We start from the raw sequence: 56661 nt of genomic DNA, 5'->3' as shown, positions 1-56661 counted from the left end.
ATACTCGTCTTGGGAGCAATGCTGGGCATACCCAGCGCTTACGCGCAATACCGTGCATTGAATGTACCGCTGGTCACGCAAGAACACAGCCAGTGGTGCTGGGCAGGCAGCAGCAAGGCCTTGCTGAGTTTTTATAATCAAAATCCCAGCCAGTGCCAGATTGTGAACTGGGCTTATGGTCTGAACTATGCCTGCGGCAATACCAACTTTAACTGGAATAGCAACGCCAATCAGCCCAACTCCATGTACGGTAGCGGCGGCAGCGTACAAAACATTCTGGCACATTGGGGTGTGCCAAATACAGCCTATAACTATGCATCGTCATGGAACACGGTGGTCAACGACATCAATGCCAACCGCCCTTTCGTGATCCGCTATGGCTGGACCAATGGCGGCGGCCATATCATGGTCGGTACTGGCTATGAGGTGTATAACGGCACCAACTATATCTACATCATGAACCCATGGCCAGGTGAAGGCAAAACCTACCGGACGTATGGTTCTGCCGTGTCCGACTATGACCATCAGTGGACGCATACGCAGCGCATGAATATCAGTGGTTGATTGCCCATAATCTTGTTGTAATATAGCTTATGTAACAGGCAGGCGGGAGCTCGTGCATTCAACACCTCCGGCCTGCTGATCCCCCTAGAGAACAACTTTCTGCTGGTGTGTCATGAGACGCATACTTTACAATGCGCGCATGAGCACTTCTTTTTCCTGCCGCCCCCATTGCGCCGCCTGCTGCATCGCACCATCCATCAGCAGCCCCATACCTGGCATGCCGAACGGCAAACCAGCGGGCGTGCCCTGCATACAACTGGATGAAAATCTGGCCTGCAAGATTTTTGGCCTGTCCAGTCGCCCTGCAGTTTGCTCAGGCTTGCGTGCTTCGGTGGAAATGTGTGGGGATAAGCGAGAAACCGCAATACTGTGGCTGACCCAGCTTGAAGAGGCGACGCAGCCATCCTGAGAAAGTTGCTTGATAAATCAACATGCCAGGCAGAGTAAGCAAGAGTAAGTAAAATGCCGGTAGCGCTTGCGCACTACCGGCATCCTGGCTTAGCTATGTACAACTATACAGCTACCATGCAGCTACCATACAGCGTTTATTTTGCCCAGTGAATCATGCCACGCATTGCAGGCACATTACCTTCGCAATGCTGTTCAAAGCGCAGATCTATGGATGTCAATTCACCCAGGGCATAACTGACATTATCGACGACAAACCAGCCTGTCAGTTTGTTGCAACCACGGCCATTGCCTGACCAGTCCATACCACCGCGCACTGGATTATGAAACGGGTAACGTTGCAGGTCTGCGTAGTAGCCAGGTTTCAATTGCGACAATGAGTTCATGCCGACAAAATTACCCCACCAGCCGCCTGCACCGATGCGCCATGCTGCGGTCAGGTTGGATATTGAAGTGAAACTGGTATTGGCTGGTGTCAGCAATTGCGTGCGGCCTCCACCGATGTAGTCACCACTGTCGCTGACGAGATAAATAAAATTACCTGCTGGCGGTACAAAAGAATCGGCGGGTTTCCACAAATTGGCAGGCACAGGAATTTGCGGTCCTGGCGGTGTCGTTGTGTCATTCGCTACCCAGTGCAACTGGCCACGCAAAGGAACAGTGCTGCCATCACAATACTGTTCAAAACGCAGATCTACTGCTGTCAGAGTGGCGCCGCTGTAACTGATCTTATCTACCGCAAACCAGCCATTCAGATTGTTGCAGCCACGCCCGTCTCCAGACCAGTCCAGACCGCCCAGAACAGGGTTATTGAAAGGATAACGCGACAAGCCGGGATAGTAACCAACAGCCAGCTGCGACATATCTTTCATGCCCTTGAAACTGCCAGTCCAGTTCTGGTCACCAGTGACGTTCACACCCAGAAAGCCAGTTTGAGTATTGAGCTTCAAGCTGGCATTGGATTGGGTATAGGTGTAGGTTTTACCAGCACCGACGTAATCACCGGGACGGCTTTCCAGGTACATGTAGTTGCCGGAAGCAGGCACTGCACTGACAGCGGCTTGCCACAAATTGGCTGGGATGGTTTGTGGTCCACCCGTCTGGCCACCGGTATCTGCCTTGTTCCAGTGTATCTGGCCATGCAAGGCAGGCGCACCACCCTCGCAATGCTGCTCAAAACGCAAATCCAGTGCACTGATGGCCGTGCCAGTCAGCTCGACCTTATCGATGATGACCCAACCCTTGATCTGGTTGCAGCCGCGCCCCTCGCCACTCCACTCGACACCACCAATGGCAGGATCAGCAAAAGGAGTGCGGGTCAGATTCTGGAAATAACCAGCTTGCAGACTGCCCGCAGCAGATGGCAGCAAAAAGCCGCCATTCCAGCTTTGGTTACCCTGCACAGCAGCATTAATTTTCAAACCATTATTGGATGTTGTGATAACTGAATCTGCATTGGTATACAGCAGGGTACGGCCAGAGCCGATATAGTCGCCGTTATCACTTTGCAAATAAATGTAGTTGCCTGTGGCTGGCGTAGCACCAGAAGGAGCAGACCAAAGACCGTCAGGGATAGGGTATTGCAGCGCTGGTGCTACCTGCACCAATGCCTGACCGGCACTGCCGCCGCTGGAAATGGCAGTATTCGCGCCCGTATTAGTTGTCCCCGCGCTATTGCTGCTGCCACCACCGCAGGCAGCCAGCAAGGCCGATAACAGGGCCGTGGCAAGCCCGCGTTTTAACTGTAGAGATGTCATATTAAAAAGGAAATAAATTTCCAGAGTGGGAAAGCTATATTATACTTCTAGCATGATATTTATGCAATATTAACAATGTGATATACAATTTTTGCATCTCAATAAGCTCTAAATAAGCTCTCAACCACCTCGCAACAAGCTTGCATTTCATCATTGGTATCAAGACAAATTGATATCAGGACAAGACCGGGCAGATGTTTATATTTGCAATCAAATTCATCAGCAAGCATGACAAGACCTGTATGCTGACAATGTCATCCCGCTCATAGCCAAGCCTGGCTATCTTTTTTATGAATCTCATCCAGATCACCGACCTGTCCGCCAACGATATTGCCAGCATCTGGGAACTGGCAGAACGTCAGGACATGCGTATCGAGGGGCGTGTCGCCTGGTCGTTTGAGGGCAATGGCATACGCACGCGTACCAGCTTCATACAGGCTTTCCAGGAACTGGGCCTGCATTTTGTTGAATTGCCCAATTTGCTGAAGACAGCGGAGAGAACGACAGACCTGGCCGCCTATCTTGATGACTTTTACGACATCTATGTCATACGCGAACGCAACCATGAGCGCCTGGCGGAACTTGCCGGCAACAGCTGCCGCGCTGTTGTCAATGCACTGTCCAGCCAGGGTCACCCATGCGAGGTATTGACGGATGCGTATTATGTAAATCAGGCAATCGCGCCGATACAGCAGGCGAGAATATGTCTTTGGGGCCCGCCCACCAATATTATGCAGTCCTGGCATGAATTGGCGGTGGTCATGGGCTTTCAGGTCACGCAGCTATGTGAGGCTGCTTTTCATGAAGCGAAATCAAACGTCCGCTATGCCTCATCAATCGAATCCAGCTTTGATATCGTCATCACCGATAGCTGGCCTGAGAGCTATGCAAATGCAGACTGGTCATTGACTACCGGGCATCTTGACCAAATGGGAATGCCGCATTTGTTGCCAACGCCACCATTTTCCATAGGCAGGGAAATCGCCTTTGACCCGGTCAGCTATGCTGGCTTTACTGGCTACCGACAAAAGAACCTGCTCCTGCCAGTACAAAAAGCCATACTGTTCTATTTACTAAATCATAAAAAGTTATCACCTAAACTGTCTTGACATCACTTTTAGATATTTCTCAACTGATGTGGCAAAAACCCTCATATCAATATGGATTTTTGTAAATTTTCACCTAAAATATATGTCACAAATCTTGGTGATACGATGGACTAGCATGTCATCAGACTTGTAAGCGTATAAGATTTGGCTATAGCATAAGCAACAATTTTTATAGAAATTTGCATTAAAGTCATACAAACTTCATACAATCGGCTTATTACTTCAAAGTATAATTACCATATGGAAATTATATTTCCAATCTTCATGATGCAGGCCATTAAGCATACTGTACCTCAGTACACAGGTCTGCATTTTCAATTTGTCTTACGACAACAAATAGAAAATCTATGACCTCTCTGTTCAAACACCTCTCGGTGGGTAAGCGCTTAGGCTTTGGCTTCGTCCTTATCCTCTCCCTGTTCTTCGTGACTACACTGGTTGCCATCATCAAACTTAATACCGTTGCGGCGGCGGCAGACAATTTATTGAAAGACCCGCTGGCAACTGAGCGCATGATCAGTGACTGGTACCGCAATATTCACACAGGCGTTCGCCGCACAACAGCGATTGCCAAAAGCAGTGATCCCTCACTGGCAACCTTCTTTGCCGCTGACCAGGAGGAATCAACCAGAACTTCTGGCATTTTGCAAAAAGAAATCGCTGAGCACATGAAGAGCCCTGATGAAGTCGCCCTCTTCAAGGAAATCGGCGTACAACGCCAGGCCTATATCAGTGCCCGCAATAAAGTGGTAGAACTTAAAAAAGACGGTAAGATCGATGAAGCCAATACGGCACTGGATAAAGAATTCATTCCGGCATCGGTCATTTATGTCAAAAAAATAGAAGAAATGCTGGCCATGCAGCGCAAGCAGATTGATGATACCTCTGCTGAAATCCAGCAGACGTATCAAACCAGCCGCATTCTCTTGATCGTGCTGTCGGTGATTGCCGCAGCGTTGTCAGTGCTGTGCGCCTGGCTGATGACAATCTCGATTACCCGCCCCCTGGCCAGAGCCACGGCAGTTGCCGAGAAAATGGCTCAGGGTGATTTGAGTGAAGCCCTGGAGATCAAACTGAATGATGAAATCGGCAAGATGATGCATGCCATCAATGGCATCAACACCGGACTCAGCAGTGTTATTGGTAATGTGCGCCATGGCACCGAGACCATCAATGTGGCAGCGGCAGAAATTGCCTCTGGCAATGCTGACCTGTCATCCCGCACGGAATCACAAGCCAGCTCACTGGAAGAAACCGCCTCATCCATGGAAGAGCTGACCTCTACCGTCAGGCAAAATGCCGACAATGCGCGCCAGGCCAATCAACTGGTGATCTCGGCATCCGGCGTGGCCGTCAAGGGTGGCGAAGTGGTTGGACAAGTGGTGGAGACCATGGGCTCGATCAAAGAAAGCTCACGCAAGATTGTTGATATTATCTCCGTCATTGACGGCATCGCCTTCCAGACCAATATCCTGGCCTTGAACGCTGCAGTTGAAGCAGCCCGCGCTGGTGAACAAGGCCGTGGTTTTGCAGTGGTAGCGACCGAAGTGCGTAACCTGGCGCAACGCAGCGCATCTGCGGCTAAAGAAATCAAACACCTCATTGATGACTCGGTGGGCAAGGTCGAGCATGGCAGCAAGCTGGTTGATACTGCTGGCCAGACCATGACAGACATCGTCTCCAGCGTCCAGCATGTGGCCGACATCATGAGTGAAATCACCGCAGCCAGCCAGGAACAAAGTGCCGGTATCGAACAAGTGAACCTGGCCGTCACGCAGATGGATGAGATGACTCAGCAAAATGCTGCCCTGGTAGAAGAAGCTGCTGCAGCAGCAGAGAGCATGCGCGAGCAGTCAGGCAAATTGTCTGAGCTGGTGTCCCAGTTCCACATAATGGAGCAGGTGCAAAACCCTGCCGTGCAAACTGGCCGCCCCGTGAATGCAGGACGCCCACCAGTCATTGCCAGGGCTGCAGCCAAACCAGGCAATGCGGCAAATGCAGCCAAAGCGCCAATCCGCCAGATACCGCAAAGAAAAACAAAAGCCGCTGAGCAGGATTGGGAAGAGTTTTAATTACTGAATAGCCAGACCAGCAACTTTGCGATTCAGCAAATTTGCTGGACTGGCTTGGGAAATTGAATTTCCTGCTACCCGTTTTTTGCAAATCCCTCAATCCTGCGATCAAATCTTGATGCGCATGGAATCACCACTCAAAAAGAACAACGAGATGCCGTCATCATTTTGAATGACACGCACGACTGACTGCTCCAGGCTGGCCGCATACAACTTGCTGCCATCCGGGCGGTAGATGCCAAACCACATGCGCTGGGTACTTGTGCGGGAATTGGCCGCCAGCAAAAGGTAGTTGCGCCCGCCTATCTGCACTTCGCTGGCTTGCAGATCGCCCATGTAAAAAGCAGAGGGTATGCGTTCCAGCATGATACGCAGGCCATCATGATAAACCTGGATCAGTACGCCATTGTCGGTGCCAGAGCGGACAAAATTGAATTCAAACGAACCCATCCTGGTAGGTGTATTGCGGCGTACGTGCACGTGGTCGGCAAAGTCGGCAAAATAATTATTGCGGTCAGCGCGCGTCTTGTTGTTTACTTGCTGGGTGATTTCGGTTTGCACATCTTTCTCCTTAAATTCAGGGTAATTCCAGGCTTCAGCCCTGACTGCATCGCTGTCGCGCCCAGCACCGGCAATTCCTCCGCCAACGACAGGCAATGCGATGAAGCACCCACTCAAATTTATACAATTCATACACAAGCAAGCTAACAGGGCAAAGCGCTTGCGTGGTGCCCCTGGCCTGCTCTTCATTAATGCTCAGGCCTGATCAGCAAACGCCTGCCGGAACCTGAGGTATCGACGATGGAAATACCGTCGGCATGCTCCGTTAATTGCCAGTGCCCGTGAGGCAGACCTATGCGATAGACGGGGTTGCCATCTGCCGCAAATATCGCCAGCCACATGGGCCTGTGTAAAAAGCCGTTGGCCACGGTCAGCACATAGGTGTCATTGCCGACCTTGAGACTGGCCGCTTCCAGGCGGCGGTAACTTTGCTCGCCGGTAAACACCGGCGATATGCTTTCACTCACCATGAACCTGCCATTCCTGCTGATCTGCACCTGGTCAAGCAGGCTCGCACTCATCAGGGCACTGTCCGCAGGTGTGTTGCGCGGCAGATGCTCGGCTTTGCTGTAGGTGACGACAAATTCCTGCAAACGGGCAGGCACACTGCCATCCACCTGGATGTGGTGAGCAAACTGCGCCAGATGCTGGTTGGCGTCTGGCAAGCGCCAGACATACTGTTGCCGCACCAGCGTGACTTCAACCTGGTTACTGCGGAATTCCGTCAATACAGTATCTGCGCCGCCGTCCAGACCTGCCCCCGCCTGGGCTGGTGGTGCTGGCATGGTCGTCGTGCTGCAGGCACTCAGGCCAAGAATCAAACTCAACACCACAAGCGCGTGCAGGCTGGCAGCGCGGCCATGCTGACAAAATGCGGTATATCGTTTGGGTTGCAGGGACATGCGGTATCAAGACATCATCATTAAACAAGCTGAAGTATCGCGACGCTTAATTTTTGTGACAATGAAATTAGATAAAGTACTAAAATACGGTACTTATGGTGCAGGCTGCTGCCATCTGGCAAATGTTCAAATATGGCTATCCTGCAAATAAATGCAATTGCACACTGGCTGTCGCCAGCAAATTTTCAAGCAGGTGTGACGGGCGACATGCTAAGCTTCGTCCCGACTAAAACTTCCTTATTTTTGCGTTTTTATGGATCTACTACTCGCCGTCAAAGTCATCATCATGGGCATCGTCGAAGGCTTGACGGAATTCTTGCCCATCTCCTCCACTGGCCACCTGATACTGACAGGCAGTTTGCTGAATTTCACCGGCGAGAAACAAAAAGTATTTGAGATCGTCATACAGGCCGGTGCGATTTTTGCGGTGTGCTGGGAGTACCGTGCCAAGATAGCCAGCGTCGTGGGTGGCCTGGGCAACGATCCCAAAGCCCGCAAGTTTGCGCTTAACCTCATCGTCGCCTTCCTGCCAGCAGCCGTACTGGGCTTGCTGTTTTCCAAAAAAATCAAGGCTGTCCTGTTTGCACCGGTACCGGTTGCCCTGGCGTTTATCATAGGCGGCATCATCATCCTGCTGGTGGAGCGCAAGCAGGCAGGTGCAGACGCTCACGACAGCAGCCATGCGCGCATACAGACTGTCGATGACATGAGCCTGCTCGATGCCCTCAAAATAGGCCTGGCGCAATCGCTGGCCCTGATCCCCGGTACCAGCCGTTCTGGCGCGACTATCATAGGCGGCATGCTGTTTGGCCTGTCGCGCAAGGCGGCAACTGAATTCTCATTCTTCCTGGCGATACCTACGCTGCTGGGCGCCACCGTGTATTCGCTGTACAAGGCGCGTGAAGAGTTGTCGATGGCAGACTTGCCCATGTTCAGCCTGGGTACGGTTGCCGCCTTTATCTCGGCATTCTTTTGCGTGCGCTGGTTGCTGCGTTATATCAGCTCGCATAATTTCAATGTGTTTGCCTGGTACCGTATCGCCTTTGGTATCATGATCCTGATTACCGCCTACACTGGCGCGATTACCTGGGCAGACTGATTGGTGATAACTGAAGTGACAACAGAGGTAACTACCGCAGTGACGACAGCAGTGACGGCGGGCTATACGCATACAAATACCGGCAGCAATACGGTAGATCAGGCCCTGCACGTATTGCAGACCGTATTTGGCTACCCGGCTTTCCGCTCCCAGCAAGGGCAAATCGTTGAGCATGTCGTCAATGGCGGCGATGCCCTGGTGCTGATGCCTACGGGCGGCGGTAAATCTCTGTGCTACCAGATACCAGCCCTGCTGCGCAGTGGGGTGGGCATCGTCGTATCACCCCTGATCGCACTCATGCAAGACCAGGTTGATGCCCTGGCCGAGGTTGGCGTGCGTGCCGCCTTCCTGAATTCGACCCAGAGCTTTGATGAAATCCTGGCAGTAGAAAAGAAAATGCGCGAAGGCGATATTGATCTGGTGTATATCGCCCCGGAACGCCTGCTGACCCAGCGCTGCCTTGAGTTGCTGCAAGTCGTCAACATTGCCCTGTTTGCGATTGATGAGGCGCACTGCGTCTCGCAATGGGGCCACGATTTCCGCCCGGAATACATCAAGCTGTCGGCTTTGCATGAACGCTTCCCGAATGTGCCGCGCATCGCCCTGACAGCCACGGCTGACCAGCAAACCCGCGATGAAATCATCCACAGGCTGCAACTGGAAAACGCGATGCAGTTCGTGTCGTCTTTTGACCGCCCGAATATCCGTTACCAGATCGTAGAAAAAGCCAATGGCCGCAAGCAACTGCTGGACTTCATCATGGCCCAGCACAGCGGTGATGCTGGCATCGTGTATTGCCTGTCCCGCAAAAAGGTTGAAGAAACGGCTGAATTTTTGAATGAAAACGGCATCACTTCGCTGCCCTATCATGCCGGTATGGAGCTGACTGACCGTAGCCGCAACCAGGCGCGCTTCCTGCGTGAAGATGGTATCGTTATGTGCGCCACCATTGCCTTTGGCATGGGCATAGACAAACCCGATGTCCGTTTTGTCGCCCATCTGGATTTACCAAAAAGCATAGAAGGCTATTACCAGGAAACTGGCCGTGCTGGCCGCGATGGTGCCAGCGCCAATGCCTGGATGGCCTATGGCTTGCAGGACGTGGTACAGCAGCGCCGCATGATCGATGAGTCAGAAGCGAATGAAACTTTCAAGCGGGTGCAAAGCGTCAAGCTCGAAGCCATGCTGGCCCTGTGCGAAACCTTGAATTGCCGCCGTACCCACATACTGGAATATTTCGGCCAAGCCGCCCAGCCCTGCGGCAATTGCGATACCTGCATCAGCCCGCCCAGTTCATTTGATGGCAGTGTGGCTGCGCAAAAAATACTGTCCACCATTTACCGTGTAGACCAGCGTTTTGCCGCTGGCCATGTCATCGATATCTTGCGCGGCATAGATACCGAACGCGTGCAGCAATGGCGGCATGAAAAATTATCGACTTACGGCATAGGCTCGGACAAGAGCGAAGCTGAATGGCGCGCCTTGTTACGCCAGTTGATCGCCCTTGGCCTGGTTGCAGTCGATTATGAAAACTATAGCTCGCTAAAACTGACAGAAGCATCCCGCGCCGTACTACGCGGTGAGATCAAGGTGCAGCTGCGCCAGTACAAAAAAGCTGAAAAAGCCGTCAAACACAAACGCCAGTCCGCCAAGGACTTTTCCGAATCTGATCTCGATAGCGCGGCACAGACTGTCTTTGACAAACTGCGCTGGTGGCGCGTAGAAACTGCACGCACCCACAATGTGCCCGCCTACGTCATCTTCCCCGACGCCACCCTGCGCGAAATCGCCCGCCAGCAGCCTGCTACCCTGCCCGCGTTGCGTGCGATATCCGGTGTCGGTGACAAGAAGCTGGAGAGTTATGGCAAAGAGATTATTGAGTTGATAGAAGAGTTGCGCGCTTGATATCAAACGCGCTATTGCAGGTCGCTATTCGCTCTTGAGAGGCTGTCGCCTAAGCCTCAACCCTCCCAACACAAATACCATGCAACAACGCTGTATCGTGAACTTGCTTTGCCAGCTCTGCATCGTCAATCACTAGCGTGGATTTGTTTTGATTGTTTGCAAACAAGTGCCTGGAAGTGTCTGTTACTTCCTCCAGCACGATCAAACCTTCTTTCCGACAATTTGCGGTAATAATTCTTGCCTGTCTTGACTCGAATCTCCCAAGGGAGTAAGTCTGGCTTCCGCACAGACGGGCAATGACCTGGGCAAGTGGAAGAGAACTAAATTCATGCACGGTACGCCTTACCGCCATCATTTCCAAGTTTGATGGTCCAGTAAGATCAAATTTTAGCGATAAATCGACATATGCTTGATAGACATAGATTAATTCCCAGCCAGGTTGAGAGCCGTCCCAGAGATATTGATATTGACGAACATCTTGCGTACTCATGTTTTTTATGTTGATGTTGATTTTGGTTTGATCGCCTTGAGGCGGACTTGTAGAGCGCAGGCCAGCTTTCGACTACTACATAGCTTCGCTCTTTCGCGAAATTTCCAATTCAGAAAGAAAGATAGCAATTTTTGTCTGCCCTCTCTCCTCTGCAAAGGTCAATGCGTTTACAGTCTTCATGGAAGCCCCACTGTACTGGATAGATGCATCAAAACCGTTTTCAACAAGAATCTTTACAGTGTCAAAACTACCAGCGTAAATCGCACTAAATAACGGATTTCTTTCAGGCTCAGTAACGTCAAGTTCAGAACCACACGAGATGAGATATTTAACAACGTCATGATGCCCATTTGAAGCAGCGGAATTGAGAGCATTTCCTTTTAAGGTTCCTCCTCGAGTGTTAATATCCAGTCCCAAATTTACCAACTCTTTTGCTATTGAAAGTGCCCCTATCGCAGCGGCAATATGCAACCATGTCCCAAATGGGGTCATCATAGTTAGGAAATCTACATTCGATCTAAGTAAATCAAATGTTCGATCTGCATCACCGTTAAGTATGCAGGCCCGAATCTCTCTTGCCTTTTCCAATCTATCATCCATTATTTATCTCTTCTGCACGGCCAGTTGTGACTCGTTAAGAGAAGGGGCTTCCACATTTTTTATAATCTCATTTTTTAAAACTTTAGCCATTTTTTTCCAAAGATGGTGATGTGGTGACGGGATTTGCATTAGCAAACAAGGCGAGTAGCTACTTAACTTCATCATTTAAAAAATTGGAATCATGTTATTCAATTCAACTTTGTTTAAATTCGCTGGGATCAGGCCTGACATTCATGCATTTCCAACCCGGTAGGTATTGACTGCACTCCTCAACCAAAAACATTCCCCCACGTCTGGTAATTCACGAACAACAAAGCCGCGTCTTTCCAGTACGCGGCGTAATTTCAGGTTGGGTCTGGCACAGTGTACGGCGTGCACCCGCCACTCCAGAAACTGCAAACCTTCGCGTTGTGCATAGCGCTTGGCCAGTGATGCCAGGGCGGGTAAGGCACCTTCGCCGCCACCATCGACATGCGCCAGCTCCAGAATGAGGGTGTCGCCAGAAACGCAAAAGCGGCCCAGCATATTTGCTGACCCGGCCTTGAAGACCAGAGCTTCATCGCTGAGTATGATGGATTGCATCAGTTCAGCAGGAAGGTTCAGGATTTCGTCGGTGGTGTAGCCTTCCAGCAGTATGTTTGACATGGATTTGATGGATGATCAATATTGGTTAAAGATCATAACAAAATTCAGCCAGCCGGGGTCGCGGTGATGTGCTGGTCATCTTCGCACAGCGTGCAAGTACCACGCAGGCAAGCAGTCATGCTGGCGATGCCGCCATGGCTGCGGGCAATCTCCTGCTTTGTGCTGACGGCGCGGATAATGAAAAAATGAACTCGGACTTAATCCAGCTCAGCCAGTATCGCATCTATTTTCATTTTCGCATCGCGGATAACGGCAAGTCTCGCTTCGGTTTCACTGTTTGCCTTGAAGGGTCCGCTGAACTGCTGGGCAATTTCCAGCCCTTGCGCACCATACTTTTGTACTTCGCCGCTGGCAGACCAGTGGCCGTCTGGCCGGGGGAAGGCGATCACAAAAATATCATAATTCTTGTAATGCATGCTTGGCGTTCGCTCTAGGGTGGGTTGAAGTCTGCTGTTCATGATTGCTCCTGATAGTGGGTCCCTGTGCCGGCAAAAAGGGAAACCGCATTTGATTGAACCAGGCAACTGGGCCGGACACTGCATGCGGGCGAGGATGTTTATTCGCTTGCAGTGGTGCATTAATGATGAATTAGTGGTGGATTTGTGATGCAAGAATAATGCAGAAATTGCCTGACAAATCAATGAGTGCAGTTAGTGATATGCCCACTGATCCTACCAATATTCAAAAACTGCCAGCACCCTGACGCCTCTGTGCGCTGCACCGCGCAGGCGCAATGCGCCTTTATCACTGAACCGGTATTCCAGCCAAAGATGGTCACTGCCAGCCTGTGAATAGCGCAAACCAAACTTGGACAAAGTGCCTGGTTTTTCTTGCCTGGCAGCAGTCGCAGACTGGCTGTAATACTCTCTTGTCACGCGGGTATATAAGTCAGATCCATTCGCCGATTGCGCATTGCCACTTCTGCCAGCAAGCTGTGCGTCAGCGACGGGAGGAACAGGTGGGCCATTCAAGTCGGACTGTCCGGATTGTCCAGATTCGGGCACTGCTACACCTTCTGATGCACCTGCAGCTGCAAGCTCTTGCGCCGCACCCGCATCGCGCTCAGCAATTGCCTGCTCTTTGGTAACAGCCTGTTCTTTAGCTGCTCCTGTGACGCGGCTCATTTGTTGCCCTGCGCTTTCTCTGCTGACCGACAACCTTGCATCTTGAGCACAGGCATATTGTGCATACATCAAGAGACTGCATAAGGTCAGGCTTACATAATGAGCGCTCATGATTATCTCTTCACAAACAATGAAGTCAGCAAGACCATGGCCAGGACTCCATACAAAACGAGTTGCGGCGTATTCATGATCTTCCCCTATGCCTGCGTGACTGCTGTGGTTAATTTTCCACCAGGTTCAAATGACCTGGCAACTTGGAGTAAGAACGACCTTGCGGTAATTCTATTCTGATATGGGCATATTCCCATTCAACTTCATTCGCTTCTGCCGCAGCCTTCGCGGTCCGTAATGCAACGAGCAGCCATTGTTGTGCCGGTGCCTTATTGATGCCGATGACAATCATGATTTCACCCATGCAAAGAATGATTTATCTAGTTTTAATCATTTTTTTAACTCTTAGTTATCCTGCACTTGTATTCGCCTGCCTGTGTCCTTTGGGGCTATCGACTGCCCTTTCCAGTTCAGCCTTGTTCATGCCCGAGCGGCCCCGGATATTTTTCCTGCGCGCTTCCTGATATAACTGCGCGAAGGTACGACCAGCCAGGCCACTATGTGAATGAAGCCCGCCGCGCCTCCCTGCGGGCATATCCTGCAGAGAGGTCTTGCTCGCTAGCTTACTCTCGCCATGCTGTGCTCTCTCTTTGTTAACGGTGCGTGCAGCAATTTCTGTAGCCAGGCCGGGCTTGCGGCCACTGTTAATTAAGTTGTCTTTGATATGCTTGAACTGACGCTCTCTTTTTGCACTCCATGTAGTTCTTGGCATGATCGCCCCCTTATTTTCTTAACTTTATTTTTTTAACTTTATTTTTTTTAATTAAGCCGTGATATTCGCCTTGCATCCATGAGTTGAATAATAGTCCGCCCCTGTCAAGAACAAAATCGGACTAAGACGATACTTGCGTAAGACTATGCTGACGAAGTTGCTGTAATGCAGTGCAAATAATTCCCCGTGCTGCCTGCTGCAGTTGATCAGGTTAAAATTGCATGATTTATAGACATTGACCATTATGTCTGACTACATAACCGGATATACACATGTCGCGCACTGAACGCCTGCTACAACTGATGCAAATCCTGCGCAGGCATCGTTACCCTGTCAGCGGTGCAGCGCTGTCTCAAGAGTTGGGGATTAGTTTGCGCAGCCTGTACCGCGATATCGCTACCCTGCAAAACCAGGGTGCAAAAATTACCGGTGAAGCGGGTGTAGGCTATGTCTTGCAGCCGGGGTTTACCCTGCCACCCTTGATGTTCACTGAAGAAGAGATTGCCGCCATTGCCCTGGGTTCGCGTTGGGTGGCGCAGCAGGCAGACCATAAACTGGCACTGGCAGCACGCGATGCGCTGGCAAAAATTGCCTCGGTCTTGCCAGCAGAAGCCAGGCTGGAACTGGAGACCAGCGGTTTGCTGATAGGCCCCAGCAGCAAGAACGCTGGCAATGATGAGCAGTTGCGCGAGATACGCCTGGCCATACGCAAGCAACACAAGCTGGTACTTGAATATCAGGATGAAACCGGCAAGGCCAGCGAACGCATCATCTGGCCTTGCGCCCTGTCCTTCTTTGATAATTTGCGCATCATCGTCGCCTGGTGTGAATTACGCAATGATTTCCGACACTTCCGTACTGACCGCATACAAGCCTTGCAGGTAGCAGATCAAACCTACCCACGTTCACGCCAGGCCTTGTTGAAGGAATGGCGCGAGCAACAGGGGATCAGGGCTGAGCGCTAAAACAGCCGGGCTATGGAAAGCAGGTTCCACGCAAGACTGCATATTTGCCGCTAATGCTGATTTCGGTTTTATAATGGGCTTGAGAAAACCTCAGCCCACACACCCAAATTAAGAACAAGAAAATGAAAGCCAAGACGGACACCACAACAGACGCACACAAGTCCGCCAGCAAAGAACAGCGCCGTTTGCAGATGGCTGATATTGCCAGGCTGGCGGGCGTTTCCACCTCGACGGTGTCACGCGCCCTGAGTGGCAGCACGCTGGTCAATGATGAAACCCGCCAGCGCATTGCCGAACTGGCACGCTCGCTCAAGTATTCCATCAATATCGATGCCCGTAATTTGCGCCTCAAGCAGACACGTACGATTGCCGTGGTCGTGCCCTTTGATTCTGAAACCCGCCAGCATTTGTCTGACCCTTTCTTCCTCGGTATCTTGGGCAGTCTCGCCGATGCATTGACAGACCGTGGTTTTGACATGTTGTTGTCACGCGTAGATGCAGAACATCTCGATAATGCCGCGCAGATTTTTGATACTGGCCGGGTGCTGGGCGTGATCCTGATAGGCCAGTGGCGTCACCATGACCAGTTGAACCAGTTGGCGGCGCGCCATGTGCCCATCGTGGTATGGGGGGCACAATTGCCGCAGCAATTGTACGTGACCGTCGGTAGCGACAATGTCACTGGCGGGCAAAAAGCCACCGAGCACCTGCTGCAAAGCGGGCGCAAGCGCATTGCCTTTTTTGGGGACACGCAATTGCCTGAAGTGGCGCAACGCTACGAGGGGTATTGCAAGGCGCTGGCGCAGCATGGCATTGCCCTTGATGAAAAACTGGTCGTGCCCGCTTCATTCATAGAAGAAGGCGGCAAGCTGGCAGTGGCAGAACTGTGCAGCCGCAAAATCAGTTTCGATGCCCTGTTTGCCTGCAGTGATTTGCTGGCCATGACCAGCATCAACAGCCTCCGCGAGAAAAATTACCGTGTGCCGGATGACGTGGCCGTGGTTGGCTATGACGACATAGAACTGGCGCGCTACTTTCACCCACCCTTGACAACCGTGCGTCAGCCCATGGCACAGGCAGGCCTGGCGCTGGTCGATGCCCTGTTATCCCTGATAGAAGATGACAATAGCGAGGCAAGATTATTACCTACAGAACTGATGGTCAGGGCGAGCAGTATTTGACTGCAACGCCAGACACGTCCTGCGGGACAGGACAAGCATGGATTATTTGCATTACGGACAATCTATGCAAACGATTGCAATATATTTAAAAAATTTAAAGTATTGCTACAGAAAACTCAAAGACTCCCTCCTGATTTTCATTGTGCATCGCAGCATATATAAGCCCACCCAGTCTTTCTGTTGCTTGCGAAATACATGCGATGACGGCCATTTTCTTTACGTCTAAGAAGATAAAAATACGATAGATTGCTGATCAGATTTCATAGTACGCAATCCTTTGCGTCAACATCTACCCTTCTCATCTTCGTGCATGCCTGAAATTTACCCAAGAGAAATATTGCACCACTTTATTGCACCGCATCTCTGCAATCGATTGCAATTAAATCCGGTTTACCAGATAATTCTCTACACCTGCACTACAAAAGATCTTCAACAGCGTTTGCCTTGGCAAACCAGGGATCGCAAAAAAAAGCGCCATAGAGTACGACGGCTGATTGCAATGTCAACAGCCTGAACGTCCAAAGAGCGCGGCGAAAATTGTTGGAGGTCTTTTGTGACTGACACGGCATCACCGCTACCGGCGTGATGCCTGTGCTCAGGCAACAAGGTAAGAGACATGCATGCACAGACCTGTTCTGTGCGGCTTTATAAAAATGATGACAGCGGAGACAGCAATGAAATCATCACACATCAAAATGACGCGCATGGCCAGCGTCATTTCCCTGGCCTTACTGCACATGAACGGTGCATGGGCGCAAGACAATACAGCAGCAGACAAAGATAAAAACTCACTGAACCTGAATTCAGTCATCGTGACGGGTACGCCCACAGGCACTTCCAAGATGAAAGCCAGCGTATCCATCAGTACTATCGATGCTGACCAGATCGCCCAGTCCGCGCCGACCAATGCGGCAGAAATCTTGCGCTCCATCCCTGGTGTGCGGGCAGAATCCTCAGGTGGTGAAGGCAATGCCAACCTGACAGTGCGCGGCGTACCTATTTCTGCCGGTGGTGCGCGTTATGTACAGTTCCAGGAAGATGGTTTGCCACTGCTGCAATTTGGCGATATCGCCTTCGTCACACCAGACATGTATCTGCGCGCCGATGGCAGCCTTTCGCATCTGGAAGTAGTACGCGGTGGCACGGCATCAACCATGGCCACCAATTCACCAGGCGGCATCATCAACTTCATCAGCAAGACTGGGAAGGAAAAAGGCGGCAGCATAGGCATCACCAAAGGTGTGGATTTTAGCCAGACCCGCTTTGATTTTGGCTATGGCGCAGCCCTGTCTGACAAGACCCGCGCCTTCATCGCTGGTTATTACCGTAGTGGCGACAGTTCACGCCCTGCTGGCATGACAGCAGAAGAAGGCGGCCAACTGCGTGCCAATATCACGCATGAACTGGACAATGGTTACCTGCGCCTGAGTTTCAAGCATCTGGATGACAAGACACCGATGAATATGCCAGTGCCAGTCAGGACGGTGAATGGAAATATCTCTGAACTGCCCGGCATAGACCCGCGCACCGCCAGTTTTTATTCGCCCTACTGGACCCGCGATATAGTCCTCGATAAAAACAATAACAAGATCGCGACGAATGTGAACGATGGCCTGCATGTCGTCAACAATGCCTTTGGTGCAGAAGCATCCTTGAAGCTGGGCGGTGGCTGGACCCTGGATGAAAAATTCCGCAAGTCGAATAACACTGGCCGCTTTATTTCCATCTTCCCGGCTGATGCAGGCGTGACCGGTGCCGCAGCGACGAACATGACTTATGCTACCGGCCCCAATGCAGGCAAAGCATATACAGGCGCAGCATTTACGGCGACCGTGTTCAATACTTCGATTGATGACCTGGGCAGTACCGTCAATGACATGAAATTGTCCAAAGTATTTGAGACATCCGGTGGCAAGTTCGCCACCACGGTGGGCTGGTATTCATCCCTGCAAAACCTGGGCGTGACCTGGAACTTCAATCAATACCTGATGCAGGCCAGCGGTGACAAACCTGCCCTTTTGAATTCGAACGGCACGATTGCAGGCACACCCGGTTTGCTGGCACAAGGCACGGATGTATTTGGCGGCTGCTGCAACCGCAATATCGATGCGCAATACAAGACCAATGCGATGTATGCCAATCTTGGCTGGGAAAGCGGCAACTGGAACCTCGATGGCAGTCTGCGCTATGACAAGCAGGATGCCAGCGGCACCTTCAACCAGGCAGTCAATCAAAGTTATCGAGCGGCCAATACCAAATTCATCAACTATGGCGTGAACCATACGTCTTACTCTTTCGGCGCCAATTACCGTGTCACCAAAGACATCGCCGTATTTGCCCGCGTCAGCGAAGGCATCGCCTTCAATGCCGACCGCATCATGTTTGGCAATCCACTCGATGGCAGCACACCGATCAGTACCAATATCGTCAAGCAGACCGAGGCGGGTGTGAAATGGAAAGCTGGCAGCTTCAGCAGCTTTGTGACCCTGTTCCAGGCCAAGACAGAAGAATCGAATTTTGAAGCAACGACACAAAAATTCACTGCCAATAACTACGATGCCAAGGGCGTGGAAATCGAAGCCAGCTATCGCTACGACGCCTTCCAAGTCACTGGCGGCCTGACCTATACCAATGCCAGCATCACGGCAGCGAATGACAAGTCAGTGGTCGGTAAAACCCCACGCCGCCAGGCCAGCTACACCTACCAGATCGCCCCCACCTATACCATGGGTGAAGCCGTCTTCGGTGCCAGCCTGATAGGCACGGGCAAATCTTACGGTGACGACGCCAACACCCTGATCCTGCCCGCCTTCCACGTCCTGAACGCCTTTGTCAACTACAACATCAACGACAAAGTCCAGGTATCCCTGAGCGTCAACAACCTCACGAACAACATAGGCTACACCGAAGTAGAAGGCGATGGACACGCAGCAAGATCCATCAATGGCCGCAGTATTAAAGCGTCACTTAAGTATAGTTTTTAAGAAGCAAGGATGGAGTGCAGCGAACATCTCCCTCCCGTGCGTAGGAAGCGTGGAGGGGGCGTAGCGAGCGGCGTCAGTTTGAGTTGAGACGCGCAGTCGTACTTTAAGTACGTCGAGCATCACAAACTCAAAATCACGTCGCGCAGTAGCCCCATCCACGCTTCCGGAACCAGTCCCTGGTAGCACTTTAGGCTCCCCTACACCCCCAACATGTGGGGGAGCCATTTTTAATGACCCGTTTTTCTAAGGCACTACCTGCACCATGTCTGCCGCAACGAACACAGCACCTTTCCTCACAGCCCTGCTCAGCAAGCTGGCACCGGGCATGCACGCGCGCATAGGGGCCAGGCTGGCAAAGCATCTTCCCGATTTATACCAAACGCTACAGACACTGTATGGCAATCAATTCAGCAATGAACAAGCGTATGCCACATGGCTGACAGAACTCTTGCAAGTCGCAGGCGAGGCCATCGCAGCACGCCCCCTGCCCCTGCAAATTCTGGATGATGCCAGAAGCACCGACAAAAACTGGTTCGCCAAAGAAAACATGCTTGGCTATTGCTGCTATGCTGACCGCTTTGCCGGTGGCTTGCGCGGCGTGCAACAACGCATACCGCATTTGCAGGAACTGGGCGTAACTTACCTGCACCTGTTGCCCTTTTTAAAAGCCCGCGCTGGTGAAAATGATGGCGGTTTTGCCGTAGCCGATTTTGATGCGATAGAACCGCATCTTGGCAATATGGTAGACCTGGAAGAACTCAGCACTGCCCTGCGTGCAGCAGGTATCAGCCTGTGTTCTGACTTTATCCTCAACCACGTGGCAGACGATCACCCCTGGGCTATCGCGGCAAAGCAAGGTGACCTGCACTACCGCGATTATTTTTATCACTATCCTGATCGCACAGAACCAGACAATTACGAAAGAAACCTGGGTCAGGTTTTCCCGCAAGTTGCTCCCGGCAATTTCAGCTTTGCACCTGAATTGCAGGAATGGGTATGGACCACCTTCTACCCTTATCAATGGGATCTGAATTATAGCAATCCAAACGTCTTTGCCGACATGGCTGCAGCCTTGTTGCGCCTCGCTAACCGTGGGGTAGAAGCTTTTCGTCTCGATTCCACCGCCTTCTTGTGGAAGCGCGCTGGCACAAAATGCATGAACCAGCCAGAAGCCCACCAGATTTTGCAAGCCTTGCGCAGTCTGGTAGAAATTGCTGCCCCAGGTGTTTTACTGAAAGCGGAAGCCATCGTTGAGACGGCCGAATTGCCCGCCTACCTTGGCAATAGCGGTGAGACGAATTCAAAGCAGGAATGCCACCTCGCCTATCACAGCAGCCTGATGGCAGCCTCCTGGGTCGCGCTGGCAGAACAAGACACCAGCCTGATGCGCCATGTATTTGCAGGCACGCCAGCGCAGCCAGAGCAAAGCAGTTGGCTGACTTATGTGCGCTGCCATGACGACATAGGCTGGAATGTGCTGCGGCCAGAAGCGAGTCTGGAAGCAGAAGATGTACAGCAAAGGCTGGCCAGGGTATCCCGCTTCTATAGTGGCGAGGGCAGCTATGCGCGCGGCGCCAGTTTCCAGGCCAATGACCCGGCAGCAGTCCACGGCACGGTAGGCATGGCGGCAGCGCTGACCGGTTTTTCCAGCGCACAAACAGCAACAGAAAAACATCTGTCAAGGCAACGTCTGCTACTCTTGTATGGGCTGAGTTTTTGCTTTGGCGGTATGCCGCTGATTTATATGGGCGATGAGCTGGCACAGACAAATGATGAAGCATACAGGCAGGTACCCGCACAGGCTGCAGACAGCCGCTGGTTGCACAGGCCGGTCTGGGATGAAGAATTATATGCCCAGCGCCATTCCGGTTCGCATGAAGCGGGTACGGTATTCAATGCGCTTTGTCACTTATTGCAGCAGCGTAGGCAATTGCCGCGACTTGCTGCGCAGGAAGCACGACAACTGTTGAAAGCAAACAATCCTGCCGTGCTGGCTTTTTTGCGCGGCAGCGTGGATGATCCTTTGCTATTTTTAGGGAATTTTTCAGAGCATAGTATCAGCCTGGATATGGCGGAACTGCTGACGGGCCATGATATTCCTGGGCAAGGCTGGGTTGATCAGTTGAGCAAGCTTGATGTTGATCTTACAGTGACATTACAAGCATATTCTCAATTGTGGTTGGTAAGGAAACAGGGGCTTACAATTTAAGTGCTAGTTTGATTAGCCGAAACCCATCCCCACCCTCCCCCTCCCCTTGAAAGGGAGGGATTTATGAATGGTATCAAGGATTTGAAACTTGCAATTAAACCGCAACTAAAGCCCGCTAACAGAAAAGAAACCCATGTCACTGCAAAGCAAACCCATCATCATCTTTGGCGAAATCCTGATTGATGATTTCCCTGATCAGCCTGTCGTTGGCGGTGCACCTTTCAATGTGGCGCGCAGCCTGGGTTATTTTGATTGTGCTCCCCTGATGATTTCTCGCGTGGGTAATGATGCCACTGCGAAATTGATACTTGCTGACATGCAGCGGTTCAAGTTGCCAGTGACTGGTTTGCAAACTGACCAGCATTACCCCACAGGCCGCGTCAAGGTGACACAAGACAATAGCGCAGACAAGGCCAGTCACAAGTTCGACATCTTGCCTGACCAGGCCTATGACTATATTGAAAGCCATGCAGCCTTAACAGCCATGCTACAGGGCAGCCCTGAACATGATCAGGGCATCTTTTACTTTGGCACACTGGCACAAAGAAACCCTGTATCACGCGCAGCCTTGTATGCCTTGCTAAAAGAGACACTGGCGCTCAAATACCTGGATTTAAATTTGCGCGCCATGCAATACAGTCTGGCTACCATACAGCAATCATTACAGTTTGCCGACATACTCAAGGTCAATGAAGAAGAATTGCAGATACTGGCAGAAATTTACCTGGATAAACCCAAGGCAGACAGCGTGGTCACACTGGATGATGCAGATATTCTGACCCATGCAACAGCATTGATAAGCCTGTTCAAGCTGCAAGCCATTATCACCACCCTGGGTGAACGCGGTTATGCCTATCTGGATGAGGCTGGACAATACCTGCGCAGTGCAACTGAATCTGTCAAAATTGAAGTGGTTGATACCGTAGGCGGTGGAGATGCATTCTCTGGCATCTTTTTACTTGGCCTGCAGCGTGGCTGGCCACTGCTCACCAGCCTGCAGCGCGCCCATCAATTTGCAGCAGGTATTTGCGGCGTAAGAGGTGCAGTTGCCAGCGATGCTGACTTTTATGAACAATGGCAACAACGCTGGAATACGGAAACCCTGCCAGCCATTGCAAGCAGCGGAGCAAACCCATGAATGCAGCCACAACCAGCTCACCGCAGATGACCGGCAAACCCCGCCTGTCATTCTGGCAAATCATCAACATGAACTTTGGCTTTTTTGGCATACAGTTCAGTTTTGGCTTGCAGCAAAGCAGCATGAGTCCCATCTATGCCTACCTGGGTGCTGACGAAGCCAGCCTGCCCTATTTGTGGCTGGCCGGGCCAGTGACAGGTTTGCTGGTACAACCGCTGATTGGTGCCATGAGTGACCGCACTATCAGCCGCTGGGGCAGACGTACGCCTTACTTCCTGATTGGCGCCGTGCTGTGCAGCCTGGGTTTATTGATCATGCCGTTCAGCTCTACACTGTGGATGGCTGCTGGTTTGCTGTGGATACTTGATGCTGCCAATAATGTGACGATGGAGCCCTACCGCGCCTTTGTCAGCGACAAGCTCGATGCCAGCCAGCATTCTGTCGGCTTCCTGACGCAAAGCGCTTTCACTGGTCTGGGGCAAACCCTGGCCTACCTGACGCCATCGATCCTGGTGGTGGCAGGCATGAACAGCAATAGCGTTAACAGCCATCACATTCCCTATATTGTCATTGCGGCTTTCATCATAGGTGCGATATTTTCGATTGCCTCCATCTTGTGGACCTTGAAGACGACGCCAGAAATCCCATTGACAACAGAGCAGTTGGCACAGATCAGGCAACAAGCCTCAGGCTGGCGTGCCACCCTGGCCGAGATAGGTCTGGCAATAAAAGAAATGCCACCGACCATGCGCCAGTTGGCGCTGGTCAAACTATTCCAGTGGTATGCCATGTTTTGCTACTGGCAGTACATCATGCTTTCACTGGGCCGCAGCATATTTGGCACCAGTGACCCCAGTTCTGCCGGTTTTCGTGAAGCGGGATTATTGAATGGGCAGATAGGCGCTTTCTATAATTTCATCGCCTTCATTGCCGCCTTTGCCCTGGTGCCTTTCACCCGTCGCTTTGGCCCAAAAATCAGCCATGCCACTTGCCTGACACTGGCAGGCCTGTGCATGATGAGCATACCGGCCATACATACGCCAGCGCTATTATTCATCCCCATGCTGGGTGTGGGCCTGGCCTGGGCCAGTATCATGGGCAATCCTTATATCATGCTGGCTGGCAGCATACCGGCAGAGCGCACGGGGGTGTATATGGGAATTTTCAACATGTTCATCGTCATCCCCATGATCATACAAATCTTCACCCTGCCGCTGTATTACCAGGCCTGGCTGGGTGGCAATCCTGAAAACGTGATCAGGCTGGCGGGTGGCTTGCTGATTTGTGCAGCGCTGGCGGTGGGTATCGTCAAATTACCAAAAAGAACGCTACCCACCATCGAGACTTAAACCAGGCCAGGGTTACCAGTTACGCCAATCAAACGCGGTGTATTCAGTTTGCGTGGTGTGATTTTTATAGTCGGCCTTAAACTAAAACTGGACAACTATCAGTTCGGGGCTCTTTTATGCTTTCAGTTGAAATGCGGCAATTGCTGCCATTACCATGCTTGCTAGCCATACGTAATAACCAGTTGCAGCAAGGTATGGAAATTCGCCTGCACTACCGACCGCGATCAACTTTCCAAAAAGAAAAGAGCAGGCAAGGACCAAGGAAAGAACCGCAAACACCACAGATTGACCACTTGTCTCGTCCGTATGCTTAAACCAGGAGAGCCACAAGAGTAGATTAGCCAGCCAGGAAAAATGGCCAGCAAACAAACCTACAGGACCAAGCAAGAATGCTTCCAGCCCGTAGTGCACCGACGTCTTTCCATAGTAATCAGTCGTGTATGCGGGTAGGGCCAGGCATGCGACAAACGCCGTCAAACTGGCCCTTAGCGACCAATATGATAAAGATTTTCGTGTGATCATAGGTTGAGGCACCAGACTTGCGATACCTCACTAATTTTAAAGCGTTACATTATAACTTAGCAAACCCTCATCAACCCAACATGCCAGGATTACCAGCGACGCCAATCAAACGTGGTGTATTCAGTTTGCGCGGCGTGATTTTTTTGTGGGTACGCAGCCATTGCGCAACCACGTCCCAGACTGGCTCACCTTTGGCACCTTCAGCCACTGGTGCCCAGCCAGCCACCTTATAGACTTTGCCATCTGCCAGAGGCTGGCCGTTCAGGCGCATGTCCTGTATGCGCTTGCCCATGGCTGCTGCCGGTTCTATCGCATAACTCAAACCACCAACGCGCACCATGTCGCCACCTTGCTGGTAGTAAGGGTCGGGGTTGAACAGATTGTCGGCCACGTCTTCGAGCACAGTCTTGATGGCTGCGCCTGTCATTTCTGTGACGGTGGTATACGAATAGGTCGTGGCGGTCTGGTCCATCACATGCTCCATCGTAATGGCACTATTCGGCAACAGGGAGGTACCCCAGCGGAAGCCGGGTGAGAAAGCAATTTCTGCACCCTTGACTTCCATGAGGGCATCGACGATCAGTTGATCAAAGCTGCCATTGAAATTGCCACGGCGGTATAGCGTGCCCTCGGTCACCGCCAGTTTTTCACTCAGTTTTGCCGTGTAAGGTGCACGGATTTTTTGTATCAGTGACTGCATGTCGGCATCCGCAGGCAAGAAGTTGGCAAACACTGGCAGCAGCTTGTACTGGAAGCCCTGTATGCGCCCTTCTTTCACATCAAAATCCAGCACACCAAGGAACTTGCTGTTGCTGCCAGCATTGGTCACCAGGGTCTTGCCGCCACCATTTTCAACAATGACAGGTGCTGGCATGCCGTCGTGGGTATGTCCTCCCAGGATGGCATCTATGCCACGCACGCGCGAGGCCATTTTGAGATCGACATCCATGCCATTATGCGACAGGACGACGACCACCTTCGCCCCCTTGGCACGAGCCGCATCGACGGTCTTTTGCATATTCTCTTCCTGTATGCCAAAGCTCCATTCGGGCACCAAGTAGCGCGGATTGGCAATGGGGGTATACGGGAAGGCCTGACCGATGATGGCGACTGGCACACCATTCATTTCTTTCATGACAAAGGCTTCAAATACCGGATCACCAAAATCGGTAGTCTGGATATTTTGCGCGACAAAATCGATCTTGCCCTTGAAATCATTCTCGACTATATGCTTGACGCGTTTATCACCGAGCGTCATTTCCCAGTGCGCCGTCATGACATTCACACCCATCTGCAGACAGGCATCGACCATGTCCTGCCCTTTTGTCCACAAGGACGTAGCTGAGCCTTGCCAGGTATCACCACCGTCGAGCAAGAGCGCACCGGGCCGGTTGCCCTTGATGCGCTTGACCAGCGTCGTCAGATGCGCAAAGCCACCGACCTTGCCATAGGTCGCTGCCGCCTGTTCAAAGTTCAGGCAGCTAAAAGCATGGGCTTCTGGTGTATTGGGCTTGATACCGAATTGCTTGAGCAAATGTTCGCCGACCAGATGCGGGCTCTTGCCAAATGCCGCGCCTATGCCCAGATTGACGCTGGGTTCACGAAAATACAGCGGCAACAACTGCGCATGGCAATCGGTGAAATGCATGAGATGCACATTGCCAAAGCGTGGCAGGTCGTAGAGTTTATCTGCCGCCGGATTGGCGATGGCAGCCTGCGCATCTATCTGCATGCCGCCAGCGGCGGCAATAGCCATTACTTGTAAAAAATCGCGACGATTCAGGCCCATGGTGATTTGCTTTCTGTTTTGATGTTGCTTTGTCGTTGATTTTGACGCTGCTGTTGATTCTGATGTTGTCGTTGTTTTTGACTTTGACAGTTCCGATGTGTCGATGCCTTTGCTGCTAGACAGAAAATGGAAAAAGAAAGGCCGCTGTTTGAGCCGCAGGCGAGTTTCGGACTTTCCCATTTTTTGACTTGCAGCAAAGGGAACCCCGAAGGGGCAGCGACGCCTCGGTCGCCTTTCTTTGATTCCTTTCTTTGGCGAAGCAAAGAAAGGGATTCGGCCGCCGGGCCGGGACCCGGCCTGTGTCCGCGAAGGGCAATCGCGTTAATCAAGGCACACGGTTGTGCAAAGAACGCCACTGGGCTCCAGCCTGCGCTGGAGCGACGTTACTATAAATGCCGCTTATCAGCCAAACCCCATCCCCATCCCAACCTTCCCCTTGAAGGGGAAGGAGAGTCCGCTCACTTATTCACCGGCGACTCCACATCCAACAACAGCGCCATCACATCCTTCAACTGCGCCTCAGTCAATACCCCATTATGCCCAAACCTCGGCATACGGGAACAGGCGTTATAGGCCTGCGCGTTATACAGCTTGCCCCAGGTGTATTTCACAATCTCCGGGCTGGTACCCCGCAGCTTGCCGTATTGATAGAGCGAAGGCCCGATATTGCCGAACGAGATTTCTGTCTTGCTCATCTGGTGGCAAGCATAGCAATTGCCGCCGTTGACTGAACCCATCGCGTCTGAAGACTGCATGCCACGGCCATTCTGAGCGATTTTTTCGCCATTCTTCCAGTCGCCCATATACTGACCATCCGCCGGATATTTAACCGTCGCGAGTTGTGCCTGTTCGAGCTTCTTGGCTGGCTTGGCTTTCAGTCCTTGCGGGTTGGCGCTGCACAGGGCCTGGGCTTCGTCCTGTTGCACCATGCGTTCCATGGTGGCCGGGCCCTTGGCTTTGAAATCAGATTTCATCATTTCCAGTGCGGCTTTGGCATAGTCTGGTTCAGCGGCAGAAACCAGTGCCGTGCTACCGATGGCTAACAGCAATATACTGATATGGCTTATGCGTGAATTTATACGTAAATTTTTCATGCCTACCCCCTTAGCGTTTCAATGCAGGTGCATTCATGACCGCGCCATCGGCAGATTTTGCCAGGAACATGGTCAGTGCAGTGATGGTGTCTGACGCATAGTCAGGCACGGGGAAGCGTTGCTGGCGGAAACAGTCATTGAGCCTGTGCTGCATGGTTCTGACCTCACCTTGCGAGACGCGATAAGCTGGCCAGGTCGAATAGGCGGCCTGGGCGTTTTCCTTGTTATTCAGGTTGGGCAAGTCTTGCAGGCGTATGCGCTGGCCGTCTGCCGAGTGGCAGGATGCACAGGCAAAATCGTGGGAACCGGCGCGGTAATAAAATATTTTCTTGCCGATTTCATAGGCCTGTTTTTCTGCCGGATGTTTGGTGCTGATCGCCAGTTTCATGCCGCGTGATTCTGCCGTCAGAAAAGACACCAGGGCTTCGATATCAGACGGGTTACCGGCAGAACCAAAAGGTGTTTTCACCGCTTGCTCACGTGTCAGACCTTGCAGATTCATGCGACAGTGCATGAGGCGCTGTTCCAGGTCCATGACCTTGTTGGTGTCTTTAAAATAGCGCGGCAATTCTGCATACGCACCCTTGGTCACGCCTGGGCCTTTACCCAGATCACATTGCTCCAGCGACGCCTGATTGGGGCCAAGCTTTTTTTGCCAGAGTTCCTGGCCGCGCATTTCCCATAACTCTGCCGGATTGCCATCGGCCAGCATCTGGCGGTATTTGGCGATTTCTTCAGTTGCAGAAGTTTGAGAAGCGGCTTGTGCCTTCGCAGAACCAGACATTGCACACAACGCGACACAGACCGCTAGCGGCACGGCTTGCGCAAGTTTAAAGACAGCATGTGACATAGTTCTTTCCTTTTCAGGCGATGACGGCTTCATCACTACGTTGATCACCCTTGTTGTCTGTCCAGGTAACCGATACTTTTTCTCCTTTAACACCGCCTTTGAACTTGAAGGACAAAAACGGGTCTTTGGATACAGAGGGGCCAAATTGCGCGTCCAGCACCAGCTTGTCTTTCCATTTGGCTTGCAGAGTCTTGATGAAATGGGCAGGAACAACTTTGCCTTCAAGGTCCTTGCGCTGACCTGTTTCCATATCGTGACGTATCAATACTTTTACCTCGACAGCTTCGCCCACAACTGCCGCCCGAATACGCATAGGATCGCCCATGATGTCTCCTTTTTTGCTAATTTTAAATAGATACTTGATTAAGACTGGTCAAGACCTGAAAGCTCACCACAGAGGCACGGAGACACAGAGGTGCACAGAGAAACCCGCTTGTATCTGCTTCTCCAGGCTTACGATGCATCACAGTAGCACCTGACCTGAAATTCTAAAAATTAACCGCCGCAACCACCCAGAGTAACCTTGATTTCTTTCGATGCCACCAGCCATTTACCATCGGCCTTCACCAGGGCATGCACATTCGACGTTTCGCCGACCTTGACACGTGTTCCTACCTGGGGTTCAGTACCTTCGGGTATGGTAAATGCTGCCGACATGGCATTTGGATTTTTTTCAATCAAGATCGCAATGTATTCTGTATTGGCGGCCTTGCTGCTGACGTTAACCTGAACCACGGCACCATTTTCTGCAATGTCCGGTGCGCCAATGATGACATCAGCACTGACAGCAGGGCTGCCCGCGCCCAACGCAGCAAACGCATCTTGCAGGCTCTTGGCTTCAAAAGCCTTGGCTTGCCATTCTGCAGCAAATACATCGGATGGCTTGAGCAGACCAGCGGCAAAGGCCAGGCCAAATACTGTGGATATGCGCAAAAAATCACGGCGTTGCTGGCCGTCATCGTTGATCTTGAATGCCTGCTTCATTACTGTCTCCTGAGTAAGCGTACTGCTGCTATATTGCGAACTAAAAAAGTTTGATAAGCTTAACGCGAAATCGTTCCATCGATATGACAAAACTGAAAAAACCTTGCCGCTCCACGATGTTCACTGACGCATGACCCAGTCCAGCATGGTCTTGATGTCTGCATCCTTGATATGGCCTTGCGGTGGCATGGGGATATCGCCCCAGGCACCGCTGCCGCCCGTCTTGATTTTTTTGATCAGATTGGCTTCCGCATTGGCGTCACCCTTGTATTTTGCAGCGATCTGGGCAAAGCCGGGGCCCACTACTTTGTCCTTGACGCCATGGCAGGCCGTGCAGGCATATTGTTTGGCCAGCTTCAAACCTTCATCCGCAGCTGGCGCACTGACTTTGATGACGGCAGCCTTGTTCAGATCGATACCGCGCACGGCACCAATAGTACGGTTTTGCTCTACCGGGTTACCGTTCGCACTGCGGGCAAAGGCTGGCAGTTCAGAGGTGATCTTGACTTCCTTCAGGCAGTCTTTCATGCAGGCAGTGTTTTTCACATCTGGCTTGCCGCTGGTTTGCCACAGACCATGTTTCTCTGTCATGCCATTACGGTTAGGCATGCGCTTTTGCACTTCGGCGATGTTCTCGTCCGACATGGCAAAGTCGTCGGCAACCACCCCGCCCAGATTCAGGATATAGGCGGTGACGGCATACACTTCATCGGTGGTCAGGGTCTTGGGCGCATTCCAGGGCATGGCGCGGTTGATGTAATCCCACAAGGTAGAAACCGTCGCCACCTTCATCAGGGTAGTACGTTGCGGCTGGCTATTGCCTGTCAGTGCCGCCACGCGGCCATTCTTGACATCGTCTTTTGTCGTGCCACCGACTATGGGAGTGAAGACCTGGTTCGATTCACCAAAAGTGCCATGACAGGAGGCACATTTGCCATCCCATACCTGCTGCCCCTGATCGACACTGCCGCGCCCTTTGGGCAAACCCCTGAAGTCGGGGCGCACATCAATGTCCCAGGCAGCGACTTCCTTGGGTGTGGCAGCACGGCCTATATTAGTATAGTCCGCTGCACTGGCGGCAAGACTGAAGCCAGCCAGCAAAAGGGCAGATAAAGACTTGCGCAACTCAGGCCACTTGTACATTGCTGACCTCGCCGTCTTCATTGATTTTCCACGATTGAATAGCATTATTGTGATAAATCGATTTGGTGCCGCGCACTTCGCGCAACTGGTTGATCTTGGGTTGTACATAGCCGGTTTCATCTATCGCCCGTGATTGCAAGATCGCTGGCCCGCCATCCCAGTTCCAGTCCATGTTGAAGCGGGTCAGGCATTTGCCCAGTATTGGCCCCTCCAGCCTGGCGGTGCGCCAGCTACGGCCACCGTCAGCAGAGACATCGACACGCTTGACCTTGCCACGGCCTGACCAAGCCAGGCCGGTGATATTGTGAAAACCTTTTTCCAGCAGCATCTGCCCGCCAGAAGGCGTGGTGATGACGGACTTGCATTCTTGCACCGAGGTGTATTGCCTGTGCAAGCCGCTGGGTTGCAGGTCTATGTAGTGTATCGCTTCATCCTTGGCGGCCCAGGGCTGGTCACCAACTTCGATACGGCGCAACCACTTGACCCAGGACACCCCCTGGACGCCGGGTACGACCAGGCGCAGCGGATAACCATTTTCTGGCCGCAGCATTTCACCATTCATGGCATAGGCAACGATAACATCATCCATGGCACGGGCGATATCGATGGTGCGCGTCATGGCGGAACCATCGCCACCTTCGGCCAGGACAAATTTGGCTTTCTTGCGGTCTATGCCGCAATCATCGAGCAGGACAGATAAGGGCACACCTGTGTATTCGCAGCAGCTCAGCATGCCATGGGTGTATTGCACGGTAGGCACGGCGACATTGCCCCATTCCGTTGCGCTGTTCGCGCCGCATTCGATGAAGTGCATACGTGATACTGAAGGCAGGCGCATGATGTCATCCATGGTATACACCTTGGCTTCGCGTACCAGGCCATTGATCATGAAGCGGTGTTGTGCCGGGTCGATATCTATCCAGCCCTGATGGTGGCGTTCAAAATGCAGGCCATTCGGTGTGATGATGCCAAAGAAGCCCTGTAGGGGTGCGAACGACACGGAAGCCTGTGGCACCCGCGTCAAGCCCGGTGACTGGCGACGCTGTAAATTGGCCTCAAATTTAGATGGCTGGCCATAGCCTTGCATGACGACCGGGTTGCCGAGTGTCTTGGCCTGATCCTGCAAATTCAGTATCAGTGGGTCGCCATCACCTTCAGGCATGCTGCCAGGTCTGGCCATGGCAGCACCGCTTGCCAGTGCAGCCGTCGCTGCAGCAAAGCTTTTGCGCAAGAAGCCACGCCGCTCATCATTCAAGCCTTGCTCAGTAATGGCCTCGCGCAAGGGTGCATCCAAAAAATTCTCGGGTGCACGGCGCAAAAGACCGGACTTTTTTATCTGGATAGACATGAGACTGAAACTTTCCAATGAGATACTGGGTTCATGCTGCGCCTGTATGCTGCCACCATCCGTACTATCAGTGACAGCATAGTTTATTCTCCAAGCACAGTTTTCACGATCTGTTTTTGATCAAGCTCAAATAATACTATTTGCGCATATAATCAAATAAGGAAGGATAAAAGGCAAATACTTTCTTTTGTGCAATGCACAAATAAACAATCCCTGGGCTGGCACAGCTGCTTTCATGATAAATTCTTGCTCTCGCATAAGCATGCAAAATCAGCAAGATGAGCCTGAAAAAACTTTTACCCATATCGCCTGTAGCAATTCTTCTCTTTGTGCTGATATTGGCGGGCTGGACTTGCCCTGTCCTGTATTTCGGAAAATCTTTTTTTGCCTCGCAAAAATCCGTACTCCTGCCGCAGTTGGGTGCGGCAACCGGGGAGCTGTTCACCAGCCATGAATGGTGGCGTTTGCTGGTCTCGCAATTCCTGCATGTACATTTCCTGCACATGCTGTTCAATGCCTTGTCCATACTCATCCTTGCCAGCAGCCTGGAAAGAGCAAGAGGCTGGCTGGCCCTGCTGGCGATTTACTTCATTGGCGGCCTCACCGGCCAAGCTGCCAGCGCCTGGTATTACCCTGCACTCGTCACCGACGGTGCCTCACAGGCCCTGATGGCCTTGTGTGCCGGCATGCTGGTCTTGCAGCCACGCAGCAAAGTGACCTGGTTTGCCGGCCTGGTAGTCGCCATACAAGTAGCGCTGGATGTGCATGCGATTGCAGGTATCAAGGCCGGGCATTTGTATGGGTTTGTTGCGGGATTATTGGTCAGTCTGCTGATTGCACTGCGACAAAAAAATCAGCTTGCAAAAGAGAATGCATCCTTATGATGAGACCGCATGTGCCTTTGCTGGCAAACCAAACCTGCCCAGCATGAATTCTATAAACGTAGAAAGCTTGGGCGTGGGTTGCCTGTCACGTGGATACAGCAGATGCATGGGGCGTGACGCTGGCAGGTAGTCTTCCATCAGTGGCACCAGTCTGCCTGCAGCAACCTCACTGGCGAGCAGCAGTTCAGATTGCATGACGATACCGAAACCAGCCACGGCAGCACTCTTCAAGGCCTGGCCATTGTTCGAACGCAGGCGGCTGACGGGGATGTCGGTGACGTCTTCACTCAGGCGCCAGCGCACATGCTTGTTCCAGTGTAAAAAATCCAGGCATTCATGCGCTGTCAGATCGGCAGGTTTAAACGGTATGCCCTTGCGTTGCAGGTAGGCAGGCGCGGCGCAGATCATCATGCGGTAAGGCCGTAGCGGGCGGGCAATCAGGGTGGAATCTTCCAGCCTGCCTATGCGTATGGCGGCATCGTAGCCATCTTCGACCACATCCACCAGTCTGTCATTCATGTGCAGGTCAGCACGCATTTCTGGATATTGCGCGAGGTAATCAACCATGGCCGGAGCCAGCAATTCACTGCCGAAGGTCACGGGGGAGGTGATCTTCAGCACGCCACGGGCACCGCCGCGCATCCTGGCGGCACCGGACTCTGCCTCGCTGATCTGCGCCAGTATGGCCCGGCATTGCTCCGCGTATTGCAAACCCAGCTCAGTCAGGCTCTGGCGGCGCGTCGTGCGTGTCAACAGGCGCGCGGCGAGCAGTTCTTCCAGAAACTGTATGTGTTTGCCGACCATGACGGGTGAGATTTCGCACTGCGCTGCGGCAGCCGTAAAACTGCCTGCATCGACAACGGCGACGAATACTTCCATGCTGCGCAATTTATCCATTGCTCACCTCAATTACTAACCAATGGTTAGCAATATATGCGTTTCTGTGACATTTATCTACATTAAAAATTGGAAGATACTTAATCCTGAACTTCAAAGCTTCAGGATTATTTAAAACGAATGCAATCACCAACGAGAGGAACAAACCATGAAACTCATCATCATCGGTGCCAACGGCACAGTAGGCAGCGCTATCAGCAATGAACTCGGTGCCCGTCATGAACTTATCCGCGTTGGCAAGAGCAGCGGTGACATACAACTGGACATCAGCAACAGCGAACAGATACAGGTGCTGTTTGCCCGTACTGGCAAGGTTGATGGCGTGGTGGTTGCGGCAGGCCATGTGCATTTTGCCCCTCTGGGTGAAATCGAAGAACAGCACTATCATATCGGCCTCAACAGCAAGCTCATGGGCCAGGTGAATGTTGCGCGCATTGCCCAGGACTATCTGCATGATGGCGGCTCTATCACGCTGACCAGCGGTTTCGTCGGCGACATACAAATACGTGCTGGCGCCAGTGCAGCCATGGTCAACGGTGCCATCGAAGGTTTTGTGCGTGGCGCAGCGATAGAATTACCACGCGGCTTGCGCATCAATGTTGTCAGCCCCGGCTTGCTGGAAGCCTCGGTCGCGGCACTGGGCAGTTTCTTCCCTGGCTTTGAAGCAGTATCTGCAAAACGTGTGGGCCTGGCCTATGCGAGGAGTGTTGAAGGGGCGCAAACCGGGCAGGTTTACGCTGTGCGCTAGGCAGGTTTATGCCGTGCGTTGGATAAGCAGCACTTATCAAAAAAATAGCACAAAACAGCGATTACCAGTTAGCATGGACCTGCAATGCCGCTGGCAGCAAAGCCTGCCAGCGACCATCATCCATGCGACCGGGAGTGCTGCCTTGAGTAATGAAAACTTTGATGCCCCTATCTTCATAGAAGATGGTCCTTACATAGACTTGCTGCCCGGCGTATATCCCTATCTGTATAACGAGCGCGGTCACTGCAGGCAATTGCGCCAGGCGTTTGGCACTGAGATCAGCATCGCCGAAGATAATCCCGATCTTGAGCTGGGCACAAAATACAAGGGCATCAGCCACCAGCCCAAGACCATACCGAATGATGGTCACCCTTACCAGATTACCGAATTCAATTTCAAGGTGGCAGAAGTCCATTACGAAGCCATCACCGCCACCAGGGAAAGCGTGCAGGCCTTTGGCATGACCCTACTGAAAAGCGGTGAGTGCCTGCGCTTTGAATATGAGGGCATGATCATGGCCCAATATACGTATGGCAAATGGGCGGGCCATCAGTCTCCCTACATAGGTGGCCGCCGGCGGCGCGAGTTGCTGACCCATAATCCCACTGACCTCGAATTCCATGACTTTCCTCACATCTTCTTTTCGCAGGATGACTTACCCCTGGTCATCAGCGTGGCACGCTGGCGGCCCTATGTGCAAGAAATTTGTCTGGCCGACCTGTGGGTGGCGCCAGATGATGCCATCGTCTTGCCGCCGAAGACCAGGCCAGCGCCACCTGAAGGGCAACTGTCAGAAGAACAGTCCAGGCGCATCATCATAGACCTGCACGGCAACCGCAACTCTGCCCTCGCTTGCTGGGGTAGTGACAAAGCCGCACTGACGACAACGACTGTGCTGGGTAATGCCCTCACCATGCAAACCCGTGCCCCGAATTATCATGAAGAGCAGCACCCCAGCAAACACCCTTACCCCGGCAGCAGACTCGCTGGGTGATGACATCGGCCTCATCATATCGAGCGGAATACGGTATGAAGGGCCTGGGTTTTAGCGCACCGCTTTCAAACCTATCCTTTTCCCAAACCCTTGATCTTCTGACAGTATTTGCGTTAGCATCTGTATTGCGAAGGCTCAGACTGGGCTTCCTTCTACAACCTGAAACAGCCCGGTCGATTTCCTTCGCAACTTATTTCTTCACCTGATTTTATATCAGGGATACTTTGATCATCAGCGGAAGTTGGCTCGGGCCCTCTTCCGTTTTTTGTTGGAAGCGTGCATGACTTTGCCATTTTCTGCGACACAGGCTTTACTGCTCAGAAGAAAACATCTGGTTTTTGTAGAAGCAGGCACAGACGCCAGCCTTCTGCCAGAATCCTATCTGCAAGCTTTTGAAATCAATCTGGCGAAACTGGGTTATGCCGTCTCCACCCGTCTGCGTCTGGCCTTGCAAGGCCAGAGCGCGAATGCACTAACGCAGATCCAAAAGCATGTATGGAAAGTTTTACTGGAAAAAGTCGGTGGTAACCAGCAGTTGATGCCGCAGTTTCGTCGTTTCCCTGAAGATGTGCCCGCAGATACGCATGCACTGTGGCGTCAGCGTGTGCTCAGTCACTTCCTGCAACTACCTGATCAGCCCTGTCTATTCTGTTCACAAACTGGCAGCACACATGTATTGGCGCCTTGTGAACATGTGGTTTGTGATCATTGCTATGACGGTAGTAATTATTCTGCCTGCCCAATCTGCGGCCAGCAAACAGAGTCATCAGCATTCTTCAAGCCAGCCCAAGCACGCCAGCAGCCAAAAGAAAACATTATTTTCAAGCTGCTGGATCTGGGCCAGGATGTAGATGCCGCAGCAAAAGAATTCTTGCACAGCCTGTGCGAGCGCAAGCAAGCCATGTCACCCGTGGACAAGGACGACTTCATCGCCATCGTGCAAGAGTATGGGGTGGCAGTCATACCATGGTTGCCGGAAGTCATACCCGTGCGTGAAAACATTGCCCTTTTGTTTGGCAACTTGTTGAAGCAATGTGAGCCGGCCCCGGTCATGGATGCAGCAAAATCGTATATCAGCACTGCCACCGATGTGCTGCGCCTGATCGCAGCCTATTCGGGCGCTGACCCCGCCTTACAGGGCCAGACTGTTTACCGGCAACTCGCCATTGCAGAAATGCGTGGTGTCAAAAAATACCGGCCATGGTTTGAATCCAACCACTGGCTCGCCTGGGCCAAACGCCACACCCATATGCAAGTCACCCGGCTGGTCAAACGCTTTAAAGTTGCCAAACTGAGCCGCCCACTACGCAAGTCGCTTCTGGGCTTCATGGAAAGCCTGCGTCCTGATTTGCTGACTGAAGACATGCTCAGGCACAGATCGTATTGGGTATGGATGGGTGAATTCCTGCATCCGCATGAATACAAAAACCGCTACCCTCAGGTGGCAGCCGCCTTTACCATCATCCGCAAAAAATCTGCCGACGGCACGCCAGCGCCTGCCTTCCAGACTTTTTACGGCAAGCTTGAAGCCAAGCTGCGCCTGGGCGATGCGGGTGCCATGGCTGGCTTGCTGGCGCAAAGGCCGGGCGAACTGGCACGCCGTCTGGATTTATTACTGCGAACGGCGGGTACTGATGAAACAGCACTTGCCCAGGTCAAGTCTGCGTTTCAGAAGGCGCTGCCGCAATTTGCCACACCGGTGCTGCTCACCTTACTGGCTCACCTGCCAGTCAGGACGCAGGCTGTTAAAACCAGGATATATTGGCCCAAGGGCCAGGTCGCCAAAGCTGTGTTTGCACCTGAGACCAGAGCAAACCTGGACACAAATACCATAGTAGAAATAGTCGCCGCACTGGAAGAACAACTCATGCAGCGCTTTGCTGCAAAACCCCACTATGATCAATTCATCATAGACCGGGCATTACAAGACATCATCGTGCCGTTCAATGAAAGAACTGCGAGCAAATCAGCGATCAGCCTGCCGCGCGGCTCCAGCATTGCTGTCACACCAGAAAAAACTGCACGCCTGTTTTTACACTGGTGTCAGCCTGAGAGCAATGCCAGCCGTACTGACCTGGATTTGTCAGTCGGTTTTTATGACGCTGACTGGCAGTATCAGGGAGTTTGCTCCTATTACCAATTGCAGTTGCAGAGCAAAAATGGTCAGCATATCGCCCGTAGTTCTGGCGATATCACCAGTGCCCCTTTCCCTGATGGCGCCAGTGAATTTGTCGATATCGATCTTGAAGCAGCCCAGCTGCAAGGTATACGCTATGCAGTGGTGGTCTTGAATAATTATTCAGGTATGGCCTTTGAAGACCTGGAACGTGCCTATGCTGGCATCATGTTCAGGGACGATGTTCAAGGACATCATTTTGACCCACGCACGGTCGAGCTCAGGTTCAATCTGCAAGGGGCCAATGGCATCTTCCTGCCCATGGTCATCGACCTGCAGGATGGGCGCCTGCACTGGCTGGACATGTATTCCACAGGCATGTTCGCCATGAATAATGTCGCCAGCTCAAACAATGCCATCACCACCATTTGCCCCGAGCTGATCGCCTACTTTGCCAGCGGCACGCGCCCATCCATGTATGAGCTATGCCTTCTGCATGCTGCCGCGCGTAGCCAGGAAGTGCTGTTGCGCGGCAAGGACATGCAGCGTTTTATACGTGCAGAGAATGAAACCAATGCGGCATTTCTGGCGCGCTTGCGACGTGATTCTGGTCAGCAGTTACCAGCAGATGCATTGCGCTTTGAACGCAGCATTTTTGCCGCCCTGTATGAAGGTAACCTGCCCTTGCCCGAAGGCAGTGCCATCTTTGCCCTGAAACCGGCAGCCATCACAGGCAATCTGGCTGCCAGCGATCTGCTAAGTTGAGCGTGCGCTGACGGCTGACAGCTGACAGCTGAAAAGAACTCATTCATCATCCAGCCCCTTGCCTTCCAGTATCTGCGGAATCGCTTTTTCCACTCTTGATTCGCGGGTCCTGGATTGTTTGGCGGTAGAGAAATGCAGCAGGTATGCTCTTTGCCGCCCAGGGGTCAATGCTTCAAACGCTTTTTTCAAAGCGGGCATGCTGTCAAGCTTGATCTGGAATTCTTCAGGCATATTGAATTCTGTCGTCTTTTTGAATTCCACCTTCAAACCGGCTTTTTCTACTGCAATCGCATCCTTGATATAAGCTTTGATCGCGGTTTTTTTCTTGCTGATTTCTTCAACGCTGGTGAAACGAAGTTGCCTCGCCGCCTGGGTATTCTCGGTCTGCTGTACCAGCAAACCCTTGCTGTCTTTTAGCAGCGCTCCCTTGAAAAACAGCAGGGCAGCATATTCCTTGAAGACATGAATAAGAACAATATTTGTATCCTCATGCGTATAGCAGGGGTTGCCCCACTTGAATTCTTCAGTCAATGGGCATTCAAGGACTATGCTGCGCAATTGCTCGATTTCTTCTTTCCAGGTCTTGGCTTTGCTGACGTAGGCATCGACTTTGGGATTCATATTGTCTCCATGAAAAAGCTGGCTTGATTATCTGACCATGCTGCTAATTTAGCATGCAAATTAGCAATCATTCAAGTAACAGATTTCCCTCCAATCAACAACGCAACCCCGTCCGCCGCAGTCACATTTCGCGTGAACCGCTCAGGGTGTGACAAGCTTGCCTGTGCGTATATCAAAAAACAGGCGCTTTTCGTCAGCTGTCTGGACTATGAATTTTCCATGTTCATCTATGCCCAACCCATGACCCCAGTAATAATGCGAAACAGTTTCTTTCAAGATGCGCTTGTCGGGAATGATCTCCTTCAATCTGACCTTTCGCAATACCTTGCCATGCTTCCAGAAGGTCAGCATGACCATGTCGTGACTATAATCCTGGGGTATCAGGTTCAGGCCATCATACTCAGTCACACAATATTCGCCATCATTGCTGATAGAGGGCGCACGAAACCAGCCAGACATTTTCCAGAGCAACTTGTTATTCTTATCCAGGACTTGCGTACCAAGGAGCGGATCAGAAATGATCTGATATTGTTGATTCTGGCTGGCACGCGTGATTTTATGTGGTGGCTGCAAAGGAGTATCTGCATGGACGCTATCCACCAATAAAAAATTTAAAAATAAACCGGTCACGCATAAAGCCATAAAAGCGAAGGTCTTGTTTAACATTACAGGATAGCCCTAAACTTTTTTTATATTCAATGCCAGATATTGCAGCAAAGGTGCGACATGAGTCAGCATCAATGGAAATGCATGTGTCTTGTCGTTGATTACGTGTTTGCTGAATTCCAGATCTTCACACAGGCTGCCTATATTCGGTTCCTTAGCGTCCTCAAGTATGGCGTATAAAGAATCGTCTGGCATGGCCCAGTAGTAGTCTTCGGTCAGTTCAACCTCTTTCAACTGCAAATCATCTTCCACATGCGACAATATGGAATTAATGATACTGCGCAACTCTGCAATATTGATGCTGTGCTTTACTTTGACTGTCATGCTGATTTCATGCTGCTTCCGAAATAGTTTTTACCAAAACTTATTCACCACTTGGGCGTAATCCGCTCACCTGGCAAGACTTCATAAGGATGTGCCCAGCCTGGCAAGGCACGCAAGCGGTCCAGCCAGGCGACGATGTGCGGGTAGCGGTCTGTCAGCTTGTAGCCACTCTCTTCTTCAGGATAAAACAGGTAGGCACTCAGGGAAAAATCAGCAATCGTCGGTGCATCGCCGACCAGGTATTCTCGGCCTGCCAGATGTTTGTTGACAATAGTGAAGGCATTGTCTATGCGCCCCAACAGCCAGGCCTGGACAGCCGGATCGGGGGCAGAGGGACCAAAGGATTTATTGAAGCGGTAGCTGGCAAAATAACTGGTGAACTTGTGGTTATCAAATAAAAGCCAGCGCAATACTTCGAGTTTTTCATCTTCATTCTTGCCACCAAAAGCGCCATGCTTGTTGGCAAGGTAGCTGAGGATTACGCCAGACTGTGTCAGCCTGCGTTCGCCGTCTTCTAGTATGGGCACCTCCCCCATTTCATTGGCTTGCTCGCGCCATTCATTGCTGCGGGTAACACCCTGGAACATATCGACAAAGGCGTTCTCAAAAGGCTGGTTCAGTGCGCGCAATAAAAAAGCGACCTTGAAGGAATTGCCAGACTGGCAGAGGCTATGCAGTTTGTACATGATGCTTGTCCTTGGGAGGGAAGAGAACAGGCATCTTACCAAGATTTATCGATTGTGCATAATCACCACGGTCACCCTGCCATTGCCTTCAAAAAGACTTCGGTTGGTGTATCTGCAGGATAAAACAATTCCACGCACAGCTCATGCAGGGTGATGTCGCGCGGGCTGCCAAAGGTGGTCAGGGTAGTGAATAGCGAAAGTTCATGGCCATGAAGCTCCATGATGCAGGGTATCAGCAAAGAGGGTTCTGTTGCTTGCGTGACGGGTGTTTGCTGTTTGAGGGCGATGACATTGGGATAAGCATGCACTTCTTCCACCAGGGCGATGATGGCTTCATCGCGGGCACTCAGCATCAGCCTTTGCAGGACTTGCAAAAGATAGCTACCCCATTCTGCAAAGTTTTTGGTAAAAGCCGCAAAGCCTCGAGGATGCAGGCTGGCCCTGAAGATATTGATTTCTGGTGTCAACAATTCTGGCGGCAACAGGCTCATGAGTTTGGCAGCGGCGCTGTTATGCAAGACCACATTCCAGTGCCTGTCCAGCGCAACACCGGGATAAGGGTCATGGGTATCGAGCAGGCGCTGTACTGCTGCCTTGGCTTGGGCCATGCGGGCCGTATCCAGCCCCTGTTCGCTATAGCGCGGTGCATAGCCTGCCGCCAGCAGCCAGGTATTGCGGGCGCGCAGGGGTACATCAAGCTGGCTGGCGATGCTCATCAAGAGTTCAGCACTGGGGCGTGAGCGCCCAGTTTCTACAAAGCTCAGGTGACGTGGCGAAATATCGATATCTAGCGCCAGTTCCATCTGGCTTATTTTGCGTTGCGTGCGCCATTCACGTATCAGGGTACCGACTGGTGCCTCTGTCTGTTCTGCTGTCGCCGATGTGAGATGAGCCATTGCGCTTCCCTTAAGAAATATGGATACCTGAGCCTGCATTATCCCTGCCCTGTTGCATGAGCGCCATTACCTGCCAGGTAATCGACTCGCTGCAAATGTAGAGCGAAACTGCAATCCCCTCAACTGTTTTTGGAGATACATCATGTCAACTGCTTCTAATGCATCTGCTGCCGTTAAATTGCATGCCCCTACCCTGTCGCTGCGCACCATACTGGCACTGGATGCCATCACTGGCCTTGCCATGGGCTTGCTGCTGGTCGCCACGTCCGGTCTGTTGTCTGGCCTGCTGGGCTTGCCCAAAGACTTTTTGTTCATGGCAGGTGCCAGCCTGTTCCCGGTTGCTGCACTGGTGGGTTTTACCAGCCGTGCCGGTGGCGAAACAAAGCCGCCTGCCCCACTAGTATGGATCGTCATACTCGGCAACCTGGGCTGGGTCATCGCCAGCATATTGACGATGGAAGTCTGGTTTGAACCCAGTATATTGGGATTTGTCCTTGTCAGTGTGCAGGCACTGGTGGTGCTGGCTTTTAGTGTGCTGGAATATCGTGGGCTGCGCAACTAAGGCTCTGGTGCTGAGGGGCAAGCCTGGCTTGCCTCTTACTGCTCAAGCAAGATTGCCGGAATTGCAATACACTGAGATACTTACGTATCCCATTTTGCTATTGATCTTAAGCCTGCAATGAAACTAGCCGCTCTCAAAAAATTATGTGCCAGTTATGCTGGCGCCCGTGAAAGACTACACGCAGCTCCCAGTAATGTGCTGGCATATAGCGTGGGCGAAAAATCCTTTGCCTACTTCAAGACCAGCGAGCCTGAGCGCTGGCGTTTCAGCATACGGGTGACACCTGCTCGCTTTCTTGAGCTGACTGATATGCCGGGCGTAAAACCGGCGCGGTACATGGGGCGATTTCATTGGATCACCATCGTCGCTGTTGAGCAATTTCCTGAAGAGTATTTGCGGGAATTGCTCGAGTATTCTTATCAAAAGGCGTTGTCGGGCTTGACGAAGAAAAAGCGGGACGAGGTTTTGATGGGTGGTGCAGATTGAACTGTACGCCCATTTAGTGCCGACAATGTTTAAAGTTTTTTAGTCGCAATTATCACGTTGCTTCTGATAAGCCATATTCGTGTTAACGTCATTCCTGCATGCTTTTGGTTGAAATCTAGAAGGTAGGCGCTTCAGTGGCATTCTTAACATACTGCAAAGTACATTACCATCAGAATTGCATGCGGCTACGAACTTGATTCTAAAATGTCTTCTCACGTGATCGACGATTGCTGGTCGGGGGTAGCCCGACAGCTACATACCTTTCTTGCGTCGCCAAGAAAGGTATGCCAAAGAAGGCGCCCCAGGCGTCGTCGCCCCCTAAAGGGGGTACCCGTTTATGCGGTACAAAAAATGGGAAGATCCGAAACTCGCTTCGCTCAAACAGCGGCTCTTCTTTTTCCATTTTCTGTACCGCACAAACGGCGCCGACACATGGGAACTGCGAAAATCAAAAGCAACATCAACACAACCTGTAATCATATTGCGAACTGAAGACATTGTTCGTCGTAGTTAAGAGAACCTTAAACCGTCTCCAAATAGTTTGCCCTCACCTCACTCACGGGCATAATCACACATCGCAAAAACATCTTCGCTGCATCCTCATGCGTGAGTAAATCCTGCAATTCTGCCGGTATCTGCCCGGTAAAGGCAAAGCCTGATCTGGTGTGCATACCCGCTTCACGTTCTGTCCACAGCAATTGTATCTGGCAATCGCCCAGTGCCATGTCGGGCTGCGCTACATCTGGTAAAAAGCTGAGCTGGTACTGGCCGGATGGCATTTCGGATTCGAGTTCGGTCAGCACCTGCAGGCCACCCGTGCTGAGGTTAACCAGCAGGGCTGGCAGGGCATCAGCATGTTCGGGGGAGTTGAATACCCAAACCGGGCGTATCTCGTGGGTGCCGAGGGAAACTAAGAAGAATTGCACGCGTTGGTGGCGACGGTTTTCAGATGGGTTCATGGCATCAATGATCAGTTCAGGTGGAGGAAATTTCTGTCAAAACAGCAGACAGAAATTTATTCCAGATTTATGTCATGAACATGACCAGACTATGCGTTGCCTCTCTCCTCCACCAAGCCACCACGCCATCATGCCGCCTTGGCCTCAAAGATCATGGACTGGTGAGCTGCTACTCCTGCCATCGCGCCGTCAGCGACGGCCATTGCCACATTGCCTGCCATACGGGCGGCGTCACCGCAGGCGAATACGCCGGGCACGCTGGTGGCTTTGGTCTCGTTAGTGCGGATAACCGTACCCATGGGGCCTTCTGTCATTTCGCAAGCCAATTGTGTGGCGAAGGGACTGTTGATGCGAATGGTGCCCATGGTGAACAGGCCATCCATTTCATGTTGCCTGCCGTCTTGCAGCTCTACCGTGGCAAGGCCGCTGATTTTGCTCACAGGTGCGGCTTCTATTGTGACGCCACGCTTTTGCAAAGCCACCAATTGCTCAGCATCTGGCTCAAAGCATAAATTGGTGAACAGCGTGACTTGCCCCCAGTCTGGCAGCATCATCGCATGGTGATACGACAGCGGGCTGGTAGCCAGTACGCCAATGCGGCCATTATCAATTTCATAGCCGTGACAATATGGGCAGTGGAAGATGCTGCGCCCCCAGCGTTCTGCCAAGCCTTCTATCGCCGGTAAATCATCTGTGACGCCGATGGCGAGTATCAGCCTGCGTGCCTCGTAATTGCCCTGCCCCTCAACGGATACGATAAACCCATCATCCTGGCGAGCTACCGAGGTGGCCTGCCCCTCTACCCAGGTGACGGTTTTATAGGCCATCAACTGTGCCTTGCCTTCACTGGCAATGGCGCTGGCTTTCTTACCATCTTGTCCCAGAAAACCGTGTGAGTATTCAACAAAGCGGTTGCGGCGCTGGCCACCATCGATGACCAGCACATGCCGCCTGGCGCGTACGAGTTGCATGGCGGCAGAAAGCCCGGCATAGCTGCCGCCGATGATGATGGCATCAAACATCATGCCCTTAGTGATGATGGTCATGGCTTTTTCCCTTGTTCTTGCTGTGTGCATTAAATTTGCGGCTGAACTCTGTCGCCAGATCAGCCAGTGTTACGTCACCCAGACGGGCGATGAGCAAGGCTTCTGCTTCGTCAAAGGCAGTTGCGAGTGCTTCGTTGACGACTTGCTCTACCAGACATTCAGGCTTGTCATTGCGGTTGCCCATGGCAAATACGGTAGGTGCGCCGAGCGCATCGTAGATGTCTCGCAAGGTCACTGTTTGCAAGTCGCAAGAAATAACCCAGCCGCCACCATGGCCCTTGTCAGAACTCACGTAGCCACGGCTGCGCAAGCCCGCCAGCACACGCCTGACCAGCACCGGATTGGTTGTCAGGTATTGCGCCAGTTCTTCAGAAGTCATGGCCCGTTGTCCATGCGCCATGTGCAATAGCACGTGGAGGATGGAAGAAAGTTTACTGTCTTTTCTCATGTAACTTATGATAGTACATAATTGAGAAATGTGCTGGGATTTTTAAAGTACAGAAAATAGTCACAAAAAAAAGGGTGGCCATGATCAGGCCACCCCATTCTTATCTTTTGCGGTCGATGAGTTTTATTTATCCACTTCCCTCGTCAGCATTTCCCATGAAGGCTGGGAAGTGCCATCAGTCGTTGCTGAGACTTTACCGCCAGCAAACTTGAGGTAAGTCGTCGCAGCCTTGCTGAATTCTATGGACTTCATCTTGCACATGGCTTTTTTGGTCGCGGCATCAGCGCAATAGGAAGCAACATTGTCCTTGATGGTAGCGGCAAAATACTTGATCTTGAACATGTCGTCTGTGCTTTGAAAACTGTCGGCCTTGATGTCGAATTTGACGTCGCAACCACAAGATGTTTTCAGGCTGCTGGTGGCAGCCTTGACTGCGGGCTCAACTTCATTACTCATGAAGTCGCGCTCTGCCTTGCCTGCAAATGCAGTCAGTGGCAAGAGCAAGGCGATGCTGGAGATGGCGGCGAATCTGGAAATTTTCATGCTTATGTCCTTGTATGGTTAAAACCTGGAATGTCTTGAAGAGTTTTGCATTCTAAGTTTCAAGAACAGCATGCGGCTAAATGTTTGTAAGCAATTCCCGGCAAAAAAAATGCCACTCACAGTGTCTGTCATTTTACTTTGTCACCAGTGCTTACACTTTTGATCACAGTGCATTCTTTCCGATTTCAGGCTAATCGAGATTATTCATCCCAGTGCTTTTCTTTGCCGCCACCAATGCAAAGCCCAGCGCCAGCAATAGATCAGGCTGACTAAGAATAAACTGATCCAGCAGACAATCGCCAGCACACCACCGGCTTGCGGCGTCCCCCACACCAGCACCCAAAAGAACAAGGCTGGGCCTGCAAGCACACTGGCCAGCAAGGTAATAATGGCTTGTGGTTTTTCCTTCAAAACTAGCAGCCCACAAGGCAGAAAAAAAACGGCAAGTACTGCGAGCATGGTCAAGCTGCTTGCCATCGTCTTGTTTTTGCGCACGTCCTCCCAACCGTCGATCAATAAGACATAGCCATATAGTAAATTATCTTTCGCAACCACTTTCACGGCCTCTTTCCCCACCTCATTTTGCTTAGCCTGGTCATTTGCAGTTTGCGATTGTGCTTCCTTTTGCGGCTGCATTTTTGATTCGCATTTGGAAAGAGGCAGTACAAAACAAAGCAATAAAAGCAGGGAAGAAATTTTCCTGATCAGGCTCAACATCATGATGTGAACTTTCGAATTAAGGAGTACTTGCAGCTAAATTGAAGCAACTGCCAATGACACCAACACCTGCCGGATTCAACACCAGCGCTAAGCTATCTACAAACCTGTTGCTACTTTATCAAAGTATTACCGCTAAATATACTGGCATCAGCTGTCCGGCTGGTTTGGAACAGAATTAAAACATTGAACAGCAATCAACAGCTATTCAAGTTTTTGCCCCTCACTTTACATTCTAGAAAAACTCAGGAAAACATCATGTTCATACTCAATGTCAGTTATAGCAAGAACCCTGGCGAAGTAGAGCCACATATCAAAGCCCATGGCGAATGGGTGAGCCGTTACCTGAAGGAAGGCATATTCCTGTTCGCTGGCCCAAAAAAGAGTGGGCTCGGCGGCATCATCGCCGTACAGAGCATCAGCAAGGAAAGGCTCTTGCAAATACTGGCGGAAGATTCTTATGTACAGGCAGATGTCGCGGATTACCAGATCATTGATTTTGATTGCAAAGCGACGCAAAGCACGCTGGAAGCTTTGAAGCTGGCTTGAGCATATAGTCTTCAAAGACCTTGACATACAAGGGTATATCAAGGGCTTAGATATATGAATTGCGATCCAGTCAATTGCAATCTAATGCGGTGAAGACATTTTCATGAAAACCAGGCCGCAGATGATGAGCAGCAATGCACAGATACGCATGAAATTCAATTGCTCTCCAAAGAAGACAATCCCGAGAATGAAAGCACCGACGGCGCCTATGCCTGTCCACATGGTATAGGCGGTGCCTAATGGCAGGGTACGCATGGATAAGGCCAGCAAAGCAAAGCTGACTATCATGCCTGCGATGGTGACGATAGAGGGGACAACTTTCGTGAAACCTTCAGACTGCTTCATGGCGAAAGCCCAGACGACTTCAAACAGACCTGCCAGTATCAATAATATCCAAGCCATGACGGCTCTCCTTTCAAAGAGCCGGGCCGTCCCGGACATTCATTCCCAAACTGGGGAAGGTCGTTCCTCCTGATGGAATCCGTATGGATTCGCTTGAATGAGCTGATTAGCCCAATGATGCCAGGAGCAAATTATAGCTTAGCTACCGCCCTGCTGCACATCACGGCCTGATGTAAGCATAGCCCTGCTGCTGCCGCCTGATCAGTTGCGACACGCCTGCTTCAACATAATCGAGATTGTCGAGCATGTCTGATTTGCTGATTTTCTGTGCGCGCATGGTGTTCTCGCAGATCACGACATGGGCCCCGAGCTTCATGACTTCTTCTATGCGGCTGGCAACGGGTGTCTCAAACTTGAACATGTCTATGCCGGGGCCATAGGCGACAATTTCTACCTCGACATTTTCCTTGCCCAGGTCTTTGATGACATTCTTTACGTTATTCAAAGCCAGTTCCCATTTGCGGCTTTCGCCATCACTGACCTGAAAAACTACTTTGGATTTTTGTGTTGCCTGCGCTTTGGCAGGCGCGGGTGTTTGTGCCATGACGCTGGCCGGGCCCAGGCTGCTGATCAACAGTGCCGCTACCAAAGTACGGGCATAGTGGGAAAACTGGTTCATATTCACTCCGCTATTTAAAAGTGCTGATTTATGCGGCAACAATAGCAGATTTATAGGCAAACTGATCATGAAATTTTCTGCCTCCCTGCATGGTTTATTTGGCAATAACTTACTTTTTTGACAGGTTGCAAAAAAGCATTTTACAAAAACAAGAATGTTAAAAATGGTTGCTTGTATCAGCTTATCTGGATTAAAGTTGGCCTTTCCGCAAGTTGCGTTGGCGTAACCGGTCACCCATCATTTGCATGCGTCTGGTGTTGGCGTATGTGATCAATACGCGACAACCACATGACAACCACATGACAACTACGTGACAAGAATGTTGAACAGTTTCCCAGGATGACGGATATGAAAAAAGTTCTCTCGATTGCAGCTTGCTGCCTGGCTGGTTTTACTGCTCAGGTGCAGGCGCAAAACAACTATAGTCTCTACGTCAGTGAAGGCACATCTGGCGGGCTTGATGCAGCCCAGGTCATAGAAAAATATACTGGCCTGGCCGAAGTCATGGGCAAGGCCCTGGGTAAAAAAGTAACGGTGGTGGTAGCGCGTGAGTTTTCCCAGCTTGAAGAAGGCATGAAAGCCGGCAAGATGGATTTTGTGATTGCCCGGCCAAGTGATTATCCAGCGCGCGGCGTGCGCGACTATAAATATCAATTGGTCTCGACATCCAAGCCTGATGGTCAGTGCCTGCTGATCGTACCCAAGGCATCACCATTGAAGAGTATCGCTGATATAAAAGGCAAACGCATAGCCTTGCCTGAAAAGATTTCTTATATGTCGAAATTCTGTTCGGCAGAATTGACGCACAATGGTTTCAACCTGGCGACAGAGAAAATCCAGTATGCCAAAGAACAGGGTGCAGTATTGTTTTACCTTGACAATCTGCTGGCCGATGTTGGTGGCATTGCCTCTTACTCAGGCGTAGCCAAGAACCTTGAAAAAACCGGCCACCGCGTCATCCATACCAGCCAGCCACAACCTTACCAGCCCTTGATTGCCCATCCCAAGATCACGGCAGCGCAAATCCAGGCCTTGAAAAAAGAACTGGGGCTGCTCGATGATACAGAAGCAGGCAAACCCACGCTGAAGCAAATCGGTATCAAGGAATTTGATACCGGCAATAATGAACAACGCCTGCGCGATTTGCTGAAGTGGCTGGGCTAAGCCCTAACTCCAGCGCCTCTATTCCATTCCATTCATTAATACGAGTGGGATGCAGCCTGGGTCAGCGGGTCATAAATCGATGGCATCATGGGCATGGATGGAACCGGGGTTTTCACCTGTTCTGCCATGTCAAGCATCATCAGCTTTTGCGTACGCAGATAAGGGCTGGGTACTGCCCTTTCTACCACGATGTTCCAGCGCTTCAGGTAGTTGGTCACTGAGCGTATGTGGATTTTGACGCCCAGGTGCTTGCTGATGAGCTCAGCGACGGCAGGACGTGTCCATTCAGCAAAGTCCATCTGCAACTGGCGTGGCTTGTTGTCACGTATCAGTTGTTGTACTTGCTCTTCTTGCTCGGTACTCATGGCACGGCCTTCGCCTGAACGGCGGCCACGGCGGTGCGGCAGAATGGCATCTGCGCCCTGCTCCTGGTAACGGGCAATAATCAGGCAGACTGCAGTATAGCTAAGCCCCAGTTCACGTGCGATCTGGACTTTTCTGGCGCCGCGCTGGTGGGCGCGTATGACCTGGCGGCGGCGTTCATACTGTTCCAGCGCGCTCAGACTTCTGGCATCTTCTTTTTTGGCGGCAGGTGCAAATACTTGCATGGGCAGTGGCATATTCATACTGAGATCCTTAATGTTGACTATTCAACGAAGAGATGCAGTGAATATAGGCGATTTACAGCTTTATGTGCCCTATACTAAAGTATGAATACAGCACTTCCAGGGTGATTTTCCCTAGCTTGATGCCCAGGCATTCCCAGATATCTTCCCCAGTTTGGTCTTGCTTGCAAGACAACAAGGAGACCCGCCCGGCTGGTTCTGCCAGTTCTGGTGGGGCCAGCAACATAATGACGAGCAAAGCAAGCACGCAAATCAGGATCAAGAGTCGCATGATGTACCTTTCACGCAGCACGGCCAACTGGAAACAAAGTCTCAGCCTGCATCAGCGTCTGCCAACGCCAGCGTAATATGGCTGCAGTAGCACCCGCAATCAAACCGCAGATAAGCCAGACAGGCAAGCCAGGAACAAGCGCATGCAGGCCAAGCATGGCGACGCCCAGGAACATCGGTATAGTCAATGCCGCCAGCAATGAAGATTGATAGCTGGATGGGATATGCGCATAATTGGTCAGGCTCAAGACACTCACTGGCAACAGGCTAAATGAAATTAGCCAGATTACTTCGTGCATATAGTCTGAGGTAGAGCATAAATAGGCCCCACTCAAGGCAAATACAGCTGACACTAACCACAGACCCAAATACTGACGCAATATAAAATATAGTATCGTCTTGCCCTGCTCGTGCTGGTTGGTTAAATTGGGTGCTAGTAATAGCAAACCTTGCTCTTCCCGGCGTTGAGAAACGCAGCCGCGCACAAAAGCGGCGTAGATAGGCGGTAGGATGATAAAAGACACCAAGGCAGCTAAATATACTACTGAATGATCAAGCGCTTCTTTCTTCGAAGAATCGTGAAAGTAGAACGCGAAGTAGATGCTCAAACCTGCACTCATTACTACCACCGGGATAAAACTGCTCAACCAAAAAGCCTGCGAACCTATGGAGAATGCTATCAATTGCCCGACTTCTCCTGGTACAGCACGCACCTTGCCCATACTTCGGCGTAAGAAGAAGTGATAGGGGTTGAGGAACTTCAAGGAATACGAATTCATGCCTGCTTCTTCACCACGCATGTACATTCTCATCGTAGGTATGCTATCGGCGATTTTAAAAAGTGCATCACCACGCACGGAAAACACCCAATGTAGAATCAGAGCGGTCAGCGAGAATCCAGCGATCACCAGCAACACGGGCTGATTCCAGTCAAGCTGCATGGGCAATGTATTGCTATTTCGAAATAACCAAGCGGGAAGCTGTGTCAACAATATGAGCAGAATGATTACCAGCTTATTGCGAATAGTAGCAACGTATACCAGCATGGCGATTACGCCAAAGAACCATCCCTGGAAAAACTTCCCATGCATGCGCAATGCCAGAGGAAACAACAATGGAATGAGTAAAATAGGCAGTGCAAGGGCAGCCTGCATACGCCATTTCATATTCGGCACCAAGTTGGCACAAGTGGGCGTGTATTGCATGACGGCACTGGGTATCAGGAAGATAAACCAGAAAAATAAAATCGTCAGCAACACTGATCCTAGCCCGTTGGCGCATGTCTTTAAGATGGCCCTCGCACTGGGTTCGTATTCGGTGACAGAAAGCAGCTCAACAAATGGAATCAAACAAATCAATGCCAGGATGAAGTAGGCAGATTTAAGACTGCCCGCATTGATACGTCCATAGACGGGCTGCATCCATATTGAAATAATGGCCTTCATATTATTCTTTCTCAGTTCTCATCAACCAGTGAATGGAAATTTGCCAGGCATGGTGGTACAGGCGCTTATTCACCGAGAATTTCAGCATGTCATTTCTATGAACAAGTCTTCCAGGCTGAGCTTATCGATACGGACATCCTGACGTGCTTCCAGTGCATATAATTGTTCATGGCTGAATTGCGCCAGCAGCTTGGCCTCACCACTTGCATTTTCAGTCTGACGCAATATTTTTGCAGGATGCAGTTGCCGCAATACGGTTGATGACCCAGTGATACGCACTGTGTTATCCATCATGTCGTCCAGTGATTGTTGATGAACAATTTGCCCGTCACTGAGAAAGGCGACATCCATCGCCACCCTTTCAAGATCAGACAGGATATGGGTAGAGAACACGATGGTGGTCTGTTTTTCGATGACGCGGTCTATGAGTTCGCGCAAGAATTCACGGCGGCCTGCCGGGTCAAGGCTGGATACTGGCTCATCCAGGATAAGCAACTCAGGATCATGCGCCAGTGCGCGGATGATGGACAAACGTTGCTTTTGCCCTACCGAGAGTTTGTTGATGGCCTTGTCATAAGGTAGCTCCCAGGCTTGCATCAATGACTGAACCTTGCTGTCGTTCCAGCGTGGGTACAGTAACTGGAAATAAGCCAGCATCTGCCTTGCCGTCAGCCATTCAAAGAGGTCACTGCGCTGTGGTACATAGGCTATCCTGGCTCTCGTCTCTGCACTGAGCTGTCCTGCTGCTTCGCCATACAGGCTGGATGTGCCGCCATCGATATCACGCAAACCCAGCAGGCATTCTATCAATGTCGATTTACCTGCACCATTGCGTCCCAGCAGGCCGACGATACTGCCTGGTGCAATCTGCCAGTCCAGATTTTTCAAGACAGCTTGCCCGCTGAACGATTTACTCAATCCCTGGATATGCACGGGTGCATTTAAATGAACTTGCATGCTTATTTTCCTTTAAGAATACTGGTCAAGAGTGTGATGACTGCGCTGGAGTCAAGTTCGAGCTGACTGGCTTCCAGTGCGATACGTTCAAGGCTGGGGCGCAATAATTCCAGCCTCGATGCAAGATCAGAATGGCCGCTGGCCTGTGCCGCGACTTCCATGCCCAGCCCACGGCGGCGTACCAGCAAACCTTCTGCTTCGAGCATGCTGTAAGCCTTGGATACCGTCATGGGGTTGACACCCAGCCCGGTGGCGACATCACGCACCGAAGGCATGGCATCACCCGCTGCAATTTGTCCGCCCGCCTGCAGGCGTCGCAATTGCTCTATCAACTGGCGATAGATAGGCTCGCTACTCCCTGTCACCACCTGGAATATCTCCGCGCCCAACTGGCGCGGTTTAATGTTTGTCATGCCTGGCGTCATGTTTCATGCTCCATGTTCCGGCCTTTCATCCTGTTTAAGCGAATACCTGGACACCTCCATCGTCAGGATGAATGCGTTGTGGTAGCTTCACATGGGGTTAATGATTAACACATCACCATCACGTGTATTAATATAGTAATACACTAGATTTACAATTTCAAGGAATTTCAAGCAATTTCAAAAAGATGCCGGCAGATTTGTCTCTTACTACAATAAAGCATAGAAAACTATGGAAGCGAAAGACAAAAAAAACGCCAGCAATGCTGGCGTTTTGAATGCTGTAGACAGGTACCGGGATCAATGCCTGTCGTGGTGATGTGTTGATTTATGCAATCAAATTCGCCACAGTAATAGTACCAACCGTACCCGTTAATTGTACGAAGAAGTCGGTAGTGTCAAACTGGCTGGTATCTGAACCGGTGTTCTGGAACAGATAAGTGCCTGCTGCCGTACCGCCCGCTATCGTGATCAGGAAAACCTGGTCACTGTTGTTGAGAAAGGCGGTCAAATCAGCGCCTATGGCGGTCAGATAGTTGGCGGTAGTAGCACTGGGGATGTTCCTGGTGCTTAAGGTCATCGCATTGACGCCAGTCTTGAAGTAATCCGTGCCCGTCGCATTGAAATTACCCACTACATCGACCTGTGTCTGGTTCGACATATTGGCCCCAGTTGCTATCAGTGTTTCCGAGCCTGAACCAGCGGTCTGCAGATTAATCGTATCCACCGCCGCACCACCGGTGATGGTAGTCGCCGCAGAACTGGAACCCAGCAGGTTCAATGTCTGGCCACCCGTACCCAGGGTAATGGTGTTGTCACCTGTGCTCTTGGTATAGTTTAGCGTGACACCTGCGCCATTCATGTTGGTGAGACTGGCCGTACCTATACTGCCTGCAACGTTGATGGTTTCGATATTCGCGACTTTAGTGCTCAGATCAATGTTCTGGGTGGTGGTCGCACCGATATTAATTGCATCTGTACCATTGCCACCATCCACCGTGGTCAGGAAGTTGATGATCTGGTTGGCCGTAAAGTTAAAGGTATCTGCACCTGTACCACCGATTACACTGACAGCCACATTGGCTGAGGTGAAGTTATTGGTGCCATTGGCAAGGTTGTACTTCTCTATCGTACTGAAGGCATTGAAGCTACCAGATGTCGTCAGATTCAACGTCTCAGTTCCTGATGCATTGACGGTGCCCGTAAATTGCGACATCTGGGCGATGGTTGCCGTGATGTTGGCATTATTGGTCACCGTCAGGTTTTCAAATCCTGTGATCGTGGCATTGCTGATATCCGGTGTCGACGAGAAGAACGCCAGGCTGTCAGTACCTGTACCAGCGGTATAAGTACCAAGGATGGTAACGCCATTGAGGGCCATGCTATTGTTGCCGTTGCCCAAGGACGCCGTACTGGAAACAGTGGCACTGATTGTCACATTGTCGTTACCACTACCGCCAATGTAGTTAACACCTGCCGTGGCAGAGTTCATGTTGACGGTATTGGTACCGCTGGCACTGCCTTTGACCGTCGCTGCGCCTGTCAGGGCACTGGCTGTCCAGGTAAAGCCACCCAAGGTGATGCCGCTGGCATCAACGCTTGTCAGCGCGGTGCTCGATGATGACAAGGTCAGGCCTGCATTGCCACTCACATTAAAGGTCTTGACCGAGTTACCAAGCCAGGTCATGTTGTCATTGAACAGGCCTGTGGGCGTGGCTTGGGTATCGTTGATACTGATATTGACAGTCTCAACACCAGATGCAGTAATGCCGACGCTGGCAAAGGAAACGCCAGAAGTACTGCCGTCAGTCAAAGTCAGGTTGACGACATCATTGACACCACCGACAAACGCAGCATTGGAAATGGTAAAGGCCGTGCCCGTGCCATTGAGCGTGATATTGCCATTGCTCGGCAAGTTGCTCAGTGTCAGGCCATTCGCGGCAGAGAAAGTGACGTCGCTATAGTTACCCAGGGTTTGCAGGTCTATGGTCTGGTTGGTGACACTGGTGAGACGCAATTTCTCAAAGCCGGTCACATTGCTGGCAAAGGTGCCGGAACCGGAAGCTGTGGCAGCATACGTTGCTGACAGAACGATAGTGTCGGTGCCCAGGCCGCCATTCACAACAATAGGAAGCAAGGCTGTGTTGGGAATAAAGGTATCATCGCCAGAGCCGCCATTGATGGTGGTGAAGCCTGCTGGCGTGTTGTAGGTGATGGTATTGGTACCATTGGCCAGATTCAGAACCTTGACGTTGCTGATAGTGCCACCGGTGCTGCCATTATTGAGGTTGACAGTGCCCGCTGTAGTCAGGGTCAGTACATCCGTATCTGCTGCATTACCGGCAATGGTCGTCCCATTGAGACCAGGAATGCTGGACATGAAGATATCGTTGGCGCCAGAGACACCATTGAACGTGCCGCCGGGGGTGACACTGACGGCATTGGCAATACCAAAGTCACTGGCCACAATACTGCCTGTGGTGCCACCCAGTTTGACGATAAAGTCGCTGCCATCCACGGCTGTTGCGCTACTGCCCGAATTCTGGAACACATACGTACCTGCTGCGGTACCACTGTTGACGGTGATGGTATAGGCCTGGCCAGTATTGGCAAGGCTCGCCCCCGCTGCTGTTGCGGCAGTCGCAATGGCTGCCGCCAGGTTGCTGCTGTCAGCATTGGCGATAGTCAGGTTAAACAGCGAGGTCGCGATAACGCCAGTCCCGAAACTGTCTGCACCTGCTGCCTTGAAATTATTGACAGTATCCATGGCATTGATGTTCGAGCCTGCCACAATCACATCTGCACCAGTTGCCGTGGTGGACAAATTGATGGTATCCACACCAGAACCACCGGTGATGGTACTGGCACCTGTGCCTGTACCCAGGATATTGAGGGTCTGGCCACCCGAACCCAGCGTGATGCCATTGATGGCAGTAGAAGCTGACTTGGTGAAGTTCAGGGTGACGCCAGCACCGTTTTCATTGGCAACGGTCCAGGTTGCAGTTGTGCCGCCTGTAACGTTGACTGTTTCTACATTGCTGACTTTGGCAGACATGTCCAAAGCGGCGGTTACCGCACCAACATTCAAGGTATCTGTCCCTGCACCACCATTGATGGCTGTGGAAGCAGTAATAATGGCTGAGCTGGCATTGATGGTGTCATTGCCCGTACCACCCGTCACCGATACCAGGCCAGTTGCCGCGGTAAAGGTATTGCTGCCATTGGCCAGTACATAGTTTTCTACATTGGCGTTACCAGTGATCGTACCAGCGGTGGTGAAGTTCACCGTTTCAGCCGCTGCGGCTGTAACGGTGGTAAAACCACCAAACTGTGCCGCTGTCATGGTGACAGATGCATTATTGGCGATATTGACAGTTTCAAAACCGCTGACATTCGCCGCGCTGATATTACTGCCATTGACCAGGAACAGGGTATCGCTGCCTGCACCTGCCACAAAGGTGCCACTATAAGACTTGCCTTCCAGCGTCAGGGTATTATTGCCCGCGCCCAGATTGACATTGCCAGCCAGCATGGAGCTGCCAGAATTGGTCAGGTTGACATTGTCGTTGCCAGTGCCACCGTTGATGGTGGTGATGCCGGAGGTAGCGACAGTGAAGTTGACATTGGTTGCGGTATTGTCGGTGGCCAGTGTCTTGATATTGGTGATGGTATTACCACCACCGATGTTGACTGTACCGCCACCAGAGATGGTGATGGTGTCCGCGTCGCTACCATTGCCGTTGACGGTTGTGCCCACCAGTGCTGCCACATTGCCGGTGAAGTTCTCATTCAGTCCAGCTGTGCCATTGAATACCCCGCCTGCAGTCAATACAGTGCTGTTGGCGGCCTGGCCATTGCCATTCGATGGATTGGTGCCGACCGTGCCATCAATCACGCTGGCACCACCGGATACAATAATGGCATTGGAAGTCGTGCTGTTATTGACACCACCACCGGTCGCATTCGAAGCCGATGTCACGTCATACACCAGGGTACCGCCAGTGACGGAGATATACGACAGATCAATATTATTCACACCAGCGATATCATCCACAATCGTCAGTTGATGTGGACCTGCACCAGTGAATGTCAGTACCGGACCGGACAGGTTCAATGCGGCACGCGCTGCGATTAATGCCGCGTATTGGCTGGCGGTGATGACGACTGCTGAATTGGCTGTGATGTTTTCAATACCAGACAATTGCGCGCCAGCCAGGTTGATCGCACCGTAAGT

At 51.5% G+C, this 56661-nt stretch carries 57 protein-coding genes (1 of these 57 only partly in view); 20 read left to right on the top strand and 37 right to left on the bottom strand.

Annotation, left to right across the window (positions count from 1 at the left end):
- Positions 1-564 carry the 3' portion of a C39 family peptidase gene (locus tag ACO0LN_RS02575; RefSeq protein WP_162059793.1) on the top strand. The gene continues 24 nt to the left of window position 1, outside the view, so the window shows 564 of its 588 coding nt (coding positions 25-588); its start codon lies beyond the left edge, outside the window; its stop codon occupies positions 562-564.
- 139 nt (positions 565-703) lie between these two features.
- Positions 704-973: a YkgJ family cysteine cluster protein gene (locus ACO0LN_RS02570; protein ID WP_422970825.1), complete on the top strand. Its 270-nt coding sequence runs from the start codon at positions 704-706 to the stop codon at positions 971-973.
- 136 nt (positions 974-1109) lie between these two features.
- Here ACO0LN_RS02570 and ACO0LN_RS02565 read toward each other — a convergent pair whose 3' ends face one another.
- Positions 1110-2729, bottom strand: a complete 1620-nt coding sequence (locus tag ACO0LN_RS02565; protein ID WP_422970824.1) for a hypothetical protein — start codon at positions 2727-2729, stop codon at positions 1110-1112.
- A 290-nt stretch (positions 2730-3019) separates the two neighbouring features.
- On the opposite strand from ACO0LN_RS02565, the gene ACO0LN_RS02560 reads away from it, so the two are divergent.
- Positions 3020-3838 (top strand): ornithine carbamoyltransferase, encoded by an 819-nt coding sequence (locus ACO0LN_RS02560; RefSeq protein WP_422970823.1) that lies wholly within the window; start codon positions 3020-3022, stop codon positions 3836-3838.
- A 347-nt stretch (positions 3839-4185) separates the two neighbouring features.
- Positions 4186-5910 carry a methyl-accepting chemotaxis protein gene (locus ACO0LN_RS02555; protein WP_422970822.1) on the top strand — a complete coding sequence of 575 codons (1725 nt, stop codon included), beginning with the start codon at positions 4186-4188 and terminating at the stop codon, positions 5908-5910.
- A gap of 108 nt (positions 5911-6018) precedes the next feature.
- On the opposite strand, the gene ACO0LN_RS02550 is transcribed toward ACO0LN_RS02555, so the two are convergent.
- Both ACO0LN_RS02550 and ACO0LN_RS02545 read right to left on the bottom strand, forming a co-directional pair.
- Entirely contained in the window at positions 6019-6603 is a 585-nt protein-coding gene (locus ACO0LN_RS02550) for a hypothetical protein (RefSeq protein WP_422970821.1), read from the bottom strand.
- 56 nt (positions 6604-6659) lie between these two features.
- Complete coding sequence (locus ACO0LN_RS02545; protein WP_422970820.1) at positions 6660-7373, bottom strand: hypothetical protein; 714 nt, start codon at positions 7371-7373, stop codon at positions 6660-6662.
- Positions 7374-7626: 253 nt separating this feature from the next.
- On the opposite strand from ACO0LN_RS02545, the gene ACO0LN_RS02540 reads away from it, so the two are divergent.
- Positions 7627-8472, top strand: a complete 846-nt coding sequence (locus tag ACO0LN_RS02540; RefSeq protein ID WP_422970819.1) for an undecaprenyl-diphosphate phosphatase — start codon at positions 7627-7629, stop codon at positions 8470-8472.
- A 51-nt stretch (positions 8473-8523) separates the two neighbouring features.
- A complete protein-coding gene (recQ, locus tag ACO0LN_RS02535) occupies positions 8524-10377 on the top strand; it encodes a DNA helicase RecQ (protein ID WP_422971264.1) in 1854 nt (617 codons plus the stop codon).
- Between the two features lie 49 nt (positions 10378-10426).
- On the opposite strand, the gene ACO0LN_RS02530 is transcribed toward recQ, so the two are convergent.
- The 7 genes from ACO0LN_RS02530 to ACO0LN_RS02500 form a co-directional block, all read right to left on the bottom strand.
- Complete coding sequence (locus ACO0LN_RS02530) at positions 10427-10867, bottom strand: hypothetical protein (protein ID WP_422970818.1); 441 nt, start codon at positions 10865-10867, stop codon at positions 10427-10429.
- Positions 10868-10942: 75 nt separating this feature from the next.
- The gene (locus ACO0LN_RS02525) at positions 10943-11467 is read right to left on the bottom strand and encodes an ankyrin repeat domain-containing protein (protein ID WP_422970817.1); all 525 of its coding nucleotides are present in this window, start codon (positions 11465-11467) and stop codon (positions 10943-10945) included.
- Between the two features lie 231 nt (positions 11468-11698).
- Complete coding sequence (locus ACO0LN_RS02520) at positions 11699-12112, bottom strand: hypothetical protein (RefSeq protein WP_422970816.1); 414 nt, start codon at positions 12110-12112, stop codon at positions 11699-11701.
- A gap of 197 nt (positions 12113-12309) precedes the next feature.
- Positions 12310-12570, bottom strand: coding sequence for a hypothetical protein (locus tag ACO0LN_RS02515; RefSeq protein WP_422970815.1), 261 nt, complete (start codon positions 12568-12570; stop codon positions 12310-12312).
- A gap of 213 nt (positions 12571-12783) precedes the next feature.
- The gene (locus ACO0LN_RS02510) at positions 12784-13347 is read right to left on the bottom strand and encodes a hypothetical protein (RefSeq protein ID WP_422970814.1); all 564 of its coding nucleotides are present in this window, start codon (positions 13345-13347) and stop codon (positions 12784-12786) included.
- Between the two features lie 109 nt (positions 13348-13456).
- Entirely contained in the window at positions 13457-13639 is a 183-nt protein-coding gene (locus ACO0LN_RS02505) for a hypothetical protein (RefSeq protein ID WP_422951496.1), read from the bottom strand.
- Between the two features lie 57 nt (positions 13640-13696).
- Positions 13697-14059 (bottom strand): plasmid stabilization protein, encoded by a 363-nt coding sequence (locus ACO0LN_RS02500; protein ID WP_422970813.1) that lies wholly within the window; start codon positions 14057-14059, stop codon positions 13697-13699.
- A 272-nt stretch (positions 14060-14331) separates the two neighbouring features.
- On the opposite strand from ACO0LN_RS02500, the gene ACO0LN_RS02495 reads away from it, so the two are divergent.
- The 6 genes from ACO0LN_RS02495 to ACO0LN_RS02470 all read left to right on the top strand — a co-directional run bounded on the left by ACO0LN_RS02495 (position 14332) and on the right by ACO0LN_RS02470 (position 23885).
- Entirely contained in the window at positions 14332-15024 is a 693-nt protein-coding gene (locus tag ACO0LN_RS02495) for a helix-turn-helix transcriptional regulator (RefSeq protein WP_422970812.1), read from the top strand.
- Positions 15025-15146: 122 nt separating this feature from the next.
- Positions 15147-16205 carry a LacI family DNA-binding transcriptional regulator gene (locus ACO0LN_RS02490; protein ID WP_422970811.1) on the top strand — a complete coding sequence of 353 codons (1059 nt, stop codon included), beginning with the start codon at positions 15147-15149 and terminating at the stop codon, positions 16203-16205.
- 674 nt (positions 16206-16879) lie between these two features.
- Complete coding sequence (locus ACO0LN_RS02485; protein WP_422970810.1) at positions 16880-19189, top strand: TonB-dependent receptor; 2310 nt, start codon at positions 16880-16882, stop codon at positions 19187-19189.
- A 262-nt stretch (positions 19190-19451) separates the two neighbouring features.
- Entirely contained in the window at positions 19452-21398 is a 1947-nt protein-coding gene (locus ACO0LN_RS02480) for an alpha-amylase family glycosyl hydrolase (RefSeq protein ID WP_422970809.1), read from the top strand.
- A 133-nt stretch (positions 21399-21531) separates the two neighbouring features.
- A complete protein-coding gene (locus ACO0LN_RS02475) occupies positions 21532-22536 on the top strand; it encodes a PfkB family carbohydrate kinase (protein ID WP_422970808.1) in 1005 nt (334 codons plus the stop codon).
- Complete coding sequence (locus ACO0LN_RS02470) at positions 22533-23885, top strand: MFS transporter (RefSeq protein ID WP_422970807.1); 1353 nt, start codon at positions 22533-22535, stop codon at positions 23883-23885. Before ACO0LN_RS02475 ends, ACO0LN_RS02470 begins: the two co-directional genes overlap by 4 nt.
- 114 nt (positions 23886-23999) lie before the next feature.
- On the opposite strand, the gene ACO0LN_RS02465 is transcribed toward ACO0LN_RS02470, so the two are convergent.
- The 8 genes from ACO0LN_RS02465 to soxC all read right to left on the bottom strand — a co-directional run bounded on the left by ACO0LN_RS02465 (position 24000) and on the right by soxC (position 31615).
- Entirely contained in the window at positions 24000-24407 is a 408-nt protein-coding gene (locus ACO0LN_RS02465) for a hypothetical protein (RefSeq protein WP_422970806.1), read from the bottom strand.
- 70 nt (positions 24408-24477) lie between these two features.
- Complete coding sequence (soxB, locus tag ACO0LN_RS02460) at positions 24478-26190, bottom strand: thiosulfohydrolase SoxB (RefSeq protein WP_422971262.1); 1713 nt, start codon at positions 26188-26190, stop codon at positions 24478-24480.
- A gap of 464 nt (positions 26191-26654) precedes the next feature.
- Positions 26655-27290 (bottom strand): sulfur oxidation c-type cytochrome SoxX, encoded by a 636-nt coding sequence (gene soxX, locus ACO0LN_RS02455; protein ID WP_422970805.1) that lies wholly within the window; start codon positions 27288-27290, stop codon positions 26655-26657.
- A gap of 10 nt (positions 27291-27300) precedes the next feature.
- A complete protein-coding gene (gene soxA, locus ACO0LN_RS02450) occupies positions 27301-28140 on the bottom strand; it encodes a sulfur oxidation c-type cytochrome SoxA (RefSeq protein WP_422970804.1) in 840 nt (279 codons plus the stop codon).
- A 13-nt stretch (positions 28141-28153) separates the two neighbouring features.
- Entirely contained in the window at positions 28154-28465 is a 312-nt protein-coding gene (gene soxZ, locus ACO0LN_RS02445) for a thiosulfate oxidation carrier complex protein SoxZ (RefSeq protein ID WP_162042322.1), read from the bottom strand.
- Positions 28466-28635: 170 nt separating this feature from the next.
- A complete protein-coding gene (gene soxY, locus ACO0LN_RS02440) occupies positions 28636-29124 on the bottom strand; it encodes a thiosulfate oxidation carrier protein SoxY (RefSeq protein ID WP_422970803.1) in 489 nt (162 codons plus the stop codon).
- Positions 29125-29244: 120 nt separating this feature from the next.
- Positions 29245-30267: a c-type cytochrome gene (locus tag ACO0LN_RS02435; protein WP_422970802.1), complete on the bottom strand. Its 1023-nt coding sequence runs from the start codon at positions 30265-30267 to the stop codon at positions 29245-29247.
- Positions 30251-31615: a sulfite dehydrogenase gene (gene soxC, locus ACO0LN_RS02430; RefSeq protein WP_422970801.1), complete on the bottom strand. Its 1365-nt coding sequence runs from the start codon at positions 31613-31615 to the stop codon at positions 30251-30253. The genes ACO0LN_RS02435 and soxC overlap by 17 nt, the downstream gene beginning before the upstream one ends.
- 278 nt (positions 31616-31893) lie before the next feature.
- Here soxC and ACO0LN_RS02425 point away from each other — a divergent pair, with 278 nt between their 5' ends.
- The gene (locus ACO0LN_RS02425; RefSeq protein ID WP_422970800.1) at positions 31894-32499 is read left to right on the top strand and encodes a rhomboid family intramembrane serine protease; all 606 of its coding nucleotides are present in this window, start codon (positions 31894-31896) and stop codon (positions 32497-32499) included.
- Here ACO0LN_RS02425 and ACO0LN_RS02420 read toward each other — a convergent pair.
- Positions 32494-33396 (bottom strand): LysR family transcriptional regulator, encoded by a 903-nt coding sequence (locus ACO0LN_RS02420; protein ID WP_422970799.1) that lies wholly within the window; start codon positions 33394-33396, stop codon positions 32494-32496. The two genes, ACO0LN_RS02425 and ACO0LN_RS02420, sit on opposite strands and share 6 nt — an antisense overlap.
- A 148-nt stretch (positions 33397-33544) precedes the next feature.
- On the opposite strand from ACO0LN_RS02420, the gene ACO0LN_RS02415 reads away from it, so the two are divergent.
- The 3 genes from ACO0LN_RS02415 (at position 33545) to ACO0LN_RS02405 (ending at position 38019) form a co-directional block, all read left to right on the top strand.
- On the top strand, positions 33545-34144 hold the full coding sequence (locus ACO0LN_RS02415; RefSeq protein WP_422970798.1) for a short chain dehydrogenase: 600 nt from the start codon (positions 33545-33547) through the stop codon (positions 34142-34144).
- Between the two features lie 73 nt (positions 34145-34217).
- Complete coding sequence (locus ACO0LN_RS02410; protein WP_422970797.1) at positions 34218-35138, top strand: hypothetical protein; 921 nt, start codon at positions 34218-34220, stop codon at positions 35136-35138.
- A 280-nt stretch (positions 35139-35418) separates the two neighbouring features.
- A complete protein-coding gene (locus tag ACO0LN_RS02405; RefSeq protein WP_422970796.1) occupies positions 35419-38019 on the top strand; it encodes an MXAN_6230/SCO0854 family RING domain-containing protein in 2601 nt (866 codons plus the stop codon).
- Positions 38020-38058: 39 nt separating this feature from the next.
- On the opposite strand, the gene ACO0LN_RS02400 is transcribed toward ACO0LN_RS02405, so the two are convergent.
- From ACO0LN_RS02400 to ACO0LN_RS02380, 5 genes are all read right to left on the bottom strand, one after another.
- Positions 38059-38640, bottom strand: coding sequence for a YdeI/OmpD-associated family protein (locus tag ACO0LN_RS02400; protein ID WP_422970795.1), 582 nt, complete (start codon positions 38638-38640; stop codon positions 38059-38061).
- 141 nt (positions 38641-38781) lie between these two features.
- Positions 38782-39306, bottom strand: a complete 525-nt coding sequence (locus tag ACO0LN_RS02395; RefSeq protein WP_422970794.1) for a hypothetical protein — start codon at positions 39304-39306, stop codon at positions 38782-38784.
- A gap of 12 nt (positions 39307-39318) precedes the next feature.
- On the bottom strand, positions 39319-39630 hold the full coding sequence (locus ACO0LN_RS02390; protein WP_422970793.1) for a hypothetical protein: 312 nt from the start codon (positions 39628-39630) through the stop codon (positions 39319-39321).
- A 44-nt stretch (positions 39631-39674) separates the two neighbouring features.
- Positions 39675-40316, bottom strand: a complete 642-nt coding sequence (locus tag ACO0LN_RS02385) for a glutathione S-transferase family protein (RefSeq protein ID WP_422970792.1) — start codon at positions 40314-40316, stop codon at positions 39675-39677.
- A 71-nt stretch (positions 40317-40387) separates the two neighbouring features.
- Positions 40388-41212: a helix-turn-helix domain-containing protein gene (locus ACO0LN_RS02380; protein WP_422970791.1), complete on the bottom strand. Its 825-nt coding sequence runs from the start codon at positions 41210-41212 to the stop codon at positions 40388-40390.
- 142 nt (positions 41213-41354) lie between these two features.
- Between ACO0LN_RS02380 and ACO0LN_RS02375 the strand changes: the two genes are divergently transcribed.
- The gene (locus ACO0LN_RS02375; RefSeq protein ID WP_422970790.1) at positions 41355-41774 is read left to right on the top strand and encodes a hypothetical protein; all 420 of its coding nucleotides are present in this window, start codon (positions 41355-41357) and stop codon (positions 41772-41774) included.
- 117 nt (positions 41775-41891) lie between these two features.
- A complete protein-coding gene (locus tag ACO0LN_RS02370; protein ID WP_422970789.1) occupies positions 41892-42260 on the top strand; it encodes an MmcQ/YjbR family DNA-binding protein in 369 nt (122 codons plus the stop codon).
- Positions 42261-42781: 521 nt separating this feature from the next.
- Here the strand turns inward: ACO0LN_RS02370 and ACO0LN_RS02365 are convergent.
- From ACO0LN_RS02365 to ACO0LN_RS02345, 5 genes are all read right to left on the bottom strand, one after another.
- On the bottom strand, positions 42782-43219 hold the full coding sequence (locus tag ACO0LN_RS02365) for a hypothetical protein (RefSeq protein ID WP_422970788.1): 438 nt from the start codon (positions 43217-43219) through the stop codon (positions 42782-42784).
- A gap of 128 nt (positions 43220-43347) precedes the next feature.
- Positions 43348-44265, bottom strand: a complete 918-nt coding sequence (locus ACO0LN_RS02360; RefSeq protein ID WP_422970787.1) for an NAD(P)/FAD-dependent oxidoreductase — start codon at positions 44263-44265, stop codon at positions 43348-43350.
- Positions 44249-44713: an RrF2 family transcriptional regulator gene (locus ACO0LN_RS02355; RefSeq protein WP_422970786.1), complete on the bottom strand. Its 465-nt coding sequence runs from the start codon at positions 44711-44713 to the stop codon at positions 44249-44251. Before ACO0LN_RS02355 ends, ACO0LN_RS02360 begins: the two co-directional genes overlap by 17 nt.
- A 123-nt stretch (positions 44714-44836) precedes the next feature.
- Positions 44837-45256, bottom strand: a complete 420-nt coding sequence (locus tag ACO0LN_RS02350; RefSeq protein WP_422970785.1) for a hypothetical protein — start codon at positions 45254-45256, stop codon at positions 44837-44839.
- A 204-nt stretch (positions 45257-45460) separates the two neighbouring features.
- Positions 45461-45892 (bottom strand): hypothetical protein, encoded by a 432-nt coding sequence (locus tag ACO0LN_RS02345; RefSeq protein WP_422970784.1) that lies wholly within the window; start codon positions 45890-45892, stop codon positions 45461-45463.
- A 339-nt stretch (positions 45893-46231) separates the two neighbouring features.
- Between ACO0LN_RS02345 and ACO0LN_RS02340 the strand changes: the two genes are divergently transcribed.
- On the top strand, positions 46232-46522 hold the full coding sequence (locus ACO0LN_RS02340) for a YciI family protein (protein WP_422970783.1): 291 nt from the start codon (positions 46232-46234) through the stop codon (positions 46520-46522).
- An 81-nt stretch (positions 46523-46603) separates the two neighbouring features.
- Here ACO0LN_RS02340 and sugE read toward each other — a convergent pair whose 3' ends face one another.
- Together sugE and ACO0LN_RS02330 are read right to left on the bottom strand one after the other, a co-directional pair.
- Positions 46604-46924, bottom strand: coding sequence for a quaternary ammonium compound efflux SMR transporter SugE (sugE, locus tag ACO0LN_RS02335; RefSeq protein ID WP_162059833.1), 321 nt, complete (start codon positions 46922-46924; stop codon positions 46604-46606).
- A 160-nt stretch (positions 46925-47084) separates the two neighbouring features.
- Positions 47085-47543 (bottom strand): DsrE family protein, encoded by a 459-nt coding sequence (locus tag ACO0LN_RS02330; RefSeq protein ID WP_422970782.1) that lies wholly within the window; start codon positions 47541-47543, stop codon positions 47085-47087.
- Between the two features lie 348 nt (positions 47544-47891).
- On the opposite strand from ACO0LN_RS02330, the gene ACO0LN_RS02325 reads away from it, so the two are divergent.
- Complete coding sequence (locus tag ACO0LN_RS02325) at positions 47892-48707, top strand: phosphate/phosphite/phosphonate ABC transporter substrate-binding protein (RefSeq protein WP_422970781.1); 816 nt, start codon at positions 47892-47894, stop codon at positions 48705-48707.
- Between the two features lie 35 nt (positions 48708-48742).
- On the opposite strand, the gene ACO0LN_RS02320 is transcribed toward ACO0LN_RS02325, so the two are convergent.
- The 6 genes from ACO0LN_RS02320 to ACO0LN_RS02295 form a co-directional block, all read right to left on the bottom strand.
- Complete coding sequence (locus ACO0LN_RS02320; RefSeq protein ID WP_422970780.1) at positions 48743-49333, bottom strand: helix-turn-helix domain-containing protein; 591 nt, start codon at positions 49331-49333, stop codon at positions 48743-48745.
- A 55-nt stretch (positions 49334-49388) separates the two neighbouring features.
- Positions 49389-49604, bottom strand: a complete 216-nt coding sequence (locus ACO0LN_RS02315; RefSeq protein ID WP_422970779.1) for a hypothetical protein — start codon at positions 49602-49604, stop codon at positions 49389-49391.
- A 10-nt stretch (positions 49605-49614) separates the two neighbouring features.
- A complete protein-coding gene (locus tag ACO0LN_RS02310) occupies positions 49615-51048 on the bottom strand; it encodes a hypothetical protein (protein ID WP_422970778.1) in 1434 nt (477 codons plus the stop codon).
- Positions 51049-51129: 81 nt separating this feature from the next.
- Positions 51130-52005, bottom strand: a complete 876-nt coding sequence (locus ACO0LN_RS02305; protein WP_422970777.1) for an ABC transporter ATP-binding protein — start codon at positions 52003-52005, stop codon at positions 51130-51132.
- 2 nt (positions 52006-52007) lie between these two features.
- Positions 52008-52418 (bottom strand): GntR family transcriptional regulator, encoded by a 411-nt coding sequence (locus tag ACO0LN_RS02300; RefSeq protein ID WP_422970776.1) that lies wholly within the window; start codon positions 52416-52418, stop codon positions 52008-52010.
- A 337-nt stretch (positions 52419-52755) separates the two neighbouring features.
- On the bottom strand, positions 52756-56661 hold a 3906-nt coding region (locus tag ACO0LN_RS02295; protein WP_422970775.1), incomplete at its 5' end, for a beta strand repeat-containing protein.

It is taken from the genome of Undibacterium sp. TC9W (assembly GCF_049339865.1).
Classification (GTDB): Bacteria; Pseudomonadota; Gammaproteobacteria; order Burkholderiales; family Burkholderiaceae_D; genus Undibacterium.
This window is presented reverse-complemented; position numbering and strand designations above follow the sequence as displayed.

Coding starts and splice junctions, on each gene's coding strand:
- ACO0LN_RS02570 (WP_422970825.1), top strand. CDS start 704: ATGAGCACTTCTTTTTCCTGCCGCCCCCATTGCGCCGCCTGCTGCATC.
- ACO0LN_RS02565 (WP_422970824.1), bottom strand. CDS start 2,729: ATGACATCTCTACAGTTAAAACGCGGGCTTGCCACGGCCCTGTTATCG.
- ACO0LN_RS02560 (WP_422970823.1), top strand. CDS start 3,020: ATGAATCTCATCCAGATCACCGACCTGTCCGCCAACGATATTGCCAGC.
- ACO0LN_RS02555 (WP_422970822.1), top strand. CDS start 4,186: ATGACCTCTCTGTTCAAACACCTCTCGGTGGGTAAGCGCTTAGGCTTT.
- ACO0LN_RS02550 (WP_422970821.1), bottom strand. CDS start 6,603: ATGAATTGTATAAATTTGAGTGGGTGCTTCATCGCATTGCCTGTCGTT.
- ACO0LN_RS02545 (WP_422970820.1), bottom strand. CDS start 7,373: ATGTCCCTGCAACCCAAACGATATACCGCATTTTGTCAGCATGGCCGC.
- ACO0LN_RS02540 (WP_422970819.1), top strand. CDS start 7,627: ATGGATCTACTACTCGCCGTCAAAGTCATCATCATGGGCATCGTCGAA.
- ACO0LN_RS02530 (WP_422970818.1), bottom strand. CDS start 10,867: ATGAGTACGCAAGATGTTCGTCAATATCAATATCTCTGGGACGGCTCT.
- ACO0LN_RS02525 (WP_422970817.1), bottom strand. CDS start 11,467: ATGGATGATAGATTGGAAAAGGCAAGAGAGATTCGGGCCTGCATACTT.
- ACO0LN_RS02520 (WP_422970816.1), bottom strand. CDS start 12,112: ATGTCAAACATACTGCTGGAAGGCTACACCACCGACGAAATCCTGAAC.
- ACO0LN_RS02515 (WP_422970815.1), bottom strand. CDS start 12,570: ATGAACAGCAGACTTCAACCCACCCTAGAGCGAACGCCAAGCATGCAT.
- ACO0LN_RS02510 (WP_422970814.1), bottom strand. CDS start 13,347: ATGAGCGCTCATTATGTAAGCCTGACCTTATGCAGTCTCTTGATGTAT.
- ACO0LN_RS02505 (WP_422951496.1), bottom strand. CDS start 13,639: ATGATTGTCATCGGCATCAATAAGGCACCGGCACAACAATGGCTGCTC.
- ACO0LN_RS02500 (WP_422970813.1), bottom strand. CDS start 14,059: ATGCCAAGAACTACATGGAGTGCAAAAAGAGAGCGTCAGTTCAAGCAT.
- ACO0LN_RS02495 (WP_422970812.1), top strand. CDS start 14,332: ATGTCGCGCACTGAACGCCTGCTACAACTGATGCAAATCCTGCGCAGG.
- ACO0LN_RS02490 (WP_422970811.1), top strand. CDS start 15,147: ATGAAAGCCAAGACGGACACCACAACAGACGCACACAAGTCCGCCAGC.
- ACO0LN_RS02485 (WP_422970810.1), top strand. CDS start 16,880: ATGAAATCATCACACATCAAAATGACGCGCATGGCCAGCGTCATTTCC.
- ACO0LN_RS02480 (WP_422970809.1), top strand. CDS start 19,452: ATGTCTGCCGCAACGAACACAGCACCTTTCCTCACAGCCCTGCTCAGC.
- ACO0LN_RS02475 (WP_422970808.1), top strand. CDS start 21,532: ATGTCACTGCAAAGCAAACCCATCATCATCTTTGGCGAAATCCTGATT.
- ACO0LN_RS02470 (WP_422970807.1), top strand. CDS start 22,533: ATGAATGCAGCCACAACCAGCTCACCGCAGATGACCGGCAAACCCCGC.
- ACO0LN_RS02465 (WP_422970806.1), bottom strand. CDS start 24,407: ATGATCACACGAAAATCTTTATCATATTGGTCGCTAAGGGCCAGTTTG.
- soxX (WP_422970805.1), bottom strand. CDS start 27,290: ATGAAAAATTTACGTATAAATTCACGCATAAGCCATATCAGTATATTG.
- soxA (WP_422970804.1), bottom strand. CDS start 28,140: ATGTCACATGCTGTCTTTAAACTTGCGCAAGCCGTGCCGCTAGCGGTC.
- soxZ (WP_162042322.1), bottom strand. CDS start 28,465: ATGGGCGATCCTATGCGTATTCGGGCGGCAGTTGTGGGCGAAGCTGTC.
- soxY (WP_422970803.1), bottom strand. CDS start 29,124: ATGAAGCAGGCATTCAAGATCAACGATGACGGCCAGCAACGCCGTGAT.
- ACO0LN_RS02435 (WP_422970802.1), bottom strand. CDS start 30,267: ATGTACAAGTGGCCTGAGTTGCGCAAGTCTTTATCTGCCCTTTTGCTG.
- soxC (WP_422970801.1), bottom strand. CDS start 31,615: ATGTCTATCCAGATAAAAAAGTCCGGTCTTTTGCGCCGTGCACCCGAG.
- ACO0LN_RS02425 (WP_422970800.1), top strand. CDS start 31,894: ATGAGCCTGAAAAAACTTTTACCCATATCGCCTGTAGCAATTCTTCTC.
- ACO0LN_RS02420 (WP_422970799.1), bottom strand. CDS start 33,396: ATGGATAAATTGCGCAGCATGGAAGTATTCGTCGCCGTTGTCGATGCA.
- ACO0LN_RS02415 (WP_422970798.1), top strand. CDS start 33,545: ATGAAACTCATCATCATCGGTGCCAACGGCACAGTAGGCAGCGCTATC.
- ACO0LN_RS02410 (WP_422970797.1), top strand. CDS start 34,218: ATGGACCTGCAATGCCGCTGGCAGCAAAGCCTGCCAGCGACCATCATC.
- ACO0LN_RS02405 (WP_422970796.1), top strand. CDS start 35,419: ATGACTTTGCCATTTTCTGCGACACAGGCTTTACTGCTCAGAAGAAAA.
- ACO0LN_RS02400 (WP_422970795.1), bottom strand. CDS start 38,640: ATGAATCCCAAAGTCGATGCCTACGTCAGCAAAGCCAAGACCTGGAAA.
- ACO0LN_RS02395 (WP_422970794.1), bottom strand. CDS start 39,306: ATGTTAAACAAGACCTTCGCTTTTATGGCTTTATGCGTGACCGGTTTA.
- ACO0LN_RS02390 (WP_422970793.1), bottom strand. CDS start 39,630: ATGACAGTCAAAGTAAAGCACAGCATCAATATTGCAGAGTTGCGCAGT.
- ACO0LN_RS02385 (WP_422970792.1), bottom strand. CDS start 40,316: ATGTACAAACTGCATAGCCTCTGCCAGTCTGGCAATTCCTTCAAGGTC.
- ACO0LN_RS02380 (WP_422970791.1), bottom strand. CDS start 41,212: ATGGCTCATCTCACATCGGCGACAGCAGAACAGACAGAGGCACCAGTC.
- ACO0LN_RS02375 (WP_422970790.1), top strand. CDS start 41,355: ATGTCAACTGCTTCTAATGCATCTGCTGCCGTTAAATTGCATGCCCCT.
- ACO0LN_RS02370 (WP_422970789.1), top strand. CDS start 41,892: ATGAAACTAGCCGCTCTCAAAAAATTATGTGCCAGTTATGCTGGCGCC.
- ACO0LN_RS02365 (WP_422970788.1), bottom strand. CDS start 43,219: ATGAACCCATCTGAAAACCGTCGCCACCAACGCGTGCAATTCTTCTTA.
- ACO0LN_RS02360 (WP_422970787.1), bottom strand. CDS start 44,265: ATGACCATCATCACTAAGGGCATGATGTTTGATGCCATCATCATCGGC.
- ACO0LN_RS02355 (WP_422970786.1), bottom strand. CDS start 44,713: ATGAGAAAAGACAGTAAACTTTCTTCCATCCTCCACGTGCTATTGCAC.
- ACO0LN_RS02350 (WP_422970785.1), bottom strand. CDS start 45,256: ATGAAAATTTCCAGATTCGCCGCCATCTCCAGCATCGCCTTGCTCTTG.
- ACO0LN_RS02345 (WP_422970784.1), bottom strand. CDS start 45,892: ATGCAGCCGCAAAAGGAAGCACAATCGCAAACTGCAAATGACCAGGCT.
- ACO0LN_RS02340 (WP_422970783.1), top strand. CDS start 46,232: ATGTTCATACTCAATGTCAGTTATAGCAAGAACCCTGGCGAAGTAGAG.
- sugE (WP_162059833.1), bottom strand. CDS start 46,924: ATGGCTTGGATATTATTGATACTGGCAGGTCTGTTTGAAGTCGTCTGG.
- ACO0LN_RS02330 (WP_422970782.1), bottom strand. CDS start 47,543: ATGAACCAGTTTTCCCACTATGCCCGTACTTTGGTAGCGGCACTGTTG.
- ACO0LN_RS02325 (WP_422970781.1), top strand. CDS start 47,892: ATGAAAAAAGTTCTCTCGATTGCAGCTTGCTGCCTGGCTGGTTTTACT.
- ACO0LN_RS02320 (WP_422970780.1), bottom strand. CDS start 49,333: ATGAATATGCCACTGCCCATGCAAGTATTTGCACCTGCCGCCAAAAAA.
- ACO0LN_RS02315 (WP_422970779.1), bottom strand. CDS start 49,604: ATGCGACTCTTGATCCTGATTTGCGTGCTTGCTTTGCTCGTCATTATG.
- ACO0LN_RS02310 (WP_422970778.1), bottom strand. CDS start 51,048: ATGAAGGCCATTATTTCAATATGGATGCAGCCCGTCTATGGACGTATC.
- ACO0LN_RS02305 (WP_422970777.1), bottom strand. CDS start 52,005: ATGCAAGTTCATTTAAATGCACCCGTGCATATCCAGGGATTGAGTAAA.
- ACO0LN_RS02300 (WP_422970776.1), bottom strand. CDS start 52,418: ATGACAAACATTAAACCGCGCCAGTTGGGCGCGGAGATATTCCAGGTG.